Annotated in this window: 53 protein-coding genes and 2 pseudogenes (1 of these 55 running past the window's edge); 32 read left to right on the top strand and 23 right to left on the bottom strand. The window is 44.7% G+C overall.

Features of this window, described 5'->3' with window-relative positions; genetic code table 11:
- Positions 1-49: 49 nt before the first annotated feature.
- Both ACWYU8_RS09260 and ACWYU8_RS09255 read left to right on the top strand, forming a co-directional pair.
- The gene (locus tag ACWYU8_RS09260; protein WP_457519138.1) at positions 50-697 is read left to right on the top strand and encodes a hypothetical protein; all 648 of its coding nucleotides are present in this window, start codon (positions 50-52) and stop codon (positions 695-697) included.
- A gap of 149 nt (positions 698-846) precedes the next feature.
- A pseudogene (locus ACWYU8_RS09255) lies at positions 847-1,014 on the top strand (6-phospho-beta-glucosidase); the annotation flags it as partial.
- An 82-nt stretch (positions 1,015-1,096) separates the two neighbouring features.
- On the opposite strand, the gene ACWYU8_RS09250 reads toward ACWYU8_RS09255, so the two are convergent.
- A complete protein-coding gene (locus ACWYU8_RS09250; RefSeq protein ID WP_457519136.1) occupies positions 1,097-1,738 on the bottom strand; it encodes a TetR family transcriptional regulator C-terminal domain-containing protein in 642 nt (213 codons plus the stop codon).
- 508 nt (positions 1,739-2,246) lie between these two features.
- Here ACWYU8_RS09250 and xdhA point away from each other — a divergent pair.
- The 10 genes from xdhA (at position 2,247) to ACWYU8_RS09200 (ending at position 13,547) form a co-directional block, all read left to right on the top strand.
- The gene (xdhA, locus tag ACWYU8_RS09245; RefSeq protein WP_457519134.1) at positions 2,247-3,659 is read left to right on the top strand and encodes a xanthine dehydrogenase small subunit; all 1,413 of its coding nucleotides are present in this window, start codon (positions 2,247-2,249) and stop codon (positions 3,657-3,659) included.
- On the top strand, positions 3,649-6,048 hold the full coding sequence (gene xdhB, locus ACWYU8_RS09240; RefSeq protein WP_457519133.1) for a xanthine dehydrogenase molybdopterin binding subunit: 2,400 nt from the start codon (positions 3,649-3,651) through the stop codon (positions 6,046-6,048). The genes xdhA and xdhB overlap by 11 nt, the downstream gene beginning before the upstream one ends.
- The gene (xdhC, locus tag ACWYU8_RS09235; protein ID WP_457519131.1) at positions 6,032-6,928 is read left to right on the top strand and encodes a xanthine dehydrogenase accessory protein XdhC; all 897 of its coding nucleotides are present in this window, start codon (positions 6,032-6,034) and stop codon (positions 6,926-6,928) included. Before xdhB ends, xdhC begins: the two co-directional genes overlap by 17 nt.
- Entirely contained in the window at positions 6,925-7,416 is a 492-nt protein-coding gene (uraD, locus tag ACWYU8_RS09230; protein WP_457519129.1) for a 2-oxo-4-hydroxy-4-carboxy-5-ureidoimidazoline decarboxylase, read from the top strand. Before xdhC ends, uraD begins: the two co-directional genes overlap by 4 nt.
- Positions 7,413-7,736 (top strand): hydroxyisourate hydrolase, encoded by a 324-nt coding sequence (gene uraH, locus ACWYU8_RS09225; RefSeq protein ID WP_457519127.1) that lies wholly within the window; start codon positions 7,413-7,415, stop codon positions 7,734-7,736. The genes uraD and uraH overlap by 4 nt, the downstream gene beginning before the upstream one ends.
- 126 nt (positions 7,737-7,862) lie before the next feature.
- Positions 7,863-9,092 (top strand): urate hydroxylase PuuD, encoded by a 1,230-nt coding sequence (locus ACWYU8_RS09220; protein ID WP_457519125.1) that lies wholly within the window; start codon positions 7,863-7,865, stop codon positions 9,090-9,092.
- Positions 9,093-9,376: 284 nt separating this feature from the next.
- Positions 9,377-10,780 carry a uracil-xanthine permease family protein gene (locus ACWYU8_RS09215; RefSeq protein ID WP_457519123.1) on the top strand — a complete coding sequence of 468 codons (1,404 nt, stop codon included), beginning with the start codon at positions 9,377-9,379 and terminating at the stop codon, positions 10,778-10,780.
- Positions 10,781-11,212: 432 nt separating this feature from the next.
- Positions 11,213-11,590: a DUF3302 domain-containing protein gene (locus tag ACWYU8_RS09210; RefSeq protein ID WP_457519122.1), complete on the top strand. Its 378-nt coding sequence runs from the start codon at positions 11,213-11,215 to the stop codon at positions 11,588-11,590.
- Complete coding sequence (locus tag ACWYU8_RS09205; RefSeq protein WP_457519120.1) at positions 11,590-12,723, top strand: HlyD family secretion protein; 1,134 nt, start codon at positions 11,590-11,592, stop codon at positions 12,721-12,723. The genes ACWYU8_RS09210 and ACWYU8_RS09205 overlap by 1 nt, the downstream gene beginning before the upstream one ends.
- A gap of 278 nt (positions 12,724-13,001) precedes the next feature.
- Positions 13,002-13,547: an ECF-type riboflavin transporter substrate-binding protein gene (locus tag ACWYU8_RS09200; RefSeq protein WP_457519118.1), complete on the top strand. Its 546-nt coding sequence runs from the start codon at positions 13,002-13,004 to the stop codon at positions 13,545-13,547.
- A 100-nt stretch (positions 13,548-13,647) separates the two neighbouring features.
- On the opposite strand, the gene ACWYU8_RS09195 is transcribed toward ACWYU8_RS09200, so the two are convergent.
- From ACWYU8_RS09195 to ACWYU8_RS09175, 5 genes are all read right to left on the bottom strand, one after another.
- The gene (locus tag ACWYU8_RS09195) at positions 13,648-14,829 is read right to left on the bottom strand and encodes an MFS transporter (RefSeq protein WP_457519116.1); all 1,182 of its coding nucleotides are present in this window, start codon (positions 14,827-14,829) and stop codon (positions 13,648-13,650) included.
- A gap of 89 nt (positions 14,830-14,918) precedes the next feature.
- On the bottom strand, positions 14,919-15,773 hold the full coding sequence (gene napH / locus ACWYU8_RS09190) for a quinol dehydrogenase ferredoxin subunit NapH (protein ID WP_457519114.1): 855 nt from the start codon (positions 15,771-15,773) through the stop codon (positions 14,919-14,921).
- Positions 15,773-16,543 carry a ferredoxin-type protein NapG gene (napG, locus tag ACWYU8_RS09185; RefSeq protein ID WP_457519112.1) on the bottom strand — a complete coding sequence of 257 codons (771 nt, stop codon included), beginning with the start codon at positions 16,541-16,543 and terminating at the stop codon, positions 15,773-15,775. The genes napH and napG overlap by 1 nt, the downstream gene beginning before the upstream one ends.
- Before the next feature lie 368 nt (positions 16,544-16,911).
- On the bottom strand, positions 16,912-17,187 hold the full coding sequence (locus ACWYU8_RS09180) for a GNAT family N-acetyltransferase (RefSeq protein ID WP_457519110.1): 276 nt from the start codon (positions 17,185-17,187) through the stop codon (positions 16,912-16,914).
- 207 nt (positions 17,188-17,394) lie between these two features.
- Positions 17,395-19,755 carry a Lon protease family protein gene (locus tag ACWYU8_RS09175; protein ID WP_457519108.1) on the bottom strand — a complete coding sequence of 787 codons (2,361 nt, stop codon included), beginning with the start codon at positions 19,753-19,755 and terminating at the stop codon, positions 17,395-17,397.
- A 195-nt stretch (positions 19,756-19,950) separates the two neighbouring features.
- Here ACWYU8_RS09175 and ACWYU8_RS09170 point away from each other — a divergent pair, with 195 nt between their 5' ends.
- Positions 19,951-20,448 (top strand): hypothetical protein, encoded by a 498-nt coding sequence (locus tag ACWYU8_RS09170; RefSeq protein ID WP_457519106.1) that lies wholly within the window; start codon positions 19,951-19,953, stop codon positions 20,446-20,448.
- 84 nt (positions 20,449-20,532) lie between these two features.
- Here the strand turns inward: ACWYU8_RS09170 and ACWYU8_RS09165 are convergent, their stop codons facing one another.
- On the bottom strand, positions 20,533-22,566 hold the full coding sequence (locus tag ACWYU8_RS09165) for a prolyl oligopeptidase family serine peptidase (protein ID WP_457519104.1): 2,034 nt from the start codon (positions 22,564-22,566) through the stop codon (positions 20,533-20,535).
- A gap of 145 nt (positions 22,567-22,711) precedes the next feature.
- Complete coding sequence (locus ACWYU8_RS09160) at positions 22,712-23,611, bottom strand: LysR family transcriptional regulator (RefSeq protein WP_457519102.1); 900 nt, start codon at positions 23,609-23,611, stop codon at positions 22,712-22,714.
- A gap of 158 nt (positions 23,612-23,769) precedes the next feature.
- Between ACWYU8_RS09160 and ACWYU8_RS09155 the strand changes: the two genes are divergently transcribed.
- Positions 23,770-25,461, top strand: a complete 1,692-nt coding sequence (locus ACWYU8_RS09155; RefSeq protein ID WP_457519100.1) for an L-lactate permease — start codon at positions 23,770-23,772, stop codon at positions 25,459-25,461.
- A gap of 257 nt (positions 25,462-25,718) precedes the next feature.
- The gene (gene lldD / locus ACWYU8_RS09150) at positions 25,719-26,858 is read left to right on the top strand and encodes an FMN-dependent L-lactate dehydrogenase LldD (RefSeq protein WP_457519099.1); all 1,140 of its coding nucleotides are present in this window, start codon (positions 25,719-25,721) and stop codon (positions 26,856-26,858) included.
- Positions 26,859-26,980: 122 nt separating this feature from the next.
- Here lldD and ACWYU8_RS09145 read toward each other — a convergent pair whose 3' ends face one another.
- Positions 26,981-27,328 carry a helix-turn-helix domain-containing protein gene (locus tag ACWYU8_RS09145; RefSeq protein WP_457519097.1) on the bottom strand — a complete coding sequence of 116 codons (348 nt, stop codon included), beginning with the start codon at positions 27,326-27,328 and terminating at the stop codon, positions 26,981-26,983.
- 225 nt (positions 27,329-27,553) lie between these two features.
- Between ACWYU8_RS09145 and ACWYU8_RS09140 the strand changes: the two genes are divergently transcribed.
- Positions 27,554-28,657, top strand: coding sequence for a mechanosensitive ion channel family protein (locus ACWYU8_RS09140; RefSeq protein WP_457519095.1), 1,104 nt, complete (start codon positions 27,554-27,556; stop codon positions 28,655-28,657).
- A gap of 64 nt (positions 28,658-28,721) precedes the next feature.
- On the opposite strand, the gene ACWYU8_RS09135 is transcribed toward ACWYU8_RS09140, so the two are convergent.
- Positions 28,722-29,441 (bottom strand): carbonic anhydrase, encoded by a 720-nt coding sequence (locus ACWYU8_RS09135; protein ID WP_457519093.1) that lies wholly within the window; start codon positions 29,439-29,441, stop codon positions 28,722-28,724.
- Between the two features lie 223 nt (positions 29,442-29,664).
- Positions 29,665-29,823 (bottom strand): annotated as a pseudogene (gene tdh, locus ACWYU8_RS09130) (L-threonine 3-dehydrogenase); the annotation flags it as partial.
- A 702-nt stretch (positions 29,824-30,525) separates the two neighbouring features.
- On the opposite strand from tdh (ACWYU8_RS09130), the gene ACWYU8_RS09125 reads away from it, so the two are divergent.
- Positions 30,526-30,726, top strand: coding sequence for a hypothetical protein (locus ACWYU8_RS09125; protein WP_457519092.1), 201 nt, complete (start codon positions 30,526-30,528; stop codon positions 30,724-30,726).
- A 27-nt stretch (positions 30,727-30,753) separates the two neighbouring features.
- Complete coding sequence (locus ACWYU8_RS09120) at positions 30,754-31,347, top strand: site-specific integrase (protein WP_457519090.1); 594 nt, start codon at positions 30,754-30,756, stop codon at positions 31,345-31,347.
- A gap of 71 nt (positions 31,348-31,418) precedes the next feature.
- Here ACWYU8_RS09120 and tdh (ACWYU8_RS09115) read toward each other — a convergent pair whose 3' ends face one another.
- From tdh (ACWYU8_RS09115) to ACWYU8_RS09095, 5 genes are all read right to left on the bottom strand, one after another.
- Positions 31,419-32,450, bottom strand: coding sequence for an L-threonine 3-dehydrogenase (tdh, locus tag ACWYU8_RS09115; protein ID WP_457519088.1), 1,032 nt, complete (start codon positions 32,448-32,450; stop codon positions 31,419-31,421).
- A 38-nt stretch (positions 32,451-32,488) separates the two neighbouring features.
- Positions 32,489-33,682, bottom strand: coding sequence for a glycine C-acetyltransferase (locus ACWYU8_RS09110; protein WP_457519086.1), 1,194 nt, complete (start codon positions 33,680-33,682; stop codon positions 32,489-32,491).
- Between the two features lie 212 nt (positions 33,683-33,894).
- Positions 33,895-36,219, bottom strand: a complete 2,325-nt coding sequence (locus tag ACWYU8_RS09105; protein WP_457519084.1) for a putative bifunctional diguanylate cyclase/phosphodiesterase — start codon at positions 36,217-36,219, stop codon at positions 33,895-33,897.
- On the bottom strand, positions 36,219-37,148 hold the full coding sequence (locus tag ACWYU8_RS09100) for a transporter substrate-binding domain-containing protein (RefSeq protein WP_457519082.1): 930 nt from the start codon (positions 37,146-37,148) through the stop codon (positions 36,219-36,221). The genes ACWYU8_RS09105 and ACWYU8_RS09100 overlap by 1 nt, the downstream gene beginning before the upstream one ends.
- Before the next feature lie 65 nt (positions 37,149-37,213).
- Positions 37,214-38,644, bottom strand: coding sequence for an aminotransferase class V-fold PLP-dependent enzyme (locus ACWYU8_RS09095; RefSeq protein WP_457519080.1), 1,431 nt, complete (start codon positions 38,642-38,644; stop codon positions 37,214-37,216).
- 538 nt (positions 38,645-39,182) lie between these two features.
- Here ACWYU8_RS09095 and sodC point away from each other — a divergent pair.
- The 3 genes from sodC to gloA2 all read left to right on the top strand — a co-directional run bounded on the left by sodC (position 39,183) and on the right by gloA2 (position 41,247).
- Positions 39,183-39,704 carry a superoxide dismutase [Cu-Zn] SodC gene (sodC, locus tag ACWYU8_RS09090; RefSeq protein ID WP_457519078.1) on the top strand — a complete coding sequence of 174 codons (522 nt, stop codon included), beginning with the start codon at positions 39,183-39,185 and terminating at the stop codon, positions 39,702-39,704.
- Between the two features lie 237 nt (positions 39,705-39,941).
- A complete protein-coding gene (locus ACWYU8_RS09085; protein WP_457519076.1) occupies positions 39,942-40,871 on the top strand; it encodes a LysR family transcriptional regulator in 930 nt (309 codons plus the stop codon).
- Positions 40,864-41,247: an SMU1112c/YaeR family gloxylase I-like metalloprotein gene (gene gloA2 / locus ACWYU8_RS09080; protein WP_457519074.1), complete on the top strand. Its 384-nt coding sequence runs from the start codon at positions 40,864-40,866 to the stop codon at positions 41,245-41,247. Before ACWYU8_RS09085 ends, gloA2 begins: the two co-directional genes overlap by 8 nt.
- A gap of 65 nt (positions 41,248-41,312) precedes the next feature.
- Here the strand turns inward: gloA2 and ACWYU8_RS09075 are convergent, their stop codons facing one another.
- The 3 genes from ACWYU8_RS09075 to ACWYU8_RS09065 form a co-directional block, all read right to left on the bottom strand.
- Positions 41,313-41,666, bottom strand: a complete 354-nt coding sequence (locus ACWYU8_RS09075; protein WP_457519072.1) for a hypothetical protein — start codon at positions 41,664-41,666, stop codon at positions 41,313-41,315.
- Between the two features lie 173 nt (positions 41,667-41,839).
- Entirely contained in the window at positions 41,840-42,229 is a 390-nt protein-coding gene (locus tag ACWYU8_RS09070) for a cytochrome b562 (protein ID WP_457519070.1), read from the bottom strand.
- A gap of 142 nt (positions 42,230-42,371) precedes the next feature.
- A complete protein-coding gene (locus ACWYU8_RS09065) occupies positions 42,372-43,124 on the bottom strand; it encodes a PHP domain-containing protein (protein WP_457519567.1) in 753 nt (250 codons plus the stop codon).
- A 443-nt stretch (positions 43,125-43,567) separates the two neighbouring features.
- Here ACWYU8_RS09065 and ACWYU8_RS09060 point away from each other — a divergent pair, with 443 nt between their 5' ends.
- Complete coding sequence (locus ACWYU8_RS09060; protein WP_457519068.1) at positions 43,568-44,587, top strand: S1 family peptidase; 1,020 nt, start codon at positions 43,568-43,570, stop codon at positions 44,585-44,587.
- Positions 44,588-44,700: 113 nt separating this feature from the next.
- On the opposite strand, the gene ACWYU8_RS09055 is transcribed toward ACWYU8_RS09060, so the two are convergent.
- Positions 44,701-44,988, bottom strand: coding sequence for a hypothetical protein (locus ACWYU8_RS09055; protein ID WP_457519066.1), 288 nt, complete (start codon positions 44,986-44,988; stop codon positions 44,701-44,703).
- Between the two features lie 254 nt (positions 44,989-45,242).
- Between ACWYU8_RS09055 and ACWYU8_RS09050 the strand changes: the two genes are divergently transcribed.
- The 8 genes from ACWYU8_RS09050 to ACWYU8_RS09015 all read left to right on the top strand — a co-directional run bounded on the left by ACWYU8_RS09050 (position 45,243) and on the right by ACWYU8_RS09015 (position 54,160).
- The gene (locus ACWYU8_RS09050) at positions 45,243-46,094 is read left to right on the top strand and encodes a DMT family transporter (RefSeq protein WP_457519064.1); all 852 of its coding nucleotides are present in this window, start codon (positions 45,243-45,245) and stop codon (positions 46,092-46,094) included.
- A gap of 414 nt (positions 46,095-46,508) precedes the next feature.
- Positions 46,509-48,689 carry an FUSC family protein gene (locus ACWYU8_RS09045; RefSeq protein ID WP_457519063.1) on the top strand — a complete coding sequence of 727 codons (2,181 nt, stop codon included), beginning with the start codon at positions 46,509-46,511 and terminating at the stop codon, positions 48,687-48,689.
- Between the two features lie 10 nt (positions 48,690-48,699).
- A complete protein-coding gene (locus tag ACWYU8_RS09040; protein WP_457519061.1) occupies positions 48,700-50,337 on the top strand; it encodes a TolC family protein in 1,638 nt (545 codons plus the stop codon).
- Complete coding sequence (locus ACWYU8_RS09035) at positions 50,337-50,540, top strand: DUF1656 domain-containing protein (protein ID WP_457519059.1); 204 nt, start codon at positions 50,337-50,339, stop codon at positions 50,538-50,540. The genes ACWYU8_RS09040 and ACWYU8_RS09035 overlap by 1 nt, the downstream gene beginning before the upstream one ends.
- A 12-nt stretch (positions 50,541-50,552) precedes the next feature.
- Complete coding sequence (locus ACWYU8_RS09030; protein WP_457519057.1) at positions 50,553-51,440, top strand: efflux RND transporter periplasmic adaptor subunit; 888 nt, start codon at positions 50,553-50,555, stop codon at positions 51,438-51,440.
- A gap of 21 nt (positions 51,441-51,461) precedes the next feature.
- Entirely contained in the window at positions 51,462-52,148 is a 687-nt protein-coding gene (locus ACWYU8_RS09025; protein ID WP_457519055.1) for a potassium channel family protein, read from the top strand.
- On the top strand, positions 52,141-53,289 hold the full coding sequence (locus ACWYU8_RS09020) for an AI-2E family transporter (protein ID WP_457519054.1): 1,149 nt from the start codon (positions 52,141-52,143) through the stop codon (positions 53,287-53,289). The genes ACWYU8_RS09025 and ACWYU8_RS09020 overlap by 8 nt, the downstream gene beginning before the upstream one ends.
- Before the next feature lie 205 nt (positions 53,290-53,494).
- The gene (locus ACWYU8_RS09015) at positions 53,495-54,160 is read left to right on the top strand and encodes a DUF2057 domain-containing protein (protein WP_457519053.1); all 666 of its coding nucleotides are present in this window, start codon (positions 53,495-53,497) and stop codon (positions 54,158-54,160) included.
- Positions 54,161-54,248: 88 nt separating this feature from the next.
- On the opposite strand, the gene ACWYU8_RS09010 is transcribed toward ACWYU8_RS09015, so the two are convergent.
- On the bottom strand, positions 54,249-55,013 hold the full coding sequence (locus ACWYU8_RS09010) for a ferredoxin--NADP reductase (RefSeq protein ID WP_457519051.1): 765 nt from the start codon (positions 55,011-55,013) through the stop codon (positions 54,249-54,251).
- 205 nt (positions 55,014-55,218) lie between these two features.
- Here ACWYU8_RS09010 and ACWYU8_RS09005 point away from each other — a divergent pair, with 205 nt between their 5' ends.
- On the top strand, positions 55,219-55,671 hold the full coding sequence (locus tag ACWYU8_RS09005) for an acyl-CoA thioesterase (protein WP_457519049.1): 453 nt from the start codon (positions 55,219-55,221) through the stop codon (positions 55,669-55,671).
- An 82-nt stretch (positions 55,672-55,753) separates the two neighbouring features.
- On the opposite strand, the gene ACWYU8_RS09000 is transcribed toward ACWYU8_RS09005, so the two are convergent.
- Positions 55,754-55,972 carry a VF530 family protein gene (locus tag ACWYU8_RS09000; RefSeq protein WP_457519047.1) on the bottom strand — a complete coding sequence of 73 codons (219 nt, stop codon included), beginning with the start codon at positions 55,970-55,972 and terminating at the stop codon, positions 55,754-55,756.
- A gap of 172 nt (positions 55,973-56,144) precedes the next feature.
- Positions 56,145-57,299, bottom strand: a complete 1,155-nt coding sequence (locus tag ACWYU8_RS08995; RefSeq protein WP_457519045.1) for a D-alanyl-D-alanine carboxypeptidase family protein — start codon at positions 57,297-57,299, stop codon at positions 56,145-56,147.
- Between the two features lie 224 nt (positions 57,300-57,523).
- Here ACWYU8_RS08995 and ACWYU8_RS08990 point away from each other — a divergent pair, with 224 nt between their 5' ends.
- Positions 57,524-57,671: the 5' portion of an alpha/beta fold hydrolase gene (locus ACWYU8_RS08990; RefSeq protein WP_457519043.1), read on the top strand. 1,148 nt of this gene lie beyond the right edge of the window; 148 of the gene's 1,296 nt are visible here — the first part of the coding sequence; the start codon lies at positions 57,524-57,526; its stop codon lies beyond the right edge, outside the window.

The following is a 57,671-nucleotide window of genomic DNA, read 5'->3' as shown; positions in this document are numbered from 1 at the left end:
TATTTATTACTATAATTGAGGCAATTTGGTTAGCGAGATCTTAGTTATCATGTCAGATAAAATTACGGTTTGGATTGGCGTATGCTCGTCAATCATCACCATTATTCTCAGTATCATTAATCTCAAACTAAATGCTGAAATGCAAGAAGTTGACACCTATATCAAAAAGGTGGAAGCAGATCTAAAGCAAAAGACCTACGAGCTAGAGAAATCAAAAGAGAATACATCGCGGTATGAGTTTATCAATAAACTCATGCCTGATTTGCTTGTTGAAGATGAAAAGCATGTTGTCCTCACAACCAACCTGATTGCTTTGGTTCTCGATCAATCCGAAACCGAGCAGCTGTTTAGAGGCCTCGAGAGTTCAACAGAAGAGAATGTAAGTAGTGCAGGGAAAATTGGCATCGCAACCATCACCACCGTCCAGAAATATCAAGCGGCAATTGAATACGAGGCAAGGGCCTTCAACGCTTTAGTGAATGGAGATTTTGCAAATGCCATTAAATACCTCGATTTGGCCGAAGAGGAGTATCCCTCTTTTCATCAAGTTTATGAAATTAAAAAGCTGCTACAGAAAAACATAGCAAATATGCATGACGAAAATACAAAAGCAGCGGTTCTGAAAAAAATCGCGTACGAATTCAGTTGGAAAGCCCCCCAACCACAGCTCGATCAACTAAGAGAAATGGTAGAGTGAATAGTGGCGTAAAACGCTCCCGCCGACACAAAGTGGCTATAGTATTGACGACATATACCTAGAAGGTACAGGCTTTAGTTCAGACTGTCACTCCGACTGATACCGCTGAATGGGTTCGAAGTAAGCTATCTGGATATGATGTAATTGGGATGAAAGAGTTTGAATCTCTTACCGCTTAAGCTGCAGTCACAGGTAACCTAGTTGCGACTAAACGTGGCCTGATATTGAACCCTATCGTTGACACGGGAACGGTACTGGATGAAGCATTGCAAGAAACAGTGAAAGAGAACCTTGACTATATGCCTCAATTTCGCTGAATGTTTGACGCTTGATTAGTCATTCCATGCGAAATAGCCACTGCTAAACACAGAGGCTATTTAAGCAATGAGATACTGAAACTCACCCCTTCACGCTCAAGCCTCTTAACACCATATCAACCACAAACTCCTGAGCTTTTTCAAACTCTTGCGTCGACAAAGGGCCGCCTTTAATCAATCTGATTTCTGTATCGAAGTCGGCATAAAACTGAGTCGCCCCCCAAATCAGAAACAACAGGTGTAAAGGCTCAACTGGACGAATCAGCCCCTGATCAATCCAGGATTGAATAATAGTGGCTTTGCCTGCTGCCCAGCTTACCATTGGGAACTGAATTGAGTCAGCGATAATTGGCGCGCCTTGGATGATCTCTTGTGCGAAGATCTTTGACTCTTTGGGATGAGTGCGGCTGTATTGCATCTTACCGACAATGTAATTTCTCAGTACCACTTCCGGCGGAAGCATGGCTGCTTGTTCTGAAAAGCCATCGTTCCATAACGTGAGTATGTCTTTCAATAATGCCTTATAGATACCGGTTTTTGACTTGAAGTAGTACAGCAGGTTCGCTTTAGGTAAATTCACTCTGTCTGCAATCGCCTGAATAGATGTGCCTTTGTAGCCGTGCTTAACAAATTCATCTGCCGCCGCTTGCAATATTAACTCTTCATTACGTCGCCTTATCTCACCGACATTTTCTCGTTTGGTTGGCCCTGCATCAACAGTCAAGCTGACTCCTTATCTTTCGAATCTGTGTCCATAAACAGCTCATACCGATCCTAGTAGATAACTATTTGTCCGGCAAAACTCATCGACCTGCTTTACAAGATACGCGCCAACCCTGAGAACGCTCAGCTCACCGTTGGTTTCGGGGATCACTATGGCTCAATCAAACATAAGCCGCACCAAACAAGTGCAGAATGTACAGAATTTAGCACCAACATTGTACACAATCCCGTCAAACCAACCGTTGATTGCGAAATATTGGGGTTTTCTGACACGCCTATTATGCTTGATATATAAGCCTTCAAGCTAAAAATGGAATGTTATTTTTTAAAATACGACCAATTGGTCAGGTTTTTGCTTTAGTCCTAAAAGAACTTTGCTCGTAGCTCAAAGACAAAACGAATAACAGATTCATCCTTAGCTTGTGCTTTCGCCAAGACTGCGCAAGCTATATGAGGCTCTTGAGTTGACCATATGGACAGGTTTTTAACAATAATAAACAGAGGAAGTTATGTTAGAGCTCATGATTAACAATGATGTCGTTAAAGTGACATCAGCAAAGGCAGATACCATGCTTTTGAACTACTTGCGTGAACAAAAACACATGACAGGCTCTAAAGAAGGGTGTGCCAGTGGGGACTGTGGCGCTTGTACTGTGGTGGTGGTTGATATCGATGACACGGATAAACTGAGTTACCGACAAATCAATGCCTGCATCACACCAATTCACGCTCTGCACGGTAAACAAATCATTACCGTAGAGCACCTTAAACAGAACGATCAGCTTCATCCCGTACAGCAAACCGTGGTTGATCATCACGGTTCTCAATGTGGATTTTGTACGCCGGGTATTGTTATGTCGCTCTATGCTCTGTCGAAGCAAGAAGAAGTGCCACAAAACCCAACTCACTATTTATCTGGCAACCTATGTCGTTGTACAGGTTACGGCCCACTGATTGACGCGGCAAACACCATTGCTGCAAGTCATATTGAAGATCCGCTCAGCGTGTATGAAGCGACGGTCAAAACATGGATCTCCTCTGTCTCCGCAGTCGATGAGCCAAACTATGCGCGCCCGCAAAACCGGCAACAACTCGCTCAGGCAATCAAGGATATGCCAGGGGCAAAAATGATCGCAGGCGGAACGGATTTATCACTTGAGGTGACTCAGCAACATAAGCCTTTACCGCAACTGATCGACTTGTCTCACGTTGACGACTTGCTGACGATCTCAGAAACGTCTGCTGGCTGGCGCATTGGAGCAGCGGTGCCGATGGCTCAGGTGCATGAGTTTGTTAAACAACATTTCCCAACCGCTGATGAAGTGATTGAACGCTTAGGCAGCCTGACTATCCGCCACAGAGCGACACTTGGCGGCAGCCTTGGTCACGCCTCTCCAATTGGAGACATCGCCCCACTGCTTATCAGCCTTCACGGTCTGATTGAATTAGACGACGGCGAAGACAAAGTGCTGCTAGCTCCAGAAGAATACATTACCGGATACCGCCAGACTGCACTTCAGCCTAACCAGTGGATCAGTGCGATTCACTTGCCTCAGCTGGCTAAAAACGAACGCCACGCTATCTACAAAGTGAGTAAACGCTACGAAGATGACATCGCGACGGTCACGTTGGGCCTGAACATGGCGTTTGACAGCAACCAATGCGTGACTAACTGCATTATCTCTGCTGGCGGTGTTGCGGCGAAATCAGTGCGCCTTGGCGAGTTGGAAGCCTTGTTTATTGGTAAACCATTGTCGCTTCCTGTCGTTCAGCAAGCTCAGGAAATAGTGCCGAAGGTCATCCATCCATTAAGTGATGTGCGAGGCAGCAATACCTACCGAATCAAGTTGGTTCAAAACCTGCTAAAACGTTTTTATTTAGAGTCTCAAAGCATTGAGACAAGGTTGGTGCATGATGCGTAAGTTAACTCAGGTTGAATCAGGACAAACCATACTCCCAGAATCCCAACAAATCGTGGGGAAATCTTATAAGCATGAAAGTGCCGCGAAACAAGTCAGCGGAGAGGCGCTTTTTGTCGATGATTACGCCATCCCAGCAGGTTGCTTACACGCTGCGGTTATCACCAGTTCGATCGCTAAAGGTCATATTACTCAACTCGACTTGTCAGACGTTGAGTGCGCAGAAGGAGTGGTTAACGTACTGACTGAAACGTCTATTCCCGGAGAGAAAGACATCGGCACAATTTTCAAAGGCGATCCATTACTGGCGATAGGTAACGAGATTAAGTACTTCGGACAGCCTATTGCCCTGATCCTGGCGACGACACATGAGCTAGCGTGGAAAGCCGCAGGTCTGGCGAAGGTTGAATATTTCGAAACGGGCGACCTGGCGCTGACTTATCAAAAAGCCTCTGCCCAGGCTCCCCTGTTGCCTCCGCACCAAATGGGCAAAAGAGTTGAACAACAAGTCTTTGATCAGGCGCCAATCTATCTTCAGGGCGATATCCATGTCGGTGGTCAGGAACACTTCTATTTGGAAGGTCAGGTCAGTCTTGCAGAATTAACCGAAGATGGCGGCATCTTCTTGCGTACGTCAACCCAAAACCCTTCTGAAGTGCAGAAGTTAGTCGCCGAAGTATTGGCTGTAGACTTTAACCGAGTCACCGTTGATATGCGCCGCATGGGCGGTGGTTTTGGCGGTAAAGAGAGTCAGGCCGCTCAATGGGCATGTTTAGCGGCACTTGGCGCTCATCACACAAAACGCGCGGTAAAAATGCGTCTCCCTCGTTCAATGGATATGACAGCCACAGGCAAGCGTCACCCCTTCTACAATCGTTACCAACTTGCAGCCGACGCTCAGGGACAGATCATTGCCGCGAATATCGAAGTGAACGGTTTGTGTGGCCACTCCCCTGACCTGTCCGATGCCATTGTCGATCGTGCCATGTTCCATGCGGATAACGCGTACTCTCTGGGCCAGGCATGCGTGGTTGGCAAGAGGCTTAAAACCGATATGGTTTCCCATACTGCTTTCCGTGGATTCGGCGGTCCTCAAGGCATGATCGCGATTGAAAAAGCCATGCAGGATTTAGCACTTAAAGTTGGGCAAGACTCTCTCGATATTCGTTACAAAAACCTGTATCGCGAAGGCGCACAAACAACCCCGTATGGTATGGAAGTCGAACAGCATGATGCGATGCTCGACATCATGCATCAGCTTGAAGAGCAAAGTGACTACCGGGTCCGCCGTAAGGCAGTCAATCAGTGGAACCAAAGTCATCCTGTACTGAAAAAAGGTCTGGCATTAACGCCACTCAAATTCGGGATTGCGTTTACCGCAACACACCTTAACCAAGCAGGCGCTCTGATTCATGTCTACACCGATGGGACACTTCAGGTATCACATGGCGGCACAGAGATGGGCCAAGGTCTGCATACCAAGATTCAGCAGATAGTTGCTCAGTCTTTTGGCATTGATATTAACAAGGTTCTGGTTACCTCAACCCGTACAGATAAAGTACCAAACACTTCGCCAACGGCAGCGTCTTCAGGTGCTGATTTGAACGGCATGGCGGCACATAATGCGGCAATAACGATTAAACAGCGTTTGCTGGATTTCGCTTGCGAGCATTATCAAGTGGAAGAAGCAGATATCATCAACGGTGAGCTTGTCGGTATCGAATCCTCTGCAAAATACCAAAAACCCGTCAGTTGGGCAGAGTTAGTTCAGTTGGCGTATATGAACCGGATTTCGCTCTCTGCAAGCGGGTTCTACCAAACGCCTAAGATTGGTTATGACCGAGCCACTGCGACAGGTCGTCCGTTCTTCTATTTCGCTCTGGGTGCCTCTTGTTCAGAAGTCACGATCGACACCCTAACTGGCGAAATGCGCGTCGAAAAAGTCGACATTCTTCATGATGTGGGCAACAGCCTGAACCCGGCAATTGATAAAGGGCAAATTGAAGGCGCATTCATTCAGGGTCTAGGCTGGTTAACCACTGAGGAGTTGGTCTGGGGTGAAAATGGACACCTTTTAAGCAACAGCCCGATGAACTACAAAATTCCGACCATCGGTGACTACCCGAAACAGATGCACATTGATCTGTACGAACAAGCGAATCCGGAATACAGCATCTACCGTTCTAAAGCCGTTGGCGAGCCACCATTCATGCATGCGAACAGTGTCTGGTGTGCCATTTACGATGCGGTTGCCTCCCTCAGTCAACATCAATGCGCTCCAGCACTGCACGCGCCAGCAACAGGTGAAGAAATTCTAAATGCCTGTGAACATCAGCAACAGTGGCTCGCGGACCAACTTGTGCCGGAGGAAGCTTATGTCGTCGAAAAATGATACCTACCTCACTAACCCAGGTATGAACTGGTTAGCCGCCTGCCAACAGCTAGAGCAGCAAGGTCAGCCGTACTGCATTGCGACAGTTCTGGCATATGTGGGCTCGGTGCCGCGCTCGAGTGGCGCAAAAATGGTTATCTCTGCGCAGAGTCAGTTCGATACGCTTGGCGGCGGTAACCTCGAGTATCAGGTAATCGCTAAAGCGCGTGAGAGCCTGAAACGTAAACAGAGTGAACCCATCATCGAACGCTTCGCCTTGTCTGCGGATCTCGGCCAATGCTGCGGTGGAGCGGTGCAAGTGATGTTCGAATTCTTCCAGACACAAACGCCGCAAGTAGCAATCTTTGGTGCGGGTCATGTATGTCAGGCACTCACCAACATACTTAGTGGGCTGCCTTGCCATGTAAAAGTCATTGATTGTCGCCCTGAGTGGCTGGTGCCTATAGCGCAAAAAGGGATAGAAACAGAGCTACACGCGAACCCAGTCGATGCGATTGACACACTCAAAGACAACACATTCGTGCTGATCATGACACAAGACCACGCGCTTGATTTTGAGCTGACTCAGCAAGCGCTAGAGAGCAAGCGCTTTGCGTATGTGGGATTAATTGGCTCACAAGGTAAAAGCCAACGTTTCAGGTTCCGTCTTAAAGAACAATTAACCAACGTCAGCTTGCTTGAGCAGCTCACTTGTCCGATTGGTCACCCCGACATCACAGGCAAGTTACCAATGGAAGTCGCGGTTTCGGTCTCCGCTCAGTTGATGAATCTGTTTAAAAATCATCAAACGTCAGGGCCTTTGGAGGCAAAATCACACAACGAAGAACAGTGGCAGAAAGCCAATCTTGCTCGAAAAAATATCAAGGAAAATCATCAATGAGTACAGTAAACCTTGCCTTGAACCTAAATGACGAACAGTTAGGGAGAATTTGTACCAGCAAACGTTGGCAGCAAGAGATGAACATCCGCATGCCGTTTGACTCAGCAGACTCTTTACTTCGCAGCGCCGAGATTGCCTTTACTAAGTTAAGAGAAAACGACTGGCTTGAAGCATTTGCAGGCCACCCGATGATTGGCGATCTTGATAGCCTGAAAAAAAAGTATTCGCAGGGCAAAGACCTCAGTGAAAAGGAGCAAGAAAACGTTAAGCAAGCTTCAACCGATGTGTTGCAAGAACTGCTTACGCTCAACCGCGAGTATCAGGACAAATTTGGTTTTATTTTTATCGTGTGCGCCACCAACAAGACTGCCGAAGAGATGCTCAACTTACTCAAAGCCCGAATCAATAGGTCTCGGGACGAAGAGCTACACCAAGCAGCAATAGAACAACAAAAAATCAGTAACATCAGAATGGAAGCCTTGTTATGAAACAACTCAGTTGCCACGTTTTAGATACCGCAAACGGAAAACCTGCTGCCGGTATTCAAGTTCAACTATTTAGCCTCAACGACCATATATGTCTGGCGGAGGGCAGCACGGATCAAGATGGTCGTGCCAAATTCCCAGAAGTAACACTGGAAAAGCAGGGCTATACGCTGCGTTTTCTTATCGCACCTTATTGTGATGCGCAGTTTGGTAGCGCTTTCTTTCCTCTTATAGACGTACATTTCAACGTCTATGACGAGGGTAACTACCACATTCCTCTTCTTCTATCCCCATTCTCTTATTCGAGCTACCGAGGAAGTTAGAGGGCAACGCCCCAAAGAGAAGAGATGATTGTTCTTCAGTGAGGCAGTTGGGCAAATCCCCCTCTCAAAGAACAATCTTTAACGAACGCATGTTCAAGGAATCAAAATTTAAAAAGGAATATTACGATGTGGCCGCAACTGTATGAATGGCTGGCGCTGTTTATCAAATGGTTTCATGTGATCTGTGGCGTCGCATGGATTGGAGCAAGCTTTTACTTCACATGGCTGGATAACAACTTAGAGACACCGCCAAAATGGAAAAAAGATAAAGGCATCAAAGGCGATCTTTGGGCAGTGCATGGCGGTGGCTTTTACGAAGTCGCCAAGTATCAGGTAGGCCCGGAAAAAATGCCGGAAAAACTGCATTGGTTTAAATGGGAAGCTTACGCAACATGGCTAACTGGCTCTGCGTTAATGATCTGGATGTACTATTTCAACGCACAGGCTTATCTTATCGATCCTAGAGTCATGGAGCTGACATCACTACAAGCCATTGGTATCGGCGTGGGTGGTATTTTACTGGGTGTCGTGGCGTATGAAGGGTTGATGCGTTCGCCTTTAAGCCGTAATACCGTACTGTTTAGTACGGCACTACTCGCTTTTGGCGCGCTGTTTTTCTACGGCTTTACTCAATTGTTCAGCGGACGTGGCGCTTTTATCCATATGGGCGCGTTAATCGGCTCGATTATGGTTAATAACGTATTCCACAAAATCATTCCCGGACAACGCAAAATGGTCGCTCAAGTTATGGCGGGCGAAGCCGTTGACCCAGCTCCGGGCCTAGAAGGGAAACGTCGGTCGATTCATAACAACTACTTCACTCTGCCAGTGATCTTCTTGATGATCAGTAATCACTACCCAATGATCTATCAACATCCGCTGAACTGGCTGATTGGCTTTTTCGTTATGATCATCAGCGCGTATATCCGTCACTACTTTAACCTTAAACATGTCGGACAAAATCGACCAGGTGTCATCTTAAGCGGTGCGTTTGCTATGTTGGTACTGGCCGTGTTGGTGAGTTGGCAGTCTACTTCTCGTAGCACAGCACAAGATAATCTTGCCAGTGCAGACAACCCTCACGCGCAAGTGAACACTGAGGTATCACTGACGCCAGAACAGCAGATCGCAAAACAGATCATCAGTGAACGCTGTAGCCAGTGCCATAGTTCCACACCAACGGATGATGTGTTCAAGGTAGCTCCAAGTGGTGCCGTGTTCGACAGCTGGCAAGATATCGAGCGTTGGAAAGCAAGAATTCTGGTGCGTTCGGTCGAAAGTGCAGACATGCCATTCTTGAATAAAACAGAAATGACGGCTGAAGAGCGACAACGCTTAAAAGACGTGTTGAATTAATCTTGCCTGTTCATCACTCCATTGAAACCACCTGAAATTCAGGTGGTTTTTTTATGGAAAATTCAATCAATTAAGCACTAAAACAAACAAAGAATAAACGAGTAACTCATGCACTAAATTGAACAGTTTTGCACCAATACAACACAATATTTGCATCACATTACAACTCAAATTCACTTAAGTGTATGGAATAACTTGACTAAACAGTCAGGAAACTTATGGCACAAAGTTTGCTCAAGTGTATTCATAAAATAGTACACAATAATGAATACAAGGAAGTCACTATGTCTCAACAGGAAGCCCACGACCTCATTTATGGGTTAGAAGACAAGCCCAAGGCTGGCGCAGCACTATACGCAGGGCTACAACATGTACTTGCGAGTTTTGTCGGAATCATTACTCCAACCCTCATCATCGGCGGTGTGCTTGGGCTCGGCGAACACGTTCCCTATCTCATCAGTATGGCGTTAATCGTGTCAGGAATTGGCACCTTTATTCAGGCACGCCGTATCGGCCCGATTGGCGCAGGGTTAGTCTGCGTTCAGGGCACCAGTTTCGCGTTTCTGAGTTCCGTTCTGGCTGCTGGTTTTATCGTTAAATCTCAAGGCGGTAGCCCGGAAGATATTCTGGCTATGATATTCGGCGTTTGTTTCGTCGGCGCGTTCGTCGAGATCATCCTCTCTCAGTTTATCAGCAAACTTAAACGTATTATCACACCTGTCGTGGCGGGTATCGTGGTAACAACGATAGGTATATCTTTGATTAAAGTCGGAATGACCGACCTTGCGGGCGGGTTCAACGCGCCAGACTTCGGCTCATGGAACAACCTTGTTTTGGGGACGGTTGTTTTAACCACCATCATCGTTTTAAATCGCTCTAAAAACCTAATGGTAAGATTGTCGTCAATCTTGATCGGTATGGTTATTGGCTATGTTCTGGCAGCCTTTATGGGCATGGTCAACTTAGAAGGGGCATTTAACCAGCCTCTGGTAAGTATCCCTGTTCCTTTTAAATACGGATTTGATTTTGACTGGTATGCGTTTGTGCCAATTGCGGTGATTTACGCCATCACGGCGATCGAGTCAGCGGGCGATATTACGGCGAATTGTATTATCACCAAGCAACCCGTATCTGGCCCGCAATATCTCAAACGTATTAAAGCCGGCATTCTCGGCGATGGTGTGAACTCGCTGATCGCTGCAGTATTTAATACTTTTCCGAACACCACGTTTAGCCAGAACAATAGTGTTATTCATCTGACTGGTATCGCGAGTCGCTATATCGGCTACTTCGTCGCGCTGATTTTAGTTGCACTCGGGTTGTTTCCACTCATCGGTGCCATTCTGACTACCATCCCTAAACCGGTTATTGGCGGAGCTACATTAGTTATGTTTGGTACGGTTGCAGCGGCGGGCATTAAAATCATTGCAAACGAAGAGTTAGATCGCCGCAATCTGATGATTCTCGCCGTCTCATTCGGCATTGGTTTTGGCGTGATGCTTGTCCCTGAAATTCTGCAAGGCATGCCAAAAATCCTGCAGAGCGTCTTCGGCTCTCCCGTGACCACCAGCGGTATCGCGGCGATTGTGATGACCATTGTGTTACCAGAAACATCAAACGAAGGTTCACAGGAAGCGAGTCCAAAAGAAACGCCAAAAACACTATCAAAGCCTGCGTTAGAAAAGTAGCAAGGTTAAAACCCAAGCTGAGATAAAACGTTTACAACCCATTCCAGTGAAAAGCCTCGGAGTGGGTTGTTGAAACTCATATCCCCGTTACGATTGCCCGAGCTACTGCTGTTACCTCTCCTAACAAACTGCAATCTGTTTTCCTTCTCCCGATCAAGATCTATTAATTTATATACCTACATTTATCTACTGATGCGATAAGGTCGCATATCCCGAGAATCAAGCGCATTTCACCCAACTTTTGGCCAATTCTAGCCTACTCTTCAAAATGGTGTTGGATATTTAAGACAAGCACTTGAGCTGAAACAAAGCATCTTGCAGTTAACTAGGAGTAAGTGTCAAAAAAACTTGATTCATTTATATTTGTATCAAATACTTAAGCGACTCATTTACGTAACTTTTTTCATATCGCAACAAGCACGGGTAAGTAAGATGTTTCTAGATTATTTTGCACTTGGGATACTCATTTTCGTTGCTTTGGTCATTTTCTACGGAATCATCGTTATCCACGATATTCCTTATGAAATAGCCAAAGAAAGAGAGCACCCGCACCAGGACGCGATTCATTACGCTGGTTGGGTGAGTTTGTTCACACTTCATGCCCTTTGGCCTTTTCTGTGGATCTGGGCAACATTATGGCGCAAAGAGCGAGGCTGGGGCTTTAAGCAATTAGAACAAGAAACACACGATATCCATCATCGTCTGGAAGAGCTCATTGATGAAGTAAACGCGCTAAAAAATGAAGTATCGGTATTAAAGACACAAGCTCAGCAAAAGCCAGCCGCTGGTCTAAGTAAAGAGGAAAAATAATGGATTTATTGCTGATCCTGACCTATACAGCCTTTTGTATAGCCATTTTCAAAATTTTTAAGATTCCTCTGAACAAATGGTCAGTTCCAACCGCTGTACTGGGAGGAGTCGTATTGATTGGCACGCTAGTGCTGCTGATGAACTACAACCATCCGTTTACTCAAATAGGTAGCCAGACCTACCCTACTACCCCAATTGTTTCGGGTGTACGTGGCCGTGTCATTGAAGTACCAGTGCAAGCCAACCAACCGTTAAAAACCGGGGATATACTGTTTAGAATCGACCCTACTCCTTTCGAAGCTGAAGTCACACGCTTAGAAGCAAAAGTCAAAGAAGCAAGCCAAGGTGCTTTAGGTCTTCAATCAGGCCTACAAGAGGCTCAGGCAGGCGTAATTAAAGCCCAAGCAGAACGAGATAAAGCGAAGCGGGAATTTGACCGATACCAAAGAGGATTCGATCGTGGTGCATTTACAGAGCAAGATCTAGATACTCGACGTCAGGCCTACAAAGCAGCAGAAGCCACTCTGGAAGTCGCATTACAGCAAAAAGAGCAAGCACAAATCGCGCTAAATTCAGAAGTGGGCGGTGAAAACACCCAAGTTGCTCAATTGCTCGCCGAATTGCGTAAAGCGGAGTTTAACTTAGAACAAACTGTGGTTCGTGCACCTACAGATGGCTACGTCACTCAACTTGCTCTGCGTCCAGGCGTGATGGCAGTGCCATTGCCACTCGCCCCCGCTATGACCTTTGTACACACTGAAGACGCTCAGTTTTACACAGCAGCATTCAGACAAAACTCGCTGCAACGACTTGAACCTGGCTTTGAAGCGGAATTTATGTTCCGGGCAATCCCAGGCCGAGTATTTCGCGGAGAAGTGGTTGAAGTTATCCCTGCAATTGGTGAGAGCCAGTTCCAGGCACGCGGAACCCTATTAGGTACAGATGCACTTCGCACCAGTGGAAGAGTTTTCGTAAAACTCAAAATCACCGATGACTTGAGTGAATTCCACCTTCCTATGGGTACGGCGGTTGAAGTTGCGGTTTACTCCGATAGCTTCCACCACGTTTCTATCATGCGTAAAGTGCTTATCCGTATGAAGAGCTGGCAAAACTATCTGTACCTGGACCATTAAAACTATCTGTCATTAAACCCATTAAAAGAATCTGTACTTAGACCCATTAATGGACAAACAGAGTAGAAAGGCACAATGAGGAGCAATATCAGCTCCTCATTTTTTATATTGTCATTCCAAATAGGCGTGAGTTAAATCACACGTTTCTCAAATAAAAAAATGGTTCAAATCGCAAGCGACTTGGTTGCTGCTAAGATTTAAATATCAGCAAAATTATCGAATTTTCAGAGTAATACAATTAAACGATACTCAAAGCCGATTATAAACAGAGGCTCTCTATGAATCTTTCTAAAACGCTTTTAGCTATCTTAACTGGCATCGTACTGTACGGTATTGGTGGGCTACCTATGTTTGGTGTCCCCGTGTTTGCCAATACAACACTAAAACCAGCCATGGCGATATTGGCAGTGTACTCGGTATTGTTTGGCCCTATTGTCGGATTCTTGATTGGCATTATCGGCCACTGGATCACTGACCTGATTGCAGGTTGGGGAGTATGGTTAACTTGGGTTGTGGGTTCAGGTATTGTGGGACTGGTTGTCGGTTTATTCCCTTATCTTACCCGTCACCGTCTCAAGAACGGGGAATTCAACAGGCAAGACTTTATATTGTTTGTGATATTGGCTCTCATCGGCAATGTCTTGGGTTATGGCTGCTCCGCTTATCTCGATACCATCTTATATTCGGAACCGTTTGATAAAGTACTGACTCAGATGTTAATCATTTCCGCTGGTAACACGATATTAATTGCACTCATCGGATTCTTCATTATCAAGTCCATTGCCAAACGTAAGAGCGCGAACGACAAAGCGGCTGAAACGTAACGGATTCGCCAGTGCGTTTAAATGAACAGACATACAAAAATGGGATGCATCGTCAGCATCCCATTTTTCTATTCAGAGAAAATACTCATCGCAGTAAACACTAACTCCACCTTAATACTCGGGTTTCATTACCTTCTTCTGGTTTTGCCGGAATATTAAGAGAGAACAACAGACTAACCGCCGCCATGCCCGCACCAATATAGAAAACGCTAGAAGGAGATACCAACCAAATCACGCCGAAAGTGACTGGAATGACAACGGCCGCAATGTGATTGATGGTAAATGCAACACCTGCTGTCGATGCCATATCCGCCGGATCAGCAATTTTCTGGAAGTACGTCTTTATCGCTAGAGCCAGAGCAAAGAACAGATGATCGACCACATACAACGCCGCCGCCCATTCTGCAGTTTGTACTAGTCCATAACCAACGAACACAAATATCAGACCAACGTATTCAAACATCAACGCCTTACGCTCACCGACGATACCGATAAATCGACCAATACGTTTGGCAAACAGGAAGTTAAACAAGTAGTTGATCAGAAACAGTAACGTAATGTCCGAAGCCGAATAACCAAACTTCTCCACCATTAAAAATCCAGCAAAAACGGTGAAGATCTGACGACGCGCCCCACTCATAAACGTCAGTGCGTAATACAGCCAATAGCGTTTACGCAGTACCAATTTCTTATTCTGAGGCACGGTGGATTTAAACTGAGGAAAAGCAAATGCCATCACCAGAATCAGCACAAAACCTATCCCACCGGTAATCAGATACACGGTTTTGAAATCGAGTTTGAGTTGTTCCAGCATCACCCACAACGCACCATAGGTAATAAGAGAAGCAAGCGCACCGACTGAAATGAACTTACCAAGCATCTCGGGCGCTTCGTCTTTAGAAAGCCACTGCAAAGAAAGGGACTGCTTTAACGTTTCAAAATAGTGAAAGCCCGTGGACATTAACAAGGTCGTAAAAAGTAAACCGTACAAAGTGGGAAAGTAACCTGTTATTGCCGTACCGAATGTCAGCATTGCCAGTGAAACCAGCATAAAGCGTTGCTCGCGAATAAACAGCAGGACAAATACAGCCGTAAACGACAAGAAGCCCGGGATTTCACGTACACTTTGTAACAAACCAATGTCCGAGCCATCAAAATTGGCTTTTTCAATAACGAAATTGTTGAGTAACGCCATCCAGCTAGAAAAGGCGATAGGTACAATAATGGAGATGAGCAATAAGAAGTTCTGCGGTGTTCTCCAGCCTTGAGATGAGGTATTCATGATGCATCCTTTAAATATGAAGGCATCATCATAGCTCTAATTGTAACAAATTCGCAATATCATTATTACTTATGACTCAGCAGATAAACTTACTCTATATTTGTCACTTTTAGCCGATTTTTAAATTCAAAAACACGTTCCGGACAAACATCCAGACAACGCCCACAACTGATGCAGTTTTGATCCATCACCCGGCGGTCGCCCTCTTTTAGAGGTTGTCTTAATACCTCTGGCTCTGGGCAAACATAAAAGCAATCCATGCACTTGGTACAAGCTTCACGATGTACCGCCGTTACCCGAATAAGGCTCTTTTTGCCAATCACACCGTAGGTTGCACCTAAAGGACACAAGTGACCACACCAGCCATGTTCAACCAGTAAAAGATCCAGAACAAAAACGAGTCCCACTAACACCCAGCCCGCTCCCATACCGAAAACCAGTCCTCGATGTAAAGCAGCCACAGGATCCAGCCACGTCCAGAGAATCGTGCCAGAAACAGCACTACCTAACATCAGCACGGGTATCAACCAGTATCGGATAGACGGCGACCAGCGATAGCTCGCTTTAATATTGAGTTTTCTTCGCAGCCATCCGGCAAAGTCAGTGACCACATTCAACGGACATACCCAAGCGCAAAATGCACGCGGTGCTAAAATCGCATAAACCACCACTACAATCGCGACGCCAAGGAGGGCATTAAATTCAGGAATATGTCCAGTGGCCAGCGCCTGTAATACGATAAGCGGGTCACTCATTGGAATGGTATCCAGCAACATACTGGACGAAAGATTACCCGCGAGAATACCGAGCGTAGGACCAGCCATGAACAGCGCGATAATGGTTAACTGACACAGCCTGCGTAAGATAAGAAACCGATGTGATCGCCACCAGCCAAGCTTTTCAATTGCCTCTTTACCGGCATCTTGCGCTAAGTTTTTAGCCATTATTTACCTCCTTTAAGAGACTCTAGTGCACCCGTGGGTACTGGGTTCTCTGCTGGAAGCACGTTCTCTAAAGGTTTATCTATTTCTTGCCAGCCGAAATTGTAATGACTGCCGACCTTGCCTTTCGCCAAATCGGTTGGTACGACTTTAATGGCAGAGACATCCAGTACACACGCCTGTTCGCACTTCCCGCAACCAGTACAAACCTCCGTGTTGACGGTTGGAATCAGCTTGGCATGGTAACCAGTGCGGTCGTTGTGAATTTTCTCTAACGTGATGGCTTCATCGATAAGAGGACACACTCGATAGCAAACATCGCAACGTAACCCCTGCCAGTTAAGACACGTTTCATGATCAATCAACACCGCAGTGCCCATCCGAGCATCATCGATATTGGTTAATTCTGGATCAAGCGCTCCACTCGGGCACGCAACCACACACGGAATATCATCACACATCTCACACGGAATATTTCGAGCGGTAAAGTACGGGGAACCAGTGGCGACTGGGGATAACAGGGTAGCAAGTTTTAAGGTGTCATACGGGCACGCTTGTACACATAATCCGCAACGAATACAGGCAGATTCAAAATCGCCTTCCGGCAAAGCACCCGGCGGTCTGATAGGGACGCCTTTGGTTTCCCGGGCCTGACTCTGTAAAGACTGTAACCCTAAAACACAAGCAGCAGCACCGACACCCATAGCGGTTCGAGCAGTATCACGCAAAAATCGGCGACGACTATGGGATATTTTTGACGGGGAGGATTTCATCACTTTTCCTCAAAGAAGCTCTCGTATCAAGTTAAGCATAAATAGCGCTAAACGTGCGTCTTCCCCATACCTCATAAGGGGTAACTCAAACCTCTATTGATTCAAATCAACTGTACGCTGCCATTTACTTCACACTTTGAAAATCTTCTTTTCTTTCCGCCAAAACAAGTTCAGCCAAATAGCCAGAAAGCCCCACATCCATCGGTATAAAAATTCAACATAAAATCAATCACATCGCCAAATTAAGCTAAAAGCGACTGAGAAAACCCAAAGAAATATATAGATAAGAATCTGATTTAAAATAGCTTATGCAAAAATATACTTAAAAATACCATTAAAAATCAGAATCCTTAGCTAAGCTCTTATTTCTATGCCAAAAGGTGTGTCCACTGCTTATTCTTATCGATGTAGTACTCGACATAAGGGCAGACAGGCACCACTTTATAACCTAGAGACTCGATCTCTGGCAGAACCGCTTCCATCATCACTTTGCCGCAGCCTTTTCCTCTGAGCTCTTCAGGTACCACGGTCGATGTGATGTGCATTACACCATTTTGTAGCTGGTATACCACTTTAGCTTTGAAGTTCTGTTCGAGATCGACCCAAAAGATGCCATTTTCAATATCGTGACTCACTTTTTTCATACATTACTCTCTTTCTGCATAAGGTACTCTCTTAGTTTTCATTCGCTTATTGCATCAAATTATATCACTGAATAAGAGGGCGACCACGCAAGGAAGCTGGGCTGCGAAATATGAAAGAGAAAAAGGCACTCGAAAGTGCCTATTTCCATTCGCAATTAGCCATTAAAAGCCAGGAGATCTTTCTCAGATCATTTCCCGAGACTCTGGCTACTTTCTTAACGCATTGAGCTTAGCCTGAGCAATACCAAATATCGTATCAATCGGATAAGAACCTTCTTCTGTTGGTTCCCCTGCTACTTTGCCGGTGAACAGTTCGATCGCTTCGGTGACATGATCGATCGCCCAGATATTAAACTCACCTTTTTCCACCGCGTGAACGATATCACTACGCAACATCAGATTGTGCACATTTGATGCAGGAATGATAACGCCTTGTCCATCATGACGGCCTTTGATCACACATACATCGTAAAAACCTTCAATCTTTTCATTTACACCACCAATCGGCTGTGCTTCACCAAACTGGTTCATAGAACCGGTGATGGCAATGTCCTGACGATTAGGTTGCTTCGAAAACGCAGACGCTACGGCACAAAGTTCAGCCATACTGGCGCTATCACCATCGACACCACCGTACGACTGTTCGAAGGTTATGGTTGTCGTCAGAGGCACTCTCGCTGTTTTGCCAAACACAGAGGACAAATACGCAGACAAGATCATCACCCCTTTGGAGTGAATACTGCCACCCAAGTCAACACTACGTTCGATATCAATCACATCTCCATCACCGTAGCATGTGGTCGCGGTGATGCGGTTCGGAGCACCAAACATATAATCGCTGGTGCTCAATACAGACAACGCATTCACCTGCCCAACAGCGGTGCCTTCAGTACGTATCAAGGTAGTCCCATTGACAAACGTCTCCATCACACTGTCACGCAAACGGCTGACACGCATTTCCTGATTCTTCATGGCTTCCTGAACATGCCCGGTTCGAATCATATTGGAGTTCGCCTGACGTGCGACGTAATTAGACTCACGGAGTAAGTTGGCAATATTCGCAGAATGCAGTGACAGCTTAGTCTGATCCCCGGAAAGGCGAGAGCTGTACTCAATGATGCGCGCAATGGCTTTTCTGTCACAGTGCAGCATGTTGTTGTCGTTGACGACGCTGGAGATAAAACGCGCGTAATGCAGTTCAGACTCCGGTGTGCGTGGCATTTCATCTTCGAAGTCTGCGGTTACCCGGAACAACTCGCTAAACTCAGGATCGTAGTGTTGCAACAGCTGATAAGTTCGGTAGTCGCCAAACAAGATGATCTTAATATCCAACGGGATCGGTTCTGGATCTAACGACACCGCACCGGTTAAGGTCACTTCTTTCTCTAATGAAGTAAAACTCAGCTGACGAGAACGAATGGCACGTTTCAATCCATCCCACACATACGGTTGTTCCAGCACTTTCTGCGCGTCCATTAGAAGCACACCACCATTAGCTTTGTGTAAGCTACCTGCACGGATAAGTGAGAAGTCAGTAAAGACAGTACCTTTAAACGTTGCCGTTTCTATCGAACCAAACAAAGAGTGATAGTTGGGGTTTTCCTCAACCACAATTGGGAAGTCACTATTGCTCCTGCTCACCAGTACGTTTACTTTGTAACGACGAGGAAACTTATTATCTAATGAGGCACTGGCAATTTCACCCAGCTCGCCACTCTGATCGAGAAAGATATCTGCATTCTCAACAATGTCTTTCTGTAACTCAGTAAGATAAGTTTTGATCTCAGGATACTGCGAATAATCCACTTTCAGGCTTTTAATGAAGTGAGTTATTACATCCAGTGTCACTTCGTCATTGAGCTTTTTAATCTTTTCACTAAACGTATCTTCCCATTCGGTAAGCTCGCGAACCATAGAGCGCAATGTCACTTCAAGTTCATCGATAGCATCACTGAACTGCTCTTGCTCTTTTTTGCTCAACGCATCGAAGGTTTCTTCAGTGTGTAGTTCTTCACCATTCATCGCGACAAACTGGTAATCTCCCTGGTTCGTAATGACTAGGTTGATCCCTTTTTCTTTCGCTTCACGGCTGATTCTATCCAACTCGTTTTGCTGCTTGCTGGCTAATTGATTCTTCAATCGCTCTGAACGACTAAAGTACATCTCGTTATCAAACGCCAGTGGCAACGCATTAAGCAATTTCCCCATTAAGGCTTCTATATCAACTCGCAGTTTGTTACCTACACCACAAGGTAGCTTTAATACCTTCGGCGTACGAGTATCTTCGAAGTTGGCAACGTAGCACCAGTCAAACAACGCTTCTACGTCGTGTTGATGACGGTTCAGGTAGCGCAGAATCATGGTTCGCTTACCTAGCCCATTCTGACCAATAGCGTAAATATTGTAACCTTTCTCCTTGATAGACATCGCAAACTCAACCGCTTTCTGAGCGCGTTCCTGCCCAACGATTTCATCAATTGGAGGTAATTCCTTGGTCGACTTACATGGCATATTCTCTAGATCAGCTACAGAATACAGCTGCTTGGGTTCCAATCTTAGTATTGCCATATCCGCTTCCTTTTTCTTATTGTCGTCACTTCAGTTTAGAGATTATTTATTTAATTTTAAGTGATTTACGTTGCATCACGGTTTAGTTGAACACTTTACAAGCAACAAAACAACACGAAATTTAAAACTACACAGATTGCAATTGATAATTATTTTCATTTATATTTAGGCCATTCGAATGTTTGGGAGACGGAAATGAAAATTGATCAGTGCTGGATGCATTACATAAAAGCAGGACAATTGATGCAACAAGGTCACTGGCCTGAAGCGCATCGTTTATATGAAGATGTGCTCAATCACTTACCCCGCCACATTCATTCAGCGCTGGAAAACGACCAGACGAAGCCCTGTCAATTCGTTTGCCTGATTAGCGGTCTACGCGACGCAAGCGTGGCTCAATCAGAAATTCTCAACAAACTCGGACTACGGCAAGATGCCTTTTCGGCACTCAACCAAACTTATGCACTATTCCAGTTTTTGCAATTGGAAAAACACGATCTCATTGAACGTTTGGCTAGCCTGCTTGCACAGCAAAGTGAAGACTTACTTACACATATGGCAGCGTTTTGTTCAGCCCAGCGTAATGCCGAATGGATGCTTGAGTTAAAACACGTCACTCGCGCGCACGAACAGTTTTTACTTTTACAGGCCATGATCTCCGCAGAGCCTGCTACTTCACGCCTCTACAATTAAGCCGTGAATAAGATGAGTATTGGCAATGAAAACCATGAAAAATGCCGCGATTCTGTCGCGGCATTTTTTATTACCGTCAAAGCGTTATACGTCTTCAACTCCCATATTAAAGAGAGTAAACGCATACACATCAGTGGTAAGGTCGATTTGCTTGCTGAGCGGCATACCAGCGCCGTGCCCAGCATTTACATCGATGCGAATCAACACCGGATTTTCACCCTGATGCTTGTCTTGTAGCTCGGCAATGAACTTGTAGGAATGCGCGGGAACTACACGATCATCATGATCCGCAGTTGTGACTAATGTCGCCGGATACTGCACATCCTCTTTGACATTATGTACAGGTGAGTAGCCAAGTAGATACTGGAACATCTCTTTACTTTGCGCAGACGTTCCAAAGTCGTACTTCCAGCCTTCACCAGAAGTAAAGGTGTGATAACGCAGCATATCGAGCACCCCAACAGCAGGCAACGCAACTTTGAACAACTCAGGACGCTGAGTCATACATGCGCCCACCAGCAGACCACCATTCGAGCCACCGCGAATTGCCAGATGCTCTGAGTTGGTATAGTTATGCTCAATCAGGTACTCCGCCGCCCCGATAAAATCGTCAAATACGTTCTGCTTTTGCAGCTGGGTGCCGGCATTGTGCCAAGCTTTTCCGTATTCACCACCGCCTCGCATATTCGCGACAGCGTAGATACCACTTAACTCGAGCCAGTTGGCGACATTGCCAGAAAACATTGGCGTCAGGCTGATATTAAAACCACCATAACCGTAAAGCATGGTCGGCGCTGTACCATCAAACTTAGTGCCTTTCTTATAGGAGATGATCATCGGTACTTGCGTACCATCTTTTGAGGTGTAGAAAACCTGCTTCGACTCATAGTCATTCCGATCAAATGGCGCTTTAGATTCTTGATAAAGCTGCGATTCACCAGATTCCACATCAAAAGAGAAAATCGTCGGAGGCGTGACGTAATTAGTGAAAGTGTAGTAAAGCGTGGTTTCTTCTTTCTTTCCTGCTAAACCATATGCCGTGCCTTCGCTCGGTAATTCAACATCACGAATCCATTCACCTTGGTAGTTGTATTGTTGTACTTTCGACAGGACATCCACCATGTAAGTAGCAAATAGATACCCGCCGCCTTTACCCACGTCTAACGGCTGCTCTTGCTCAGCAATGACCTCTGCCCATTGTGAGGTTTGCGTGTTGTAACTGACGACTTTGCCATTCGGCGCTTCAAGGTTGGTATAAAACAGCAGCGTTTCATCTTGATTATCAATAAGGTGCGTATCACCTTGTGTGGTTTCGCGTAACGTCACAATCTCTTGTGCTGCTGAGTTCAAGTCGATATAAAACAGGCGGTTGCCGGAAGTTGATTCCGCACCAGAGATAATTAGGTAGCGATCATCCGTTGTCGTCGTTGCGAATACATAGCGATGTGTCTGAGAGTCCAATGCGCCAAACACAACTTTATCTTCTGACTGTGCGGTACCCAGTTCATGATAATAAAGTTTGTGCTGATCGGTACGGGCCGACAGTTCACTGCCTGTTGGCTTATCGTAACTGGAATAGTAGAAGCCTTTGCTTCCTAACCAGGAAATCGAGGTAAATTTTGCGTCGACGATTTCAGGCTCAAGTTGCGCTTTGGTTTCTGCATCAATGACAAAAATTTTGCGCCAATCGCTACCACCTTCTGAGATTGAGTACGCGACTAAGCGGTTGTCTTTTGAGAAGCTCACGTCACCAAGTGATGTTGTGCCCTCTTCAGAGAAGGTGTTTGGATCCAGGAATACTTCCGCTTCACCCTCTCCTTTTCGACGATAGAGCACGCTTTGATTTTGCAAACCATCATTTTTGTAGAAGTACGTGTAATCACCGCGAACAAATGGCTGCGAGTATTTTTCGTAGTTTTGACTATTTGCTACCAGATCGCGGATTTTCTGGCGATAAGGAATTTGGCCAAGAAAATCAAAAGTTATTGAGTTCTGGCTCGAAACCCAGTTTGCCGTTTCTTCACTGCGGTCATCCTCTAACCAACGATAAGGATCGGCGACATCGTGGCCAAAATAGTTGTCCACGATAGCGTCTTTACGAGTTTTTGGGTAATGCATAACGTCCGTGTTGCTCCGTTTATCTATTGTTCTGATTATAATTGAGATTAATTCTCAACACATACCTTAGGGCGCGACTGTATGTTTTCAACAAAAAACGCGAAACATTTATTAAATCTATGAGGCGCTTATAAGTAATGAAAAATTAGAAGTAATGAGAAATTGTTAAATAACGCTCGCGAATGTGCTCGATTAACAGTTTCACTTTGTTCGGCGGTTGGCGAGTAAACGGATACACGGCATAGATACCGAGTTTTTTGCCCACTAATTCAGGGAAAATATCGACTAACTGGCCATTGCGAATATCGTGATAAACCAAGCAACGCGGAACATATGCGATACCGTGGCCACCTAACGCCGCTTTGCGAAGCGCGGTGGCGTTATCGGTAGAGAAACTACCCGAGACTCTGACGATATAATTACCTTCTTCACTCTTAAATTCCCAGTCAGACGCACCTGTAGTCTGATAGGCATATTGGAAGCAGTTATGACGAGTCAAATCAATCGGTTCGATTGGCTTGCCGTTCTTTGCAATATAAGAAGGTGAAGCACACACGACCCATTGCGAGTCAAGAATATGTCGTGCAATTAAGCTGGAATCTTCCAGATACCCAGTACGAATAACCAGATCATAGCCGTCTGCCACTAAATCGACAAAGCGATTATCAAGCGACATATCGACTGTTAAGCCCGGATGAAGGTTACAAAATTCGGCTACTGCATCAGCAAGAATCAGGTCTCCGGAAATGGTTGGTACGGACATCTTAATATGACCGCTTACATTCTCTCCAAAGCCCGCAACTGCATCCATAGCCTCCTGAGTGGCTTGCTTCACATTTTTAGCACTGTTCAGCAACACCTTTCCAGCTTCAGTCAGCGTCAATTTACGCGTTGTTCGATATAATAGCTGGGCCCCTATTTCTTCCTCCAGCCTTGCCATTCTTTTGCTAACTACTGAATTTGTAAGGTTATTTGCTTCTGCAACCTTACTAAAACTACCTAGTTCGATTACCTGAGAAAACAGGATTAAGTCGTCTGCTCGCATCGCATTATGTCACTTTTGGAATTAATTATTTTCATTATTTCCCTATATTAAAAAAAAATAAAGGAGTAGATTCACGCCAAATTAACAAAACCATTACAACAAAAAGTCGCCTCTACACCGAAACACTATTCGAAAGTCTGCGAACGAAGGATGTACAAATGAGTGAAACCCTACTTGCCCTTGTGGCATTTTCGCCAATAGTTGTGGCCGCCATTTTACTGGTTGGTCTCAACTGGCCTGCAAAGAAAGCCATGCCCGTTGCGTTCGGTATTACCGTCGCTATCGCCCTAATCTTCTGGGATATGTCAGCTACTCGCGTACTGGCGTCTGTATTCCAAGGCTTAGGAATTACTGTCTCTGTTCTTTGGATCGTGTTTGGTGCCATCTTCTTACTCAACACTTTAAAACACACTGGAGCGATCACTACTATCCGTAACGGATTTACGGATATCTCAGCCGACCGTCGTATTCAGGCGATCATCATCGCATGGTGTTTTGGCTCGTTTATTGAAGGCGCATCTGGCTTTGGTACACCAGCCGCGATTGCTGCACCTCTACTAGTAGCAATTGGTTTCCCTGCTTTAGCAGCGGTACTGATGGGTATGATGATTCAATCTACCCCGGTATCGTTCGGTGCAGTAGGTACACCAATCATTGTTGGTGTAAACAAAGGATTGGATTCGCACAACATTACTGAAACATTAATAAGCCATGGCTCAACGTGGGAAGCATACTTACAGCACATTACTGCCAACGTCGCTGTGATTCACGCAGTAGTTGGCACCTTGATCCCAGTGTTAATGGCGATGATGCTAACACGATTCTTCGGCAAAAACAGAAGCTGGAGTGAAGGTCTGAATATCCTGCCATTCGCCCTGTTTGCCGGTGTGTCATTTACGGTTCCATACGCGTTGACAGGTATTTTCTTAGGCCCTGAGTTCCCGTCTCTGATTGGTGGTTTGGTTGGTCTTGCGATTGTTGTTACTGCAGCCAAAAAAGGCTTCCTGGTACCGAAGACAACATGGGATTTTGAGAGCGAAGACAAGTGGCCCGCAGAATGGCTAGGCTCTCTGAAAATGAACATCCAAGAGAATCACGGTAAGCCAATGAGCCTGGTTAAAGCTTGGCTACCATACGTGATGTTGGCAGTGATTCTTGTGGCGAGCCGTGTTAGCGCTGAGTTCAAAGGCTTCCTGCTAAGCATCAGTGTAGCGTTCAACGACATTCTGGGTGAGGCCGGTGTCAGTGCAGCAATTCAACCGCTGTACCTACCTGGTGGCATCCTGGTGTTTGTCGCTCTTCTTGCGGCAGTGCTACAAAATGGCAGCGCTAAACCTCTGCGTGAAGCCTTCGGTGAGTCAAGCAAAACGCTAATTGGGGCAGGCTTTGTACTGGTGTTCACCATTCCAATGGTGCGTATCTTCATTAACTCAGGCGTCAACGGTGCAGACCTTGCAAGTATGCCAGTAACGACAGCGAACTTTGCCTCTGAACTTGTAGGCTCGGCATTCCCGGCATTGAGTGCCACTATCGGTGCGCTAGGTGCGTTCATCGCTGGCTCGAACACCGTGTCGAACATGATGTTCAGCCAGTTCCAGTATGAAGTAGCTCAGACGCTATCTATCTCTAGTGTAGTGGTGGTTTCTCTGCAAGCCGTCGGTGCAGCTGCCGGTAACATGATCGCCATTCACAACGTAGTTGCGGCATCAGCGACCGTAGGTCTGTTAGGACGTGAAGGTGCGACTCTGCGCAAAACCATCATTCCAACATTCTACTACCTTGTGATGACAGGCATCATCGGTTTGGTGTTGATTTACGGCCTCCAGATGACAGATGCATTGATGAAATAAACAAAGGCGCAGGGTGTTCCCGCCCTGTTCAGACACAGCTGTCATCCCCCGATAGCTGTGTCACCTCAAGTCGTTTTGCATAACTGATTGAATAATTGAGCACTGATTGTTCAATCAATTACGTAAATTGGTTACCTGAGTCATTCTCGCCAAACCGTGGTGATTCTTGGATAACCCTTATTCTGATGTCGTCAGCTACACCATAGCGATGAGAAACAAACGCTCCACAAACTTGCTTAGAACGTTAGGACACAATTATGATTATATCTGCTTCTACCGATTACCGCGCAGCCGCTAAAGCCAAGCTACCTCCATTTTTATTCCACTATATTGATGGCGGCTCTTACGATGAACGTACTCTGAAGCGCAATACTGACGATTTAGGCGATGTCGCTCTTCGTCAGCGCGTCCTGCGTGACATGGCTGATTTAAGTCTGGAAACCGAGATCTTTGGTGAGAAGCTGGCTATGCCTATCGCACTAGCTCCTGTAGGTTTGACAGGGATGTACGCACGCCGAGGCGAAGTTCAGGCAGCAAAGGCTGCTGAGAAAAAAGGCATCCCGTTTACCATGTCTACGGTATCAGTGTGCCCAATCGAAGAAGTTGCTCCTGCGATCAATCGTCCGATGTGGTTCCAGCTATACGTATTGAAAGATCGCGGCTTTATGAAAAACGCTCTTGAACGTGCAAAAGCGGCAGGCGTTACAACACTGGTATTCACAGTAGATATGCCAGTCCCGGGCGCACGTTACCGTGACATGCACTCAGGTATGAGTGGTCCTAACGCAGCCATGCGCCGCGTATTTCAGGCGATGCGTCACCCTAGTTGGGCACTGGATGTTGGTATGCTTGGTAAGCCCCACGATTTAGGCAACATCTCTACTTACCGAGGTGAGCCAACTAAGCTGGAAGATTACATTGGCTGGTTAGGCGCTAACTTTGATCCTTCCATTTCCTGGAAAGATCTGGAGTGGATTCGTGACTTTTGGGATGGCCCAATGGTTATCAAAGGCATTCTGGATGAAGAAGATGCGAAAGACGCGGTGCGCTTTGGTGCGGATGGTATTGTGGTATCAAACCACGGTGGCCGTCAGTTAGATGGCGTTCTATCTACCGCTAAAGCACTACCAAGTATCGCAGACGCAGTAAAAGGCGATCTGAAGATCTTTGCTGACTCAGGTATTCGTACTGGTTTGGATGTGGTCCGCATGCTGGCACTCGGTGCAGATTGTACGCTTCTGGGTCGTTCATTTGTCTATGCACTGGCGGCACAAGGTGGCTCTGGCGTTGAAAACTTGCTTGATCTGTATGACAAAGAAATGCGCGTGGCTATGACATTGACAGGCGCGAAAACCATCGCTGATCTGTCACAAGACTCTTTAGTGAAAATGTCTTAATCGCACCAAACTCACTAAAAAAGAACAAAAACGAGCCATAAGAAGGCTCGTTTTTTGTTGCTATCTAATCCGATCTAGATATTGGTTTAAACCCTTGTTCAAACCGAAATGTCAGTAAGCGATTATCTGACTTGGTGAACGTACTCGATAACAACCTGATTGCCATCAATAAACACATTGCTAATGTCACCATCCACTGTCACTCGATTCTGTAACAGAACAGAACCGATTGCAGCCATATCTCGTTCCGTTAAAGTCGGAACCACCTGATTAGGGCGCACATGTAGCTGTTCACATAACTGTTTTACAAAACCCAGAGTCAGGGGAGAATTACCACGTAATAAACCTGAAAATTCATGTAAGCTCAAGCCCAGGCGCTTCGCCATGTCCATTTGAGTGATGTGCATTTTGGCTTTCTGTGACATCCAGGTGTTGTAGAGCGCCTTCCGATCCACCTCTGTAAATTCCATATCTGCCTCCGCTAATTTAAGTGGCAATACCCTCTCACACTTATCTGACCTTAATGTTAGCGATAAGTCAAAGAACTTATAATTAATGGTTCTCGTTCCGTCAGGCATTCTTGTTCAACTCTACTCAACATACGGGCAGTTAAATAACGTTTATCTTAAATTTCTAGGGTGTACGTTTAATATCTGCTACCTTTCCCCCACAGTTTATTAGAAATAAAGTTACTTATGTCACAGTGGTTTATCAATTTTCAAAACTATATTCAGACACATAGTGAAGAGTGGAGCGGCAGCGTTCTTTTTATCACACTAGCCAGCTTTATCGCCTGGGTGGCTTGGAGGATCATCCGTTCCCGGCTCGCGATATTGGTAGATAAGACCCCTTTCCATTGGGATGACATGTTGCTCAAAGCGGTAAAAGCACCAGTGAGTACACTCATTTGGTGTTGGCCCGCGACAGTATCACTCAGCATCATATTAGAAAGCGAGTTGAACGATAGAATAGACTGGTTGAGCACGCTAAAGCTGGTTTTAATCATCAGTGTTTTGGTCTGGACTCTAATGAGACTAATCACCAATGTTGAAGACTATATCATCGAGCAAAATAATCGTGATGAGACGACAGTACAAGCGATAGCTAAAGTCGCTCGACTGTTTTTTGCCACATTAGGTATTTTAACCATCATGCAGGCGTTTGGTCTGTCTCTTTCAGGCCTGCTCACCTTTGGTGGGGTTGGTGGTCTGATTGTGGGTTTGGCTGCCAAGGATTTATTATCGAACTTCTTCGGTGGTTTGATGATCTACTTTGATCGCCCATTCAAAGTGGGTGACTGGATCCGCTCACCAGATCGAGAAATAGAAGGAACTGTTGAACGTATCGGATGGCGAATGACCATTATTCGCACGTTTGATAAACGCCCATTATACGTACCAAACTCTGTGTTCAGTAGCATCGTTGTAGAAAACCCGTCTCGAATGTTGAATCGACGTATCTATGAAAAAATCGGCCTTCGTTATGACGACGCAGAGAAAGTGCCGGAGATCATCGAGGCAATAAAAGAAATGTTGAAGACGCACAAAGACATTGATGCACGCCAAACGCTGATTGTGAACTTTGATTCATTTGGTCCGTCATCGTTAAACTTCTTCATTTATACCTTCACAAAAACAGTAAACTGGGTTCGCTACCATGAGGTAAAGCAGGACATTTTGCTTCAGGTTGTCAGCATCATCAGAGAGCACAATGCTGATATTGCCTTCCCGACCCAAACCCTTAAGTTGGATCCGATTCAGATGGCCAACATGAAAGAACAAGACGACAACGGCTTTTAAGCACCACACCAACACAGAGCCCACTCAATTGAGTGGGCTCTCAGCGGCTTGGTTCAGAAAATCACTATTGTTTTGTCAAAACCATACGTGCATTCAATGGCTGAACTGGACGGTTGTTCTCACCCATCGCTTTTTCAAACTTTTCAATTTGCGCAGCAGAAATAGTTTGTGGTTCCTTAATCACAAACCAACGCACACCTTCTGAACACGGCGGTGTGGTTAGTGAACCATTGAAACGATAGTAATCTTTGTCACTCGGAATCAGTGCACTAGCATCAAATGGCGCACGAATGGTAACGTTATTATCTTTTTCCGGGATAGTTTCCAGCATTTGCTCAAGCGCAGGGTTTGCTTCACCCTTTTCGAAGAATACCGCTACAACCGCTAAGTTGCCGTCTTTATCAGCATGAACATAATGTGCTTCTAGAGGATAGGATTTACCATCCACATGGTTTTCAGATGGGGTGTGGAAATGGAACTGTTTGAGATTAAATTCTTTACCCTCAATCAGCAAGTTGTTGTCACCTTCTAAACTGGTTTGCAGTGTGTGGCCATTGTTCGTCAGCGCAATAGCTTTACCTTTGTAATCCAACTGAAGTTTCGCTAACTCTGACTGAGTTGCTGACTGGATATTAATCGGGCTCTGGTTTTTACCTTGTGCACATTCAGAAGCAAATTCGCCCCAATGTTCAGGACCGTGGTTACCTTCGTATCCCCAGTTTGACGCATGCGCTGAACCAAACAATGCCAGTGACAAACCAAGTGCTGCAAGTGACTTATTCATAGTTTTACCTTATTCCATCAAGTGAAGTATTAAACCCCGCTATACTAATCCCAGTCGATTAGGTCGGAACACACTGAAAACTATGATTGCACAAAAATTTGGAAGCAACGCCCACCTCTAGCTATGTCACTGATAATGAGTCCAGAAGTTTTAAAGTTCACAGAGAATCAAAAAAAACCGAGCATCACTGCTCGGCCTTTGTATCATTTCTTACAGAGTAAGATTACTCCCAATCAAGGATAACTTTACCGGAAGCCCCGCTACGCATAGCGTCGAAGCCTTTTTGGAAGTCATCCACTTTGAAGTGGTGAGTGATAATTGGTGTCAGATCCAGACCTGATTGAATCAGTGAAGCCATCTTGTACCTAGTTTCGAACACCTCTGGAATAAACCTTGTTTAATATATTTAAATCAATAACTTAACTTTGTCGGTTTTGTTTGTGGAGCTATTTGTTCTGAATGCTTCAAAAGCACCTTTCTTTACCAACCTTGGAATTGACAGGACATCGATGATGTTTGATCTTATTTCCAATTAGGGTCACTAATCTATTCCGCCACATGACAAGCTAAGCCATTAATGATAGAAATCAGACATTATATTGATTGACACTGAATATAATTTGTCTGTTTTGTCCTATCCCGCAATATTTAACCTATTATGATAAGATTATTTTCAGATGTCTTGGTATTGCAACCCATCTCTTAACGTGACATTAAGCTTTAGTAGGAAACATGAAAGTGGCGAGTACAGTTATTATCATCACAATGCTGATGCAGGGCGTGATTTTCATTGCACTAAAGAATGTGTGGTTCTATGGTAGCGATCTTCACATCATAATGTTCACCGCAATATGGTTTTTTGGTTCGGTCATCTCTCTAGTCAGGCTGCGTAAGGCAATTAAAGTCCAGGGCATTACTTCACTTTTTGATAAAATCGGAAGTGTGTTTTTGTGTGTAATAACATTGATTCCCCTCAGTTTGGGTGGCTGGTTTATTTTTTCTCTATTGCTGTGAATGGCGTAGATTTGAAGTGATTGTATAGGATGCCACCGCGAAATGCAGTGGCCCTTCTTTGTTTATATTCATGCAATTTAAGCAAGACCTGGTTATTGGTAAGTGCGGCCGCACTATTAACCGCAACTTGGTAACCATTAATGCATTTTTAGCTTGGCTGCATAAAATGGAATACGTAACGAGGGATCTTTCGAAAGTGCTTGAGCGAGTTAAAGAGAGCGAGCCAGAGATTGAGCCATTCTCCATGGCCGAGATAGATAAAGCGCTATAACATTGCCACCAGTTGCAACATAGGAACATGATCACTCTGTTGGTCTATTCTGGAATTCGTAGTGGCGAACTTTGCGCTTTAGCCTGGGAAGATGTGGATTTTGAGAACCGGACAATCCATGTAAGACGCTCCACCTATGACAAACGCGGATTGAAAACGACTAAAACCGATAAAGAGCGTTTTGTCGATCTCATGCCACCAGCGTTGGAAGCGCTAAAAGCTCAACGACATCTAACTTATTTGTATCCGGCAAATGAACATGAAGTCGAATTGCCAGGTAATACTTATCGCACTGAAAAGCTCCGCTTCGTGTTCAACCCTAAGGCCGTTCGCCAACAGAAAGGCAGTGACTACGACTACTATGGCAAACGTGCATTAGTAAGAATTTGGGCTGACCTTTGTAAGAAAGCCGGTATCCCACACCGAAATCAGTACCAACTTCGCCACACTTACGCCAGCTGGGCGATAACCCACGCGAACGTCAATGTCAGTTACCTAGCCCAACAGATGGGTCACTCAGATATCACGATGGTAGCCAAGGTATACGGAAAGTGGTTGAAAGAGTCCAATAAGAAAGAATCGGATCGGGTTTGGAAGGAGTTAGTCAAAGTTAAACAATAAGCTGTTTATGCATACATATTGGCTTAAAAGAAAAAGCGCCCCGTTCGGAGCGCTTTTCTTATTTGGAATGGTTATTCCCAATCAAGGATAACTTTACCGGAAGCCCCGCTACGCATAGCGTCGAAGCCTTTTTGGAAGTCATCAACTTTGAAGTGGTGAGTAATGATTGGTGTCAGATCCAGACCTGATTGGATCAGGCTTGCCATCTTGTACCAAGTTTCGAACATCTCACGACCGTAGATACCTTTGATCACCAGACCTTTGAAGATCACTTGGTTCCAATCGATGCCCATGTCTGATGGCGGAATACCTAGTAGCGCAATACGACCACCGTGGTTCATCGTTTTTAGCATTGAATTAAATGCCGCTGGGTTGCCAGACATTTCAAGGCCTACGTCGAAGCCTTCAGTCATGCCTAACTCTGCCATCACATCTTCTAGCGTCTGTTCCGCCACGTTCACCGCGCGGGTTACACCCATCTTACGAGCAAGTTCCAGACGGTATTCGTTAACGTCTGTGATCACTACGTGGCGAGCACCAACGTGTTTTGCAACTGCGGCTGCCATGATACCGATCGGGCCTGCGCCAGTGATCAGTACATCTTCACCAACCAAGTCGAAAGAAAGCGCTGTGTGTACCGCGTTACCAAACGGGTCAAAGATAGACGCTAGATCGTCAGAAATTCCATCTGGGATCTTGAACGCGTTGAACGCTGGGATAACCAGATATTCTGCGAACGCGCCTTCACGGTTTACACCGACACCAATCGTGTTACGACATAGGTGCGTACGACCTCCGCGACAGTTACGGCAGTGACCACAAGTGATGTGACCTTCACCAGATACGCGGTCACCAATTTCAAAGCCACGAACTTCCTGGCCAATCGCAACCACTTCACCCACGTATTCGTGACCCACAACCATAGGCACTGGAATGGTTTTTTGTGACCATTCATCCCAGTTGTAGATATGAACATCTGTACCACAAATTGCGGTTTTCTTAATTTTGATCAGGATGTCATTGTGGCCCATTTCAGGCTTGTCCACTTCAGTCATCCAGATGCCTTCTTCAGGCTTCAGCTTTGATAATGCTTTAATTTTCATAATGTAACCTAAACTAAAGGTCCCAGAATCTGGAAGCCTTAAATAATGCCCATGTCCTTACCAACTTGGATAAACGCATCAATCGCACGATCTAGCTGCTCACGACTGTGTGCCGCAGACATTTGGGTACGAATACGCGCCTGACCTTTTGGTACAACCGGGAATGAGAAACCGATTACGTAAATGCCTTTCTCAAGCGCACGCTCAGCAAACTCAGCGGCCACTTTTGCATCACCTAGCATGATTGGGATGATCGCATGGTCAGCACCGCCCATTGTGAAACCTGCCGCTTCCATACGGGCACGGAAATGCGCTGCGTTTTCCCATAGACGGTCGCGTAAGTCTCCGCTCTCTTCTAGCAGGTCTAGAACTCGGATAGATGCATTCACGATTGCTGGTGCAACAGAGTTTGAGAATAGGTACGGACGAGAACGTTGACGTAGCCAGTCAATCACTTCCGCTTTACCCGCGGTGTAACCGCCTGAAGCACCGCCCAAAGCTTTGCCAAGCGTGCCTGTAATAATGTCGATACGGTTAACAACGTCGTGGTACTCGTGTGTACCTGCGCCCGTTTTACCCATGAAACCAACCGCGTGAGAGTCATCAACCATCGTCAATGCACCGTATTTCTCTGCAAGGTCACAGATAGCAGGAAGGTTCGCAACGACGCCGTCCATTGAGAACACGCCATCTGTTACGATAAGAATGTTGCGTGCACCCGCTTCTTTTGCCGCGACCAATTGTTGCTCTAGCTCTTCCATGTTGTTGTTTGAGTAACGGAAACGCATCGCTTTACACAGACGAACACCATCAATAATAGAAGCATGGTTTAGCGCATCTGAGATGATTGCGTCTTCTTTATCAAGAATCGTTTCGAACAGACCTGCGTTTGCGTCAAAACATGAGGTGTATAGAATCGTGTCTTCTTTGCCCAGGAACTTAGAAAGCTTCTGCTCTAGCTCCTTGTGAATGTCTTGAGTACCACAGATAAAACGTACTGAAGCCATACCAAAACCATGCTCATCCATGCCCGCTTTACCCGCTTCGATAAGCGCTGGATGGTTAGCCAGGCCCAGGTAGTTGTTCGCACAGAAGTTCAGTACTTCTTCGCCGGAAGCGATTTTAACAGCCGCTTGCTGTTGAGACGTGATAATACGCTCTGCTTTGTAAAGGCCTTCAGCCTTCACTTCTTCAATTTGCTGCTTAATCTGTTGGTAAAATGCAGAAGACATTCGCAATTCCTTCTTGATTATTTTGGCGAGTATTCACTCGTTTTGAATTTGGTTTAGCCTTTATGTGACGGGCGTCACCGGCGATCACTTTTCAATTAATTGTAGTGTAATTCAAAGCAGGGAGAGCGATTATCCCTTGGGGTGGAAAAGCATTAATGAACTTGAGGAACAAATATCATTAATGCTTTTCTATGAACTTGTATTGAAAGGATTTATAGCCAAGGTGGCTGTTTTAGTAATACTTCAAACTCCGCAGCGGGAATTGGACGGCTATAGTAGAAACCTTGTCCGAACTCACAGTTTAGATCATTGAGGTAATTCACGTGGCGATGATCCTCAATGCCTTCGGCAACGATTTTGAGATTCAATGCTTTTGCCATCGCAATAATCACATTGACCAACTCGCGGTCTGAGTCGTTTTCAAATACGTTCTGCATAAATGAGCGATCGATTTTTAAACGGTCGAAAGGGAATTTTTGCAAGTAGCTCAATGCAGAGTAGCCCGTTCCAAAGTCGTCTATCGTCAGTTTAGTCCCAAGAGCACGCAAATTATCCAACATATCCAGTAGTTGTTGGTCATGGTTGAAGAGCAAGCTTTCCGTAACCTCAACGTCAAACTTATCTGTTGGTAACCCCGAGTCGATCAAACTTTGCTTAATCAGCTCCAGTAATCGTTCACAATAACGGAATTGTACGCTAGAGAAGTTTACGGACATAAACAGCGGAGCAATAGCCTGCCACTGAGCGGCTTGATTGCACGCTTGCTGAATAGCAAACTCCCCCACTTGGTGAATCAAACCATTTTTCTCTGCGATGGAAATGAACTCTTCAGGGTTAACAAAGCCGTATTTCTCATCGTTCCAGCGCATCAAGGCTTCCGCGCCGACAATCTTACCGCTTTTCAACTCAATAATAGGCTGATAGTAAAGTTCCAACGACTGATTCGAAATCGCATTGCGAAGCCTGCTTTCTAAATCCAGATAACGTTGTAAGTCTTGGTTCATGTTCTGATTGTAGAAACAGAAAGCATCACGGCCATCCTGCTTCACGCGATACATCGCCATATCCGCAGATGCCAGTAATTGCTCCGCATTATCGCCATCATCAGGGTAGACCGACATACCCACGCTACTGGTTAGGAAAAATTCGTGATTTTTCCAAACCAACGGCTCATCAAATGCAGATAAGACACTTGAAGCTACACGCTTCGCCGTATCACTATCCGGTAAATCAGGGACGACCAGTAGGAACTCATCTCCACCAATTCTGGCAAGTAGATCCGTCTGTCTCGCAACGCGATGCAAACGCTGCGCACTGAGTTTGAGAATTTCATCTCCGACAAAATGCCCCATAGAATCATTAATTTGCTTGAAATGGTCCAAATCGATGAACATGACTAAGACTTTGGAACCGCTGCGAGCAGCGCGAACCAACTCAAGCGCGAGCCTTTCTGAACCATAGCTACGATTAGGTAAATTAGTCAGCGTGTCGTATTTAGCTTGAAATTCAAGTTCTTTTTCTGATGCCTTACGACGCTCGATTTCATTGGTTAATTTTTGGTTTTGTTGAGAAAGAATATCCTTGCGCTTTTTTTCTTCTTCTAGCTTTATCTTTAGCTCAATTCTATTATTGTTTGCTATAAATGCATAACAAAGGCCCATAACAATCATTATTGCAAGAACACTTAACCCGACAATAAAAAGACGAGAAGTATAAATATCACTCTCGTTGAGCGGTTCAAACCAAGCCATAAGTTTGAAATGATACTGCTCCATTGGCACTTCAAAATATATTTTATTTTCTAATTTCTCAGGGGAATAAGCACTAATATCAGAACTTTCTGGCGAATTTTTAGTGTTCGAATCCCATACAACCATCTCAACATCTTTAATTTTGAGCACCATTCGACTGTAACTGTCTTCGTGCTCTTGATTAGTCAATTGTTCGATAACCACATTGGTATTGATATCAGCCAGCAAAAAAGCAACATGCTTGCCAGAAAATGCCACTTTTTTTATGACTTTAATATAAATAGAGCCGCTCTCTTGATATGCGTAAACTTCTTCTTCATGTCCAGCATCTATCTTCAACATCTTGGTATCGAATGGCTCAGATGCTTTCGGTTCCGTACTAACAATCGTCTTTCCATCACTGCCAACGAGCATTATCTTAGTATAAATATTGTTATTATTAATGAGCTTGCTGTTGACCTTTTTTTCTAAACGATGCTTTAAGTTAATTAGACTAGCTCCCAAACCATACTCGATTGACATTCCGGAAGCTAAATTTGCAAAAAAAGTTTGAACCGTTCTATCGCCAGATAAATTATTAATATCTTCATTAATAACCGTAAATAAATTATCAAGTGTACTTGAATAGCTTTTTACTTTTAGATCCAGCTCTCTATACTGTGATTCTCTTAATTTGTTTTGACCAAGACTTGTAACAACAATAAGCATTGCCAAATATGCAGACACTAATATTGCGCTTATTGTTATTATTTTTCTGCTGGATATTTTCTTAACAGCCTTTTTCATTAATTATTCTTACGGCCTTTTACGAAATAATCATTATAAAAGTAGTAAATAGATGGATAATACTTCTCAACGAGTTTTTCGTATGTTCCATCTTGCTTAATAGAATCTAAATAATCATCAAATGCTTTACGTAATTCTGGCGAGTTTTTACGAAACGCAACCGCCATCTTTTGATTCTCAGATATCGGGCCAATCACTTTTATTTCACCTGGCCACTTTTCTAGTGCGATCAGTGTGTCAGCGACATCAAGTAAAGTACTTTCAGCATCATTCTTCATGATTGCAGGAACCATCTCGTTAAGCAGACGGTCACCGTCGGGCAAAATCACTTTTGCTCCTGTGTCATACAAATCATACAGGTTAGGATCGAGGCAAGAGTGTTCCAGCGCCAATACATCTCGTCCATCAATCAGGTTTTTAACGGTTTTAATATCCTCATCGATTGAACCACTTGGCTTAATCGGAGAGAGCGAGGAATCCGATCTGGAGACTAACCAGACACCCGACGGAAAGTAATCCTGGGAAAAATCGAGAACCTCTGTTCTCCAATCCAGTATTGTCACACCATTTGCAATCAAGTCGCCTTCAATAGGCGTGGGCTTACCTAGCACCGCTTGTTTGCCTTCATATTTGACATGTTGGCCTATGAGCTTACCGACCATGTCACTCCACTGCGCAGGGACATATTCATATCTGACGCCCAGCTGCTCAGCGAATCCTTTTACTATATCAACATCAAACCCTGTCAGCGTTTCTATTTCACCTTGTTCAATATAAGAGACAAAGTTGGCATACGGAACGCCGATATGGCGCAATACGCCGCTTTCACGAATCTCTTTAAGATCGTTCGAATAAGCAGAAGACGAAGCAAAAACCGTTGTCATTATTCCCAACGCCAATATGGTTCGTTTAAGTATATTGACTGACATAGTAATCCACCTTTTTAAGCCACATAAGCGCTCAGAAATGAACGCTTATGTGGAAAACAACTAACTTAGTAGTATGAAGAGGACAAGTCGGCAATAGCCTGTACTAGCCCTTCTACATCTTGTTCATCGTGGAACAAGTGAGTAGAGATACGAAGCGCATAAGTGCTAGCTTCATCATCTATATTCAATTTGAAATCCGTTGTACGAATGATGTAGCCATACTCCTCACGTAAACGATCTCGGAACTCAGTGAGAGTAGGGCCGTCCGTCACAACAGATAATGGGTTGAACGTCGTGATACCACTCTTGAGACCTTCTACATTCGGCGAGAAGATTTTTGCGTCTGGCAAAGCTTTAGCGAGTAACTCTTTACACAGACTACCTAAAGCAAGAACACGCTCTTCAATTCGGTCACGGCCAATCTCATCCCACATTTTACAGCTGTCTGTCAATGCTTGTTTCGCAGGGAAGTTATCGTTACCAATGTACTGAAGCTGAGTCTGTATAGGAGAATTAGCATGAGACAGTGATGAGTTAATCAGCCATAATGCGTTCTCATTATCCCAAAAGTCAGTCAAGCGTCCGCCAAGTACACTTTCACCAGAAAGATTTTCCCCTTTTCGTACGTATAAAATACCAGTTGCACCAGCACCACACTGCCATTTATGGCCAGAACCTGCATAAAAGTCACAGTCTAAATCGTGGAAATCAAGATCGAACATGCCGATGGTGTGAGCGCCGTCTATCAACGTAGGGATTCTGTTTTGTGTTGCGAGCTGACAAATCGCCTTAGCAGGTAAAGCCGTACCTGTTTTATAAGTGACATGAGAGAAAACGATCAGTTTGATATTGCCATAAGAGGCAATCGCATCACTGAATACTTTAACGTAATCTTCTTCAGTCACCACTTGCTCACCGGTGTAGAGCGGAAGTTCAATTTCAACCACCTGAACCTTGAAACGCTCCTTTGCTACGTTGAGAGCAGAAAGGACAGCCGCATGTTCATGGTGCGTTGTAAGGATAACGTCACCCTCTTGGAAATCCAGTCCATTGATGATGGTACATACGCCATCAGTGGTATTACGGCTAAGAATGATTTCGTCAGTATCCGCACCAAAGCCCGGAGCAATTTCCGCAGCCATATTGACAACCTGTGGCCAGGAACCAAACTTCCCTTGCATATCCCAAGGGTATGTTGCGACCAACTTGTTATTTTCAGCGTAGTTTTCCAGTACATGCTTCGGCATTGAACCGGTCGTACCGATGTTCATGTACGTTGTTTTCTTGTCTAAAACGAACTGTTTTTGCACTTTAAGCCAAAACTGTTTGTCGTTTTTGCTACCAAGACCTTGGCTGCTCCAATTAACTTTCTGTTCACCAGCTTGTGCTATGCCTGAAAAAGCGGAAGCACTCACGCCAGCAACAGCGGCACCCGCTGCTCCTTTCAGAAAATTACGGCGACTGCGATCAGTCCGAGTAGTTTCCTTGTTGCTCATCTTTTCATTCCTTGTCGAAATTAGCCATCATACTGTTAATTAAACACACGTAACTATTTGTTACTAAAACATTATTACTTATTCAAACCAGAGTTTAATTTTTTTCTCTGTCATTAAGTGACTTTAGTTCCATTTTTTACTTGAAATGATGACATAAACAAAAGCTTGCCTATGAATCAAAATTCATAAGATTACATAATAAAATATTAGCTAAGTTGACTAGGTTTTATCGTAAAGCTTTTGTCATTTCTCTTATTTTAAACAATCCCAGCCTTAGCATAAATTTCATCTTGATTAATTTCTGCATATATTTCAATCAATTAATTATATGCCAATTGGCACTATTGAATATTTTCATATCAAAAAACATCCAGTGTACTAAGTTTTATAAAGTCGCTTAAATTAGTGCAGATATTGATTTGATGTCAGGCCACACAAAAATAGCCAGAAAAGCATCAATAAAAAGTATGTTTCTGTTCTGGTGAGTTACACCTTTGGACACACAACCATCCGAATACCGAATATAGAAGGGTAAGTCATGTTAAAAGGATTTCTGAGTATTTCCGCAACGGTTGCTTTGCTAGGAACCGCTGTGCCTACCGCAGTCGCACAATCGATTACGATGACCGACCTCAATACCAATCAGTCTGTTGGAACTGTTGAGCTATCCGAAAGCCAATATGGCGTAGTATTTTCGCCAAAACTATCCGGTATTCCATCTGGATTACATGGTTTTCACGTACACGTAAATCCATCATGTGATAGTGCTGAAAAAGATGGCAAAACGGTGTTGGGAGGTGGTGCTGGCGGTCATTACGATCCTGGGAATACTGGCAAGCATGGTTATCCCTGGACAATAGACAACCATCTTGGCGACCTGCCGGCTTTGTATGCCGACATGGAAGGTAACGCAACCCAGCCCGTTTTGGCTCCGCGCCTGAAATTATCAGATTTATCCGGCAGAGCCTTGATGGTTCATGCGGGTGGTGATAACCACTCCGATCAACCTGCTATGTTGGGTGGTGGTGGTGCACGCATCGTCTGCGGTGTGATTAAGTAGCAGCTCAATTAGCCTTAACCGATTAATATGCGTCGTTCACTTTTAAATCAATGACTAGAAGTGGCATTCAAGAAACGAACGAATCCTTCTCTTCACATCAGAAGAGAAGGATTTCAGTTTCTCCAATTCGGGTTAACACAAATTCTGAAAAATGTCGCTAAAGCGAGACAGTAACACTTGAACCAGGGCCGGTCGTGCCAGAAAATACCCTCATTACGCCGCATTGAACCGAAACTTATGGTTAATCCAAAACTTATCGCCCTACTTCCTGATCTCGCTTCATTTATCCTGGTGGTGAACGAAGGGAGCTTTACCGCCGCCGCTAAAAAGCTAGGGGTTACCCCTTCCGCGTTGAGTAAGTTGATCACGCGATTAGAACATGCGCTTTCCGTGAAGTTATTTGAACGTACTACGCGTAAGCTGCTCATCACTCAAGCAGGGCAAAAGGTATACGATCAGAGTATTGCGATGGTTAACGCCGCCCAACAAGCGGTGGAATTGTCAGCGGAAGATCATACCGAGCCAACCGGAGCACTGACGGTTGCTGCACCGGAAGCGTTCTTAAACTCAGTTCTTCAACCCTTTGTGTTGCCATTTTTACAGCGATATCCAGAGATTCAGCTCAAACTTCGTGCCGCTGATGGTGAAATTGATCTGTTCCGCGAAGGTATCGATGTGGCCTTTAAGCTGACTGATAAACCCGATGAAAACCTGGTTTTGAAAGAGATCCGTAAAACGAACCTTGTATTGTGCGCGTCACCGGACTATCTCACTGAACACGGTATGCCAGAGCATCCAACCCAGCTTGAGCAACATGACTGCATTTACCTGGCAGAAAATGACAAAGACAACATTTGGTCGTTCTTTAAAGAAGAGGCGTTTCACTCCATCGCTGTAAGAGGCCGATACGCTGTCAATCACTCTCAAATGCGGTTAAATGGCGTCAAAGCAGGATTAGGGATCGGAATCTTCCACGACTTTGTGGTTAAAGAAGCACTGGAAAGAGGAGAAGTGGTTGAAGTACTTTCTGACTGGATGATAAAGAGTAACTATCATGGCGCAATTGCCATGCAGTATCCCCAAACCAAATACATGCCGGCGCGCTTGCGGGTATTCATCGATTTCGTAAACGAACACTTGATCACAAAGGAACCTAACCATGTTTAATGCGATTCACCACGTGGCCATTATCTGTAGCGACTACCCAGCATCAAAGTACTTTTATAACGAAATATTGGGTCTGCGCATTATCGCGGAAAACTACCGCGTTGAACGGGATTCTTATAAGCTCGATCTCGCACTACCTGATGGCAGTCAAATTGAATTATTCAGTTTTCCGAACACCCCTGAGCGGCCAAGCTTTCCTGAAGCTCAAGGCCTGCGGCACCTCGCTTTTCAAGTTGATGACATCGAAGAAGTGAAACAATACCTCGAATCGAAAGATATAGAAGTAGAACCTATCCGAATTGATGAATTCACTGGTAAAGCATTTACCTTCTTCCAGGATCCAGATCGACTACCGTTGGAGTTATATCAGAAGTAAATCGTGAGGGGAAAATCGAAGTGTATTTGAGTGCGTCGAGTATTTAGTTAGATAAGTCTGTTCAATTAGAAAAAACCAGGTGGTGCCCTGGGCTCAGGCGTTTCAAATCGTACACTTAGAGCCAAAAAAGTGTAACTGTCAGAAATAACCGAGCTCTGTCGTAAAAGTAAAGGTGTAGTTGGAAGTGAGTCGTGATGAAAAAGTGAATAGTGACTGAACGGACAAGGCTTGCCTTTGTGAGTAACAGCATTGTCACCTTCTTCAACCTGAATCAGTTCGAAACCGTTAAGCGTACAAAGCGTTGCCCACACGCCCATGCTGTTACCATGAGCATTGATAACAGGCATTAGTGTAACAAGCGCCCAGCTTAAGGCGCAAGCAAACAACATAGAGCGATAAAAAGGAATTAATCTACGCATAACGGTGACTTAACAAATTTCACACAGCGTAACCAATTCTAACTGCAAGCTCAATAACGGATTACAAACACAGTGTTAGTTTGCCGACAGAGACAACTTATTTTATCGATAAAGACAACAAAGCCCGCTAATGAATAGCAGGCCTTTTTCAATCATTATCGTAGCGTTCAAAATTAACCGAACAGCTTGCTCCAGATACTTGGGTTGCGTTTGTCGTGGTATTCTTCACGAAGACCATCGATTTCGCGTAGCTGCTCTTTCGCTTGAGTCAGATTCCCCGCATCTAAGTCTGCTTCGATTTTGTCTAACGTTACCGATAACTTGTTGAACCCTTCTAGGTACGTATCAAACTTTTCTGGTGGGTAGTTCCCACGCTTGGATTGCTCTACGATAGCTTGCAAACTATCAATTGCAGACTTCATGGTTTCAACATCCGTAGCTTCCGCCGCTTGTTTGAAATCCATCTTCATCTGTTTCATGTTCTGTTTTAGATCGACCGCTTCCGCCATTGCGTAGCTTGAGCACAACGCAATCGCACACCCTAAAATTAAAGGACGTAACATCTTCACTTCTCCATTTTTAGTGCCGAATTCTATGTCGGCTTCGCTTATCACAGTGACCCAATATGCTGGATTACCCGGACAATTATACCCAAGCAGTGTAAAGGAAACACACTAAGGGTGCATTGCAAAAATGTAATCAAGTTTATGCATGACGCATTTCATCATATTCTGTAATGGGTTCACGCCCGCGCAATTCCAGGAAAGACAAAAACTGCTTAGCCGAATAAGTAATGACTTTTTCGCGGCTAATCGCAACTCGGTCCATCAACTCTCCAACCAGATCGAGATTCCCCACATCGTGGCAAAAATGTGCGTCGCTGCCTGTGGTAAAGAATACGCCTAACTCTTTGCCTATCTGCGCAATCTCATGACAACGGTCAACGCTACCAACACGGCTGTTCCCTTTCAGAGTGGTATTGTTAATCTCAATCGCGACGTGATGCTCTTTAGCGCATTTCAAGACGGTTTCAAAATCAAAGTCAAAATTTGGGTTACCTAAATGTCCAAGCGCATCAATACGACCACTTTGGATAACGTTAAGCAACGCTTCTGTGTGGGTAGCCTTATTCGATGGAATAAAGACAGGTTCGTGGAAACTGGCAATGACCCAATCTAGGTTCTGATCAACACTGAAAGGGATATCAATCTCACCTTCCGTATTGAGAATATTGGCTTCAATACCACGAACGATGGCAACGCCTTCAAGGTAACGAGGCAGAATTTTTTGATTTGAGAAAAACCAGTAGTGAGGTGCACCCGGCATCGACTCTGCATGATCGGTAGTACAGAACATTTCTAATCCGTTCTCTTTTGCCGACTTAGCATTTTCAATCAGCGTACTATAGGCATGACCACTAGCGTACGTATGTGTGTGAGTATCAACCTTAAAATCCATCATTATGCCTCTGCAGCGCAAATTTGCAGCTATTGTATACCCTCAAGATGATAAGATGTAGCGCTCCCTACTGAATAGAGTTTGAAAAGAAAGACTTATACCAATCGTAGTAAATAACTGGTCATTCTAGCTTGTTAAAATACTCGATAACAGCGTTACAATTTTTGATTGTAGAATAACTACTTATCGAAAAATTCTGCCTTGTTCTCAAGCATTTTTCCTACGCTATTTCTGAACACTTACTTACTGTGATTGGTATTAATCATGTCAAATACCCCATAGATACGGTATTTTCCACCAGCATTTCTATTTCTCGCCGTCGCTTCATAGTATTAAGAACGCGTGACACTTGTATGAATAATGAGATTGGACAGAAGCAATGTTGTGCTTGTTCGAGTCTTGACTACAGTAAATACAATAATGCCAATTACAAGGACAAGGTTATGAGGGTAAATCATCTTTTGATAAGCGGGGCTTGCCTAATTTTTCCCATGACCACTTACGCAGATACGAGTCTTTCAGATCAAGGTATTTCTGCTGCTATTGTTGGCGGCGAGACAACAACCTTGAATCAAGCGCCCTTTTTCGCACGTTTAATTTTGTATAAAACCGGGGCAGACGAATTCGCCAATATCTGTGGCGGCTCTATCGTGAATGACCGTTTCATTTTAACTGCCGCACATTGTGTCGAATCCGATGTTTTTACTGATGGGTGGAGCACGGACCATCTGCGTGTTTTAGTCAAAAACCCAACCATGGATGACGTTTATGTCTCCGAATTCAAAGACGTTCGCAAAATCACCATTCATCCAGACTACAACCCCAACGAGTTGTGGATTAATGATCTCGCACTTCTCGAACTTTCTCGCCCGATAACAGATAACGTTCAATCTATCACTTTGCCGCAAGACTTTGGCGATTACAGTGACGCTTCTGTCTATCAAATATTTGGCTTGGGGCAGACATCCACCACTGACACATCAGCACCAAACTATTTACGCTGGGCAGAAGTTGAACCACTCACCGATTCAGAGTGTGAAGCTTTGGTTTCCGGATTCAACGCACAGGAGACTTTGTGCGCGAATGGCTTTGAAGACAGAGATTATACCGGGATTTGTCGCGGTGACTCCGGTGGGCCACTCACGTATGTGGATGACAATGGTATGTACCAACAAATTGGCATTGTCAGTTATGGCTCATCTATCTGTGAGTCGGCTGCCATACCGAGCGTATTTACAGAAATACTCAACTACACAACCTGGATCGAACGGCAAACCAGCTCTGGGATTAAAACCAGTTATGACTCTGAATTAGCCGCCACGGAAGATTACCATAGTGAAGGGGATTCAGAGATTTTTGTGGATGACAGTGATGACGGTGGTAGCGGCGGCTCTCTTGGCGCTGGCCTCTTAATGATAGGCGGATGGCTGGGTTGGATACGTCGTCGCAAACAAAATAACTAACTTAAGCTGACAGCAAGACGTACGGTACACCACTGGCTAAAAACTGAGCCTCCATAATAAATGAGCTTCCAGAACGTAAACAGCCTTCCCGTCACAGGAAGGCTGCTCTGTAGTTATCGGCGAATATAAATCGAACTCGAGCTAGCGGCTTTACCCTCTGGAATTCGGAAGCCAACTTTTAACATGGTGTTGTGTAGTACCTTGTTAAACAGTTCCAGCTCAACACTCTCTTTACCATTAAATTTCTGTTCAGTTTTCAGTTCTGGAAATTTCGAGATCGCCTCTTTCTGAATACGCGTCAATTCATCGGTATTAATGCTCTGCTTGCTCAGCAGTTTCGTTCCTATAAAACTTTCGTATGCACGAGCGCACTTCATCAATCGCAAAACAAAATCATTCATCGTTGTCGTTCTTTTAGTAGTAGCCTGACGTTGGGAACACCTGTCGAATTGGTGTTCCTACCTTGCGAAAAGATAGCAAGAATAAGCGCAATTGATGTGTAGGAAAAATCCCAATAAACAGAGAGAAAATAGCTACTTTCATATATTTTTCAATCAATTAACAATTCAAACACACTGAGCTAAATGTATGCAACAAATTGATGCATTCATTTTAACGACTACAATGATTCTATGACTATAAATTAGGATGAATAATGATAAATTTTTTGCTGACCGTCATCGTGATGCTCGCTTTTGCCGCCAACTCACTCCTGTGTCGAGCAGCATTGGTGGATGAATTGAGTGATGCTGGCAGCTTTACACTCATTCGGTTAATTTCCGGTGCCGCCACTTTGATTCTTTTTCTTGTTGTCACCGGCACCTTAAAAACTGAAAAACCAACCAGTCGCTTCAAAATACTGGCCGGCCTGACGTTGTTTGGCTATGCCGTGTTAATCTCATACGCTTATTTAAATATGGCAGCAGGTACCGGCGCACTCATTTTATTCGGAGCGGTACAGCTTACGCTTCTGACACTGCATTGGTGGCAAGGCGAACGCTTTAAGACATTAGAAATCATCGGCATTGCTGTGTCTGTGCTCGGTTTTGCCTGGTTAATGCTTCCATCAGCCACACGCCCGGATATTTGGTCAACGGTTCTTATTGCCATATCAGGGATTTGCTGGGCACTATTTACCGCTCTCGGCAAGCATGCGCCCTCACCCAGCAGCGGGATTGCTTGGGGTTTTATTGCCGCGTCGGTTATCAGCTTGATGCTTTCTCCGCTTCTCCTGTCCTCTGTGACTCTGACTTCCAAAGGTGTTCTGCTCGCGGTGTCATCAGGCGCGATTACCTCTGGACTTGGTTATCTGTTGTGGTACCACGTAATACAGAAACTTTCCCTACTCCAGGCTGCTGTCAGTCAACTGTCTGTACCAGTGATCGCTTTGGTATTAGGCTCAATTATGCTAGGTGAAGCGCTTTCGTTTCATTCTATTCTCACCAGTTCAATTATCTTAGGTGGTATCGCACTGGTCTTTTTATCTCGATCTCAAAATGTGCACTAAAACGAGACAACTTGATAAAAAATAAAACTTTTCCTCTCAAATCAGCATTCATCATCTATTCTTTTTAAAAGTAGGGGTATGAATGACAAGAAGTGAAAGCCCCCCAGCTTAATGTCTGGCGATTAATAGAATTGAAAAAATCTTGGCTAGGAAATACCGTAAATCTGTTTCATAAATAAGACTCGCAGTAAGTAACTGTTTTGAGCATTTTTTCTTTTTCCCTATGAATAGCAAGGGATAGACGAAGATCAACGACTTAATGCGCAATTTGTTTTGACAGAAGATTTACAATCCGCCTCTTTTTGCTCGCTATATTCCGCCAACCCAAATATATTTATAACAATATACTAAAATATAAACTTTTATTAACAAATTCATCAACTTGAAAAGATAGGCCTGAGCAAATTTTTGATTATGAATGACAAAATTAAATTCGCTATAAAGGTATCGCTTAGCCTCACATTGGCTTATCTGATCCCCTTTGCAATGGGGTGGCCACAGGCTTCGACCGCAGCGACCACAGTAATGCTGATTGCTACAACAGGCAGCCGTCGCGAATCTCTCGCTAAAGGGACTTTGCGTGTTCTGGGGACCTTGGTTGGGGCTGTCGTTGGCTTGCTGTTAGTCGGCTTATTTTCACAGGATCGCATTCTGTATATGCTATCCGTTTCCCTCGTCGTGTCATTTATCTTTTATTTCCGCAACGCTTACCAACAAGATCCTACCCTGCTGATGCTGACCGGGGTCATGACTCTGATGATGTCTAATGGTGGAGATGCAGATGGCGCCTTCCTGTACGGCGTCGATCGTGCCTACATGACCGTATTTGGTGTGGTCGTTTATACACTTGTCGGCACGTTCTTATTCCCGGTGAAAACAGAGCAAAACCTGCGACAACTCATCGAACAGTTAAACCAAACGCAACAAGCTCTGTTTGCAGTGATTGTTCATAACTTTGAGCAACGACATGAAAAGCATCAACAAGATGATAGCGAGGCAGAATCTGCACAAGCGTCTGAGAGCAGAGCCACTCAACTCAACATAGATAAGCTTACCGAAGAAGTATTTGCTGCGCAGAATAATTTAGAACAGCGCTTTGCGACCGTCAGTGTCGAATGCAGTGATGTTTCTGCATATATTCAAGAATGGCGCTTAGCCGTCCACCTCAGTAAGCAGATTACTCAGCAATTGTCCGTTGCCGTCCATAGCCATTTTAGTCTGGAAGACGATCGCACGTGCATAGATAACTTTGATGAAGCAATCGCGGAAATTGAGCAGCTATTCGAAACTTGCCAACAAGTTTGGGACAACAAAGAACAGGTTCATCGCACTAGGGAATTTAAGGCCGACTTCAACCAGGAATTATTAGATTCAGTACCTCACCTAACTAAAGGCTCCGCCGTCACGCTAGGTGTTCTGCTGGAATCCATGCATCAGAGCCTTTCGCGCCTGGCTGAAAGTATTAGCTGTATTGACTCGGTGACCAATACTGTTTCGTTCGAAGTTGAACTGCCTAAGCCAAAAGGCAAGTTTTTGTGGTGGGATGCAGAAAACTTCAAAACCGCGGTTAAAACGTTTGTAACCTATTGGGTCGCGGGGCTTATTTGGATTTACTTTAATCCGCCAGGTGGCTACTCATTTGTCATTTTCTCAACCATGTTTATGTCCTTGCTGTCATTCATACCCGTACATCCTATTTTGCTGCTGGTATTGTTCACGTTCGGCTTCTTATTTGCGGTGCCATCGTACCTATTTATATTACCGCAACTGGATCTTGGGCTAGAGCTTGGGTTGTTTATCTTTATCTATACATTTATTGGATTTTACCTTTTCAATGGTCCGATAACGATTTTTTACATGGTTGGTCTGTTTGTGCTGGGGCTGGACAACAATATGTTCTACCACTTCGGGATCTTAATGACGATCATGACGTTGTTTTACCTGGTCGTGTTCATGATCATTTTTGCTCATTACTTCCCGTTCAGCTCAAGACCAGAACATCTATTTTTAACTTTGAAAGAGCGATATTTCCGGCATATACGCTCTCTGTTTGCCACCTATCAAAACCCGTCGAGTTCTTTTGTAACACAGCCAAAGCGTGCTCTGCATTTGGTGACTCTGAATGTGTCGGCAAAAAAACTTAAAGTGTGGGGTTCCAAAATCAACCACAAACATTTTAACCAAACGACGCCTGAAGCGATTGGTGCATTCAGTAAAGCTTGCGATGCATTGTGCAATCATATTAATGTGCTCATGATTGCAGAGAAGAAATTATTGGCTAACCCACTGATAAACAAACTTCGTCAGCAGCATCGCGACTCCATCATACCTATGATGGCTGGGGCTTTAGCTAGTCATCAAGTAACAGAAGAGCTCGATTCCGTATTCGAAAAATACAGTCAGGATTACCAATCCTTTGAAGATAAACTGGAAGACTTTTTTAGTGCGTTGGATTTATCTGACTACGCTTATTCAGAGATAGCCGGTTTTTATATCTTGCTGAATTTAAAACGGAACGTATTCGAAGCAATAAAACATTGCAAGCAAACCTACGAGGATATCGATTGGGTGAACTTACAGCAGAAGCGGTTTTAAAGGTGGGGATATGATGCTTCAAAAACTAACAAAACCAAGCCTCGCCATCCTTACTTTACTCGGACTGAGCGCATGTACTACTGTGGGACCAGACTACGTCCAACCACAACAAGCTCCTTTACCAAGTGATTGGTCACTAGAAAAGGCAGCCGAAGATACGCAGCAATCTGAGCAGAAGATACAGCAGTGGTGGCAACAGTTTAATGACCCGACGCTAAATCAACTGGTTGAGATGGCAAGCCAGCAAAACCTCGATTTGGAAGCGGCAGGTTTACGGATTGTCCAGGCCCGAGCCTTGGTAGGTGTCGCGTCTGGGTTGCAATATCCGCAAGTACAAACTGTGTCCGGTAATCTAGCGCGTGCTTACGTTAACGACCAAGGGTTCAACAACGCAGCTCTGTCATTTGATGCGGCCTGGGAAATGGATATTTGGGGCAAATACGCACGTGGTATTGAGTCCGTTGAAGCGGGGTATTACGCAACGATCGCGTCTTATCATGACATCATGGTTACCATCACTTCCGAAGTAGTACGCAATTACGTCAATTATCGTACCTACCAAGAACGTATTTTGCTGTCAGAGCGTAACATCGATATTCAAAAGCGCGTTGTCCATATTACTCAAGTCCAGTTTGACTCGGGTAACGTGACCGAACTTGACGTTCAACAAGCACAGAACCAGTTGTATACCACAATGGCGGCGCAACCGAGTCTTGAAATCGCGATGAAGCAGTCACGAACGGCTATCGCCCTGCTTTTGGGCGTGTTGCCAGAAGAAGTCGATGCGATCCTTTCATCAAACGGGCTCCCTCAGCGTATCGCGGAATACGAAGCTCAGTTTCAATCGACCGGAAGAAAATCCGCACTATCTGGTAGTGATGAAAACTCGATTGTCCCTCGTCCGCCATTATTAGAAACACAAATCGATGCCAACCTGATCATGCGTCGACCGGACTTACAAGTATCTGAGATGCAAGCTCGCGCTCAGAGCGCACAAATCGGCGTAGCAGAAGCAGCGCTGTACCCAAGCTTTTCACTGTTTGGCTCAATAGGTATCGACAGCACCGTCCCTGATGGCAGCAGCTTTAGTTTCAGTGACTCTTTAACCATGGTTGCAGGCCCCGCGTTTAGCTGGAACATATTTCAATATGGCCGAGTGAAAAATAACATCCGCTACGAAGATGCCAGCTTTCAGGAAACCTTGACTAACTACAACAAGAAAGTACTCGAAGCCGTTAATGAAGTCACCAATGCGTTAGAAGCTTACGACCTGTATTTGCAACAAAAAACGCTGCGCTTGCAGTCCGTCAACTCCTCTATTCGTGCGTTTAATATTTCGATGACGCAATACGAAAACGGCCAAATATCCTTTGAACGCCTGCTAAATTCTGTAGAGAAGATGACCCGAGCAGAGGACAACTACGCGTCAATCAAAGGCAGTGTCGCAAACCAAGTTGTCGCCCTTTACAAATCCCTTGGCGGCGGTTGGCAAGCGCAGACAGGTAAACCTTTCTTATCAGATACGATAGCTAAGCAGATGAACGAACGCACGGACTGGGATGGATACTTAGACTCCGAAAACCGTGTATTACCACCTCTGCCGATTGAAAGAGCTGACAGCACGAAGCCTACTAGGGAGGAGCCGTGATGCCTTATGAGCTTTCTTGGGGAGATATTTACTTCTCACCTTTGCTACTGGTTCTGTTTCTCGCGGTAACCGCTACCTGGATAACCGTTATCCTGTTAAACAAGACCCGTTTGTCGCGTTTTATCGCGTTTCCGTCGCTGACTTTTATCGCCATCATGGTCTGTTATGTGGTGGCAATCGACAGCTTTTATATTCAATTTTAGGTGCCAAACAAGATGAAAAAACTATTCGTAATTGCACTCAATCTTGTCATTCTTAGTGGCGCAGCTTGGCTCGGCTATCAAAAGTTTGAAGAGTATTTCAATAACCCCTGGACACGAGATGGACAGGTCCGGGCCAACGTCATCAAAGTTGCACCACGTGTATCCGGTCCTATTGTCAATGTCGCGATTCAAGACAACCAAGAAGTAAAAACTGGTGACTTGCTGTTTGAAATCGATCCGACCACCTACGAGGTCGCCTTATCTCAAGCCGAAGTGGCACTGGAAAAATCCGTTGTCAGCGCTCGTGGTAAAAAAATCGAATACGATCGCTTAACGGACATCCGAGACAAAGATCGCGGAGCGGTATCTCACAAAGACCTTATTCGTAGAGAGATTGCTTATGAAGAGTCGTTACTGCAAATAAAGGCCGCGGAAGAACAGTTAAAGTCCGCTAAGTTGAATCTGAGCTACACCAAGGTTTATGCGTCAGTCGACGGGTTTGTTTCTAATTTAGATATCCGCAACGGTACTCAAGCGGTCGCCAACCAGCCATTGCTTGCACTTATCGATAAACACAGCTTCTGGGTGTTTGGCTTCTTCCGTGAAAACCAGCTGCAACAAATTGAGCCGGGCAGTCAGGCGCGAGTGACCTTAATGTCTCATCCAGATACACCGATCGCAGCAAAAGTTGATTCCATCGGATGGGGGATAGCACCAAGAGATGGCACGGTCGGTTATAACCTCTTGCCAAATGTGAATCCTGTTTTCCAGTGGATACGTCTCGCACAACGTATTCCAGTGCGCATTTCGATCAACGAACTTCCTGAGGGAATTGAACTTCGATTTGGACTTTCTGCCTCCATCATGGTGATGGAAGATTCAGCAGACAACAATGAATAGATACTAAGTGAGAGAACAACCATGGTTATTGGTAAAAAACTCAAAAACATTAATGAAGAAAATAACTTCTTTTATCTCACCTTGGCGCTCATCGTTTTGTTAATTGGTGGTGCGTTTGTCCAAATTGTCGATGAAGGCACGATTGAGCACATGTTGCAGGCGTTTACCATATTAACGTTTATCGTCTGCTTCGCTAGCTTACGTTTTGACAAAACCTGGTCGCGATTCCTGTATACCCTAGTTGGTATCTGGGTAATTGTTATTGTCATAAAAACGATTTTTCACATTCAAGAAATGAACGTAGTGATGCTAGCTTTAACGTTTGCGTTCTTCTTTGGCACTTTTAAATCGATAGCAAGACAAATCCTATTTACTGGCCATGTCAACAGCAACAAAGTCATTGGCTCAGTCGCTCTATTCTTGCTTCTTGGTTTGATGTGGGCCATTGCCTATCTCATCTTAATTGAATTTTCTCCACAAGCGTTCACAGGTATGGAAGCTATATCCTGGGGACAAAACTTCTCCAATGCAGCGTATTTCAGTTTCGTCACCCTAACTACTCTTGGTTATGGCGATATCAGTCCTCTGACTCCGCTGGCGCAAGTCATCGTTTATTTAGAGGCCATTACAGGTGTGTTTTATATGGCGATAGTGGTTTCAAGTCTCGTCAGTTCCAACATTGATCATCAGGTAAACAAAAATGGATAAATTATCGGAAAGAAATGACAGTAAGCTTTTCATCAGTAACATGGTGGAATCAGCAATACGTATTGGCTTGATCTTCGTATTGCTGGTGTTTACGTACGACATTATCAGGCCTTTCATCCTTCCCGTTATTTGGGGAGCAATCATCGCTGTAGCACTCTTGCCAGTAACTAAGAAACTGCAACGTGCTTATGGCGGCAGACGCGGCTTAGCTGCGACCACCATCGCTTTACTCGGTATCGCACTGTTGGTCACACCGCTGGTTATGGTATCAGGCTCTATTTATGAAGGGGCTGCACACGCTCTGGAAGTACTTCAAAGCGGAGACGTCAAAATTCCAGGTCCTAAGCCATCTGTCGCTGACTGGCCTGTCGTCGGCAATAAACTTTTTGACACCTGGACACTCTTTGCGACCAACTTAGAGCAAGCCATTCAAACCTTTATGCCACAGATTAAGTCAGCATTAACTTCCATGCTTGGTATGGTCGGTGGTGCACTGGGTAGCGTACTGCTCTCTATTTTATCTCTAGCGATTGCTGCTGGGTTTATGACTTATTCGGAATCATTAGCGTCGGGCCTGACTACTCTCGCTATTCGTACTGCAGGTGACAATGCGAAAAGCTGGACGACTCTGATCGCTGCAACAATTAAGAGTGTATTGCTAGGTGTGGTCGGTGTTGCTGCCATTCAAGCATTGCTGATTGGTGCAGGTTTCTTTGTATTTGGCGTGCCTGCCGCTGGTTTGCTTACCATCATCTTAATGATTTTATGTATCGCTCAGCTTCCAGCACTCATCGCAGTGCTTCCTGTGATTGGTTACATGTACATGACTCAGGACAGCTCTACAGCCACGATGTTTACAGTATGGGCTGTCGTTGGTGCATTGTCTGAAAATTTGCTTAAACCATTGGTAATGGGTAGAGGAGTGGATGTGCCGATGCCAGTGATTCTTCTGGGTGCTATCGGTGGTATGCTTTTCTACGGTATCGTTGGCCTGTTCTTAGGTGCGGTCATTCTGGCGATTTGGTATGAGTTGTTCGTCTGGTGGTTGAACATCGAGAAAGCTCAACAGCAAGAAGAAATGGGCGAGATGCTAGAGACGGTAGATAACAAAAATGAATCCAGCAACGGTGCAGGTATTTAAGTTAACCAAGTCTCAAACCTAAATATAAAATCAAGCCGTTGCATTGCAGCGGTTTGTTTTAATTGGGGTCACATTTTCATCAAATCAGTAATGAAAAATGAAACTAATGTTAAATTTTCATGCTAATGACACTTGAAAGTTGCAATCAAACACATAACGATGCACTCTCGATGCTCACTAATAGATAGTGCTTAGGATAAAAACAATGAAATTGATCAAGCCTTTAACTTGCGCGCTTGCTCTGGCAATGAGTAGCATGGCATTCGCTGACGTAACCGTTAGTGTTCCTGACGACGTTTCTGTACTAGCTGCGAACGGTGAAAAAGTGAAGCTTTCTGGTGGCTTTCTAGCTTCAGAAAAAACCTTCACATTACCTGATGGCGTAAACCAAGTCGTTTTCCGCTTTTCTCCGTTTTTCAACCAAGGAAATGATCGCGTTAGCGTTGAAAGTGACGTTATCGTCACTCGATTCTCTGCATCGGACTCGAAGTTAACATTCCAACTTCCAGAGTACCGCAACTTGAATGATGCAGAAGAAAACATCAAAGACTTAGACTGGAAACTGGTTGATGCATCTGGCGACGCGATTGCGATTCAGCAAGACAAGCTTATCAAACCGGGCATGCAGATTGGTCGTGATTATGTTCGCGAAGTAGAAGACTACAATAGAGATGGTGGTGTGGCAGCCATCGCAGTTGCTGGCACAATGGTTCAACCAAGAACTCTACCGGCAGAAATTCCTGAAGATATGAAGCAAGCACGCGCGGCTGCAAAAGCAGATTCAACCGCAGAAGAAATGTTGCACTTCTGGTACCAAAAAGCGGATGCTGAAACCAAAGCGCGCTTCAAAGCATACATCAATCAACAATAACGTTCGGTTGAGCTCAAGTAAAAAGCCACATCATCATGATGTGGCTTTTTGATATTCGATACATTGCCCTAAATCTCTAAATTAAGCATCACCAATAACGTTCATAAATGATGTTTCCACCAGTATTGGTTCGAAATTTCTCTAACCCGCCCTTTTGCAGCACGGGTAAGGTGTCTTTAATCATCTCTGGATTCCCACACAGCATGACAAAGCTGCTGGCCGGTGAAAATTGCACATCTGCCCGGCTTGACAGGTCTCCAGAGTCTATAAGTTCTGGAATTCGACCTTGTAACATACCGTCAACGGCCTCTCTGCTGACTATTGGCACATACTTTAATCGCCCTTCATAACGCTGTTCCAGATGCTCAATTAAGTATGTATAGACCAGATCCTTTTCGTATCGGACTCCGTGAACAAGCACGATTTTATCGTTATGGGGAAGCAATTTAATGTCATCTAGCAATGAGAGAAATGGGCCGATACCAGTACCGGTTGAAAGTAGCCACAGTTCGTGCGCTTGTTTGGGGATGGTGTCCTGGACCAAATCTCCGTGGGCCGTTTCACCGACATAGATGCTATCGCCCGTCTTCAATTTTTGCAATCTTGGTGATAATTGACCTTGTGGGTTGGCGACTATCAAAAATTCTAACCAGTCAAACTGTTCACTCGGAGCATTAACCAACGAGTACGCACGGCTGACTAGATTCCCTTCGTCATCCAGCAACGCAAGCTTAGTAAACTGTCCAGCTTTAAAGGAAAGCGGAGCACCAGACACCCTCAAACTGAACACATCATCGGTCCAATCTATTCGCTTCTCAACTCTGGCGAGATTGAAGTTTTTCAGTTCTGCCATGAGACTTCTCCCTTTTAGCTCTTCTCAACTAAACTTACGCTTCCAATTTCACTATGTAAAGCACAAAGTTTACATAATCAGCCATCTTATTTCACACTTAATGAACAATTTTATTACATAATAAGAAATTACATCTAGAATAAATACTCAGATTAATAGGTAGCCTCACAATTTGTGGCAACGTTGATGAAAAAGGAAAAATAAAATGGACACACAACTGAAAGACTTCCCTGTAATCACTGAGATTAGAGTGGCCTGGGGAGAAATGGATGCCTTGCAACACGTCAACAACGTCGTCTATTTTCGCTATTTCGAAACTGCTCGTCTCGACTATTTCGAAGCCATTAATTTACTCGTCGACCTGCAAACCTCGCAAATTAGCCCTGTTCTGAGTGAAACTCAGTGCCGTTACAAGTTACCTGTTACTTACCCAGACACCCTTTTGATAGGCTCTCGTGTTATCGATATGCAGGGCGACCGCATGACGATGGAGTATCAAGTGTTTAGTAAGAAGTGGGGGAAAATTGTAACGGTCGCTACAGCAACAGGCGTGATGTTTGATTTTAAGAATAATGTGAAAACCGCAGTTCCTGATAAGATTCGCCAGTCGATACTGGATCTGGAAGCAACAGTTGGAAGCACCCACCATCTGGAATGATAGATACCTCTAGTAACAAAGCATGAGAAATTCCCGACTGCGAGCTTTCATCGCTTTCGGGAACAATTTACTGATCTAGCACTTAGCAAAAAGTCTCGATATAGAGCGCTTCAACTTTGTCTCTTGCCCACTGCGTTTTACGCAGAAACTTCAGCGAAGACTTAATAGACGGATCACTCTTAAAACAATTCACGCGAATGCGCTCGTACATACCATTCCACCCGAAATGCTCGACCAGGCGGGTGACGATTTTTTCTAAACTCAACCCATGTAGTGGGTTATTTGGTTGTGCATTACTCATGGTATAAATCCAATGTTATCTACTGTACGGGCGTGTCGGGGGCTAATCTAACTTAAACGAACATGATACCCAAATGTTATTTTCCGTAAGAGCCTCTGCCCTAACAGCTATTGAAAGAATCAGCCCGACGAAAAAGTCGGGCTGCTCTATTTTCGATGTAACGATGCGTTAGTTAGAAAAAGGACTTCACCCACAACATAATACTGTCCCAAATCTGACCAAACCAAGAGGCCTGTTCGACAGTTTGATTGCTGATCAGCGGATAGCTTGCAACGGTTTCATCATTATTTTTCCAAACGACTTTACCAATCACATCACCCTGATTAATTGGTGCCATCAAAGGCTCGTTCAACTCTACGCTTTTGTCTAGACTGGCCGTCATTGCACGCGGTAACGTTAAATAGGCATCTTTGGCAAAACTGGCCTCAACTTGACTGGCTTTACCCTTCCAGACACGAACTTTTGATTCAACTTGCCCCTGAGTCGCTACCTTTTTCGTATCATAAAAGCGGAAACCGTAGCTGAGTAAGTTCTTAGACTGACTAACCCTTGCTTGAGGGCTAGGAGTCCCCATGACAACCGAGATCAAACGCATTTTCCCTTCAGTTGCTGAGCTAACCAGACTATATCCGGCGTTACCGGTGTAACCTGTCTTGCCACCATCAACATTTATCGCGTTATCCCACAGTAGCTTGTTACGGTTGTATTGAGTAATATCGTTCCACTTAAACACCTTTTCGTTATACAACGCGTAAACATCAGGAACGTCACTGATGATCGCTTGCATCAATTTCGCCATGTCGATAGGTGATGTTTGAATCCCCTCACTATCGAGGCCATGTGAGTTCACGAAATAGGTATCTTGCATCCCTAGCTTTTCAGCCCAACCATTCATCAATGCCACAAAGCCACTTTCACTGCCTGCCACATGTTCAGCAAGCGCTACGCAGGCATCGTTTCCAGATTGAATGATCACGCCACGCATTAAGTTCGAAACACTGATTTCATCTTTAGGTTTGATGAACATTTTTGAAGAGCCCGGAAATTTTTCTGACCACGCATTTTCGCTGACCGTCACAATAGAATCCCAGCTCAGTCGGCCCGCATGAATTTCCTGCCCAACAACGTAGGCAGTCATTAGCTTTGTCAAACTAGCAGGTGCTAATCCGGCTCTCCCATTTTGCTCCGCTATAATAGCTCCCGACTGAAAGTCCATCAGCACATACCCTTTAGCCTGTAACTCAGGTGGGCTTGGCGTAACCACCGCAAAAGCAGGCACGCTCACTAAACAAGTCACGATCATCCATCGAGCCAGCGACAATTTCATTTAACATCCTCCACGATCAGCACTGCACTTTAAAGCAACTCTATTGAGCATAGCTCACTCAATCGGTTGCACCAGTCGCTAATCGTTTCATTTTCTTGAACTTACTTCGATTTTACATAAGAAAGTGGACTGACGCGGTACACCTTGGTTAATGACAAAATTACAAGTAAAGTAACGGTCGTAAGGTCTACATGCCGATACCCAAAAAGGAAAAAGAATAAACAATGAATGCTCAATCATTTATCGATGCAGGATTGCACTACACTCCCTACACTTTCACCGTTCCGTTGGATTACCAAGACGACAGCAAAGGTACAATTGAGGTTTTTGCTCGCTCAGTTTGCTTAGCGAGTGACGAAGACTCAAATAAAC

It is taken from the genome of Vibrio limimangrovi (genome assembly GCF_054064025.1).
The sequence above is the reverse complement of the archived record's forward strand: the minus strand, read 5'-3'. Positions and strand labels throughout refer to the sequence as shown.

What these genes read in the sequence shown, in the direction of transcription:
- ACWYU8_RS09260 (WP_457519138.1), top strand. Translation starts at nt 50, where the DNA reads ATGTCAGATAAAATTACGGTTTGGATTGGCGTATGCTCGTCAATCATC.
- xdhA (WP_457519134.1), top strand. Translation starts at nt 2,247, where the DNA reads ATGTTAGAGCTCATGATTAACAATGATGTCGTTAAAGTGACATCAGCA.
- xdhB (WP_457519133.1), top strand. Translation starts at nt 3,649, where the DNA reads ATGATGCGTAAGTTAACTCAGGTTGAATCAGGACAAACCATACTCCCA.
- xdhC (WP_457519131.1), top strand. Translation starts at nt 6,032, where the DNA reads ATGTCGTCGAAAAATGATACCTACCTCACTAACCCAGGTATGAACTGG.
- uraD (WP_457519129.1), top strand. Translation starts at nt 6,925, where the DNA reads ATGAGTACAGTAAACCTTGCCTTGAACCTAAATGACGAACAGTTAGGG.
- uraH (WP_457519127.1), top strand. Translation starts at nt 7,413, where the DNA reads ATGAAACAACTCAGTTGCCACGTTTTAGATACCGCAAACGGAAAACCT.
- ACWYU8_RS09220 (WP_457519125.1), top strand. Translation starts at nt 7,863, where the DNA reads ATGTGGCCGCAACTGTATGAATGGCTGGCGCTGTTTATCAAATGGTTT.
- ACWYU8_RS09215 (WP_457519123.1), top strand. Translation starts at nt 9,377, where the DNA reads ATGTCTCAACAGGAAGCCCACGACCTCATTTATGGGTTAGAAGACAAG.
- ACWYU8_RS09210 (WP_457519122.1), top strand. Translation starts at nt 11,213, where the DNA reads ATGTTTCTAGATTATTTTGCACTTGGGATACTCATTTTCGTTGCTTTG.
- ACWYU8_RS09205 (WP_457519120.1), top strand. Translation starts at nt 11,590, where the DNA reads ATGGATTTATTGCTGATCCTGACCTATACAGCCTTTTGTATAGCCATT.
- ACWYU8_RS09200 (WP_457519118.1), top strand. Translation starts at nt 13,002, where the DNA reads ATGAATCTTTCTAAAACGCTTTTAGCTATCTTAACTGGCATCGTACTG.
- ACWYU8_RS09195 (WP_457519116.1), bottom strand. Translation starts at nt 14,829, where the DNA reads ATGAATACCTCATCTCAAGGCTGGAGAACACCGCAGAACTTCTTATTG.
- napH (WP_457519114.1), bottom strand. Translation starts at nt 15,773, where the DNA reads ATGGCTAAAAACTTAGCGCAAGATGCCGGTAAAGAGGCAATTGAAAAG.
- napG (WP_457519112.1), bottom strand. Translation starts at nt 16,543, where the DNA reads ATGAAATCCTCCCCGTCAAAAATATCCCATAGTCGTCGCCGATTTTTG.
- ACWYU8_RS09180 (WP_457519110.1), bottom strand. Translation starts at nt 17,187, where the DNA reads ATGAAAAAAGTGAGTCACGATATTGAAAATGGCATCTTTTGGGTCGAT.
- ACWYU8_RS09175 (WP_457519108.1), bottom strand. Translation starts at nt 19,755, where the DNA reads ATGGCAATACTAAGATTGGAACCCAAGCAGCTGTATTCTGTAGCTGAT.
- ACWYU8_RS09170 (WP_457519106.1), top strand. Translation starts at nt 19,951, where the DNA reads ATGAAAATTGATCAGTGCTGGATGCATTACATAAAAGCAGGACAATTG.
- ACWYU8_RS09165 (WP_457519104.1), bottom strand. Translation starts at nt 22,566, where the DNA reads ATGCATTACCCAAAAACTCGTAAAGACGCTATCGTGGACAACTATTTT.
- ACWYU8_RS09160 (WP_457519102.1), bottom strand. Translation starts at nt 23,611, where the DNA reads ATGCGAGCAGACGACTTAATCCTGTTTTCTCAGGTAATCGAACTAGGT.
- ACWYU8_RS09155 (WP_457519100.1), top strand. Translation starts at nt 23,770, where the DNA reads ATGAGTGAAACCCTACTTGCCCTTGTGGCATTTTCGCCAATAGTTGTG.
- lldD (WP_457519099.1), top strand. Translation starts at nt 25,719, where the DNA reads ATGATTATATCTGCTTCTACCGATTACCGCGCAGCCGCTAAAGCCAAG.
- ACWYU8_RS09145 (WP_457519097.1), bottom strand. Translation starts at nt 27,328, where the DNA reads ATGGAATTTACAGAGGTGGATCGGAAGGCGCTCTACAACACCTGGATG.
- ACWYU8_RS09140 (WP_457519095.1), top strand. Translation starts at nt 27,554, where the DNA reads ATGTCACAGTGGTTTATCAATTTTCAAAACTATATTCAGACACATAGT.
- ACWYU8_RS09135 (WP_457519093.1), bottom strand. Translation starts at nt 29,441, where the DNA reads ATGAATAAGTCACTTGCAGCACTTGGTTTGTCACTGGCATTGTTTGGT.
- ACWYU8_RS09125 (WP_457519092.1), top strand. Translation starts at nt 30,526, where the DNA reads ATGCAATTTAAGCAAGACCTGGTTATTGGTAAGTGCGGCCGCACTATT.
- ACWYU8_RS09120 (WP_457519090.1), top strand. Translation starts at nt 30,754, where the DNA reads ATGATCACTCTGTTGGTCTATTCTGGAATTCGTAGTGGCGAACTTTGC.
- tdh (WP_457519088.1), bottom strand. Translation starts at nt 32,450, where the DNA reads ATGAAAATTAAAGCATTATCAAAGCTGAAGCCTGAAGAAGGCATCTGG.
- ACWYU8_RS09110 (WP_457519086.1), bottom strand. Translation starts at nt 33,682, where the DNA reads ATGTCTTCTGCATTTTACCAACAGATTAAGCAGCAAATTGAAGAAGTG.
- ACWYU8_RS09105 (WP_457519084.1), bottom strand. Translation starts at nt 36,219, where the DNA reads ATGAAAAAGGCTGTTAAGAAAATATCCAGCAGAAAAATAATAACAATA.
- ACWYU8_RS09100 (WP_457519082.1), bottom strand. Translation starts at nt 37,148, where the DNA reads ATGTCAGTCAATATACTTAAACGAACCATATTGGCGTTGGGAATAATG.
- ACWYU8_RS09095 (WP_457519080.1), bottom strand. Translation starts at nt 38,644, where the DNA reads ATGAGCAACAAGGAAACTACTCGGACTGATCGCAGTCGCCGTAATTTT.
- sodC (WP_457519078.1), top strand. Translation starts at nt 39,183, where the DNA reads ATGTTAAAAGGATTTCTGAGTATTTCCGCAACGGTTGCTTTGCTAGGA.
- ACWYU8_RS09085 (WP_457519076.1), top strand. Translation starts at nt 39,942, where the DNA reads ATGGTTAATCCAAAACTTATCGCCCTACTTCCTGATCTCGCTTCATTT.
- gloA2 (WP_457519074.1), top strand. Translation starts at nt 40,864, where the DNA reads ATGTTTAATGCGATTCACCACGTGGCCATTATCTGTAGCGACTACCCA.
- ACWYU8_RS09075 (WP_457519072.1), bottom strand. Translation starts at nt 41,666, where the DNA reads ATGCGTAGATTAATTCCTTTTTATCGCTCTATGTTGTTTGCTTGCGCC.
- ACWYU8_RS09070 (WP_457519070.1), bottom strand. Translation starts at nt 42,229, where the DNA reads ATGTTACGTCCTTTAATTTTAGGGTGTGCGATTGCGTTGTGCTCAAGC.
- ACWYU8_RS09065 (WP_457519567.1), bottom strand. Translation starts at nt 43,124, where the DNA reads ATGGATTTTAAGGTTGATACTCACACACATACGTACGCTAGTGGTCAT.
- ACWYU8_RS09060 (WP_457519068.1), top strand. Translation starts at nt 43,568, where the DNA reads ATGAGGGTAAATCATCTTTTGATAAGCGGGGCTTGCCTAATTTTTCCC.
- ACWYU8_RS09055 (WP_457519066.1), bottom strand. Translation starts at nt 44,988, where the DNA reads ATGAATGATTTTGTTTTGCGATTGATGAAGTGCGCTCGTGCATACGAA.
- ACWYU8_RS09050 (WP_457519064.1), top strand. Translation starts at nt 45,243, where the DNA reads ATGATAAATTTTTTGCTGACCGTCATCGTGATGCTCGCTTTTGCCGCC.
- ACWYU8_RS09045 (WP_457519063.1), top strand. Translation starts at nt 46,509, where the DNA reads ATGAATGACAAAATTAAATTCGCTATAAAGGTATCGCTTAGCCTCACA.
- ACWYU8_RS09040 (WP_457519061.1), top strand. Translation starts at nt 48,700, where the DNA reads ATGATGCTTCAAAAACTAACAAAACCAAGCCTCGCCATCCTTACTTTA.
- ACWYU8_RS09035 (WP_457519059.1), top strand. Translation starts at nt 50,337, where the DNA reads ATGCCTTATGAGCTTTCTTGGGGAGATATTTACTTCTCACCTTTGCTA.
- ACWYU8_RS09030 (WP_457519057.1), top strand. Translation starts at nt 50,553, where the DNA reads ATGAAAAAACTATTCGTAATTGCACTCAATCTTGTCATTCTTAGTGGC.
- ACWYU8_RS09025 (WP_457519055.1), top strand. Translation starts at nt 51,462, where the DNA reads ATGGTTATTGGTAAAAAACTCAAAAACATTAATGAAGAAAATAACTTC.
- ACWYU8_RS09020 (WP_457519054.1), top strand. Translation starts at nt 52,141, where the DNA reads ATGGATAAATTATCGGAAAGAAATGACAGTAAGCTTTTCATCAGTAAC.
- ACWYU8_RS09015 (WP_457519053.1), top strand. Translation starts at nt 53,495, where the DNA reads ATGAAATTGATCAAGCCTTTAACTTGCGCGCTTGCTCTGGCAATGAGT.
- ACWYU8_RS09010 (WP_457519051.1), bottom strand. Translation starts at nt 55,013, where the DNA reads ATGGCAGAACTGAAAAACTTCAATCTCGCCAGAGTTGAGAAGCGAATA.
- ACWYU8_RS09005 (WP_457519049.1), top strand. Translation starts at nt 55,219, where the DNA reads ATGGACACACAACTGAAAGACTTCCCTGTAATCACTGAGATTAGAGTG.
- ACWYU8_RS09000 (WP_457519047.1), bottom strand. Translation starts at nt 55,972, where the DNA reads ATGAGTAATGCACAACCAAATAACCCACTACATGGGTTGAGTTTAGAA.
- ACWYU8_RS08995 (WP_457519045.1), bottom strand. Translation starts at nt 57,299, where the DNA reads ATGAAATTGTCGCTGGCTCGATGGATGATCGTGACTTGTTTAGTGAGC.